Here is a 57,671-nt window from a genome sequence, read left to right on the forward strand (position 1 = left end):
TCGTTTTAAAAGATATATGTAGCCGATATAAAATAAACAGGAAAAATTAATTAAACAGCCAAAAGAAAAATCCGAACTGATATAAATTCTGATTAAAGAATTTTGAATCATAGTTCGGATTTTCCTTTGGCTAAAATACTTTTGTCCCAGCCTCTTTTTCTTTATGCCGGTTTTCAGTTAAAATGTTGGCAGGGAAAACGAATACCGGTTAAAAAAGATCTATTCCATTTTTATAGTTAAAACGGCATTCTACTTTTCCTATACTTGTTGAAGATGGTAAAATTGTTTAGAATAGATAAGTGGATGTGATAAAATGATTCGAAGCATGACAGGATACGGAAGAGCAAACTGCCAGATACACTCTATCTCTATTACGGTCGAAATGCGATCTGTTAACCATAGATATTGCGATATTACTTTCCGCATGCCAAAACATTTATTATATATAGAAGACAAAATGAAAAAAGTGATTCAAAAATATGTTAGCAGAGGAAAGTTAGAAATTTATATCACGGTTGAGGGAGAAGGGCTGACTGCAAGGACATTGTCGATTGATTGGGATTTGATGGACCAGTATATCGAAGGATTGAAACAGGCAGAAAAAAGATATGAGGTAAACGGCAATGTGAATCTGGACAGCCTCCTGAAAGTTGATGATCTTTTTACTGTGGTGGAAAAAGAAGCTAAGATTGAAAGTTTAGAAGAGAAAATCATCGCTACAGTGGAAGAAGCTGCAGAAAAGCTATGCCGGATGAGGGAAAAAGAGGGCCGATCCCTTAAGGATGATATCGCCAACAAGCTTGCAAGCCTTGAGAATTACTGGGAAGAACTTAACAGTTATTCAGACCGGGTTACCAAAGCTTATCAAGAGCGACTACATAAAAAGATTGAAGAGTTAACGAGTGATGCTGTGGTCGATGAAAATAGGATCCTGACAGAGGTTGCAATCTTTGCTGATAAAGCGAGCATTGATGAAGAACTAATAAGGCTGCGTTCCCATGTCAAGCAGTTTTATTCCATTCTGACTGAGGAAGTTATCGGTAGGAAGCTGGATTTTCTCGTACAGGAGCTAAACAGGGAACTCAATACGATTGGTTCTAAGGCAAATGATTATAAAATCAGCCAGAAGGTTGTAGAAATGAAAAGTGAAATTGAAAAAATCAGGGAACAGGTCCAAAATATCGAATAAGCGTTGCGGCAACGTTTAAAAGTGATCGTAACGTGCAACAATAGAACAGTAATTCCAGGAGGAATATTAATGAACATTAAACTAATCAACATAGGATTTGGCAATATCGTAAATGCGAATCGGATCGTTTCAATCGTTAGCCCTGAATCTGCCCCGATCAAGCGCATTATCACTGTGGCAAGAGACCGCAACATGCTTATCGATGCCACTTATGGAAGAAGAACCCGTGCTGTAATTGTTGCTGACAGCGACCATGTTATCCTGTCTGCTGTTCAACCGGAAACAGTTGCACAGCGATTAATGAATAAAGATGATCTTTCTGAAGATTAAATAAAATTGTTATCCAAACAGAACAGTGGAGGTAAATATGAAAAATGATAGAGGCCTTCTGATTGTACTATCAGGCCCATCAGGAGTAGGCAAAGGAACAGTAAGAAAAGCATTCATGCAGGATGAATCTGATATACAATACTCCATCTCGGTGACGACGAGAGACCCGAGAGAAGGAGAAGTAAACGGTGTAGATTACTTCTTCAAAACGAAAGAAGAATTTGAGAGAATGATTGAAAATAATAAATTGCTGGAATATGCCCAGTATGTAGGTAACTATTATGGAACCCCAGTTGATTATGTTAAAGAAACACTCGAAAAGGGAAAAGATGTACTGCTTGAAATCGAAGTACAGGGTGCCATGCAAGTACGAAAGCACTTTCCTGAAGGGGTGTTTATTTTCCTGATGCCCCCGAGTCTGTCTGAGCTTCGAAAACGAATTACAAACAGGGGGACAGAAACAGAAGATTTGATCGATAACCGTATGCACATTGCTAAAGAAGAAATTGAACTTATGGATGAATATGATTATGTTGTCGAGAACGATCAAGTTGAACTCGCCTGTGAAAGGATCCATTCTATTATTACTGCTGAGCATTTACGCAGAGACCGTGTCGCTGTTAAATATAAAAAATTACTGGAGGTTCAAAAATGATGTTATATCCTTCTATCGATGAATTAATGGAAAAGATTGATTCTAAATATACACTGGTAACCATCGCTGCAAGAAGAGCGAGAGTGATTCAGGCAACAAATTCTTCGCAACTGGAAAGAACAGAATCCAATAAACCTGTCGGAAAGGCTCTTGAAGAAGTTTATGCAGGAAAACTAGTTCCTGAAACATCCCAAGCATAAAACCGCTAGTAACAACCTATTTCCTGTAGGTTGTTATTTTTTTCAATTACCAATTTTTATAAACAGTAATATTATTATGTTAACTAAAGGGCGGGGAAAACTATGGTTTTAAAAAACAAACGGATTCTACTTTGTGTAACAGGAGGTATCGCTGTCTTTAAAGCTGCAGGCCTGGCGAGCAAGCTTTATCAAGAAGGTGCTGAGGTGAAAGTGATGATGACAGATTCAGCTAGAGAGTTTGTCACACCACTCACCTTTCAAACACTCTCACGAAATACCGTTTATATCGATACTTTCGATGAAAAAGACCCGGCCAGGGTTGCTCACATCGATGTAGCGGATTGGGCGGAAATTGTCATTGTTGCACCTGCTACAGCTAACAGTATAGGCAAACTCGCAAGCGGGATTGCGGACGATATGGTTTCCACAACACTTCTTGCAACCACGGCACCGGTTTTAATCGCACCTGCGATGAATGTACATATGTATGAGCATCCAGCGGTGAACAGAAATATGAAAATACTTGCATCAGATGGTTACCGATTTATTGAGCCGGGCGAAGGATTGCTGGCCTGCGGTTATGTAGGGAAAGGCAGGCTTGCAGAACCAGAGGAAATTCTATCAGCGATTAAACAATTTTTCCTGGAAGATGACCGGTTTTTAGAGGGGAAAAAAGTGCTTGTTACAGCCGGGCCAACAAGGGAAGCGGTAGATCCTGTCCGTTATTTCACGAATCACTCATCTGGAAAAATGGGCTTTGCGATCGCCGAACAGGCCGCTAGCATGGGTGCTGAAGTAACACTTATAGCCGGACCGGTTAACCTGGAGACTCCTCCGGATGTTGAAAGGATCGATGTCTCTTCGGCACATGAGATGTACGAAGCGGTTATAAAACGATCCGCCGAATCTGATATTATCGTAAAAGCTGCTGCTGTAGCAGACTACAGGCCAAAGACGGTGTACGGACAGAAATTGAAAAAACAAAATGAAGAATGGTCAGTAGAAATGGAGAGAACAATCGATATATTAAAAACGTTAGGAAAAAGAAAGCCATCCGGCCAGGTGCTCATTGGCTTTGCCGCTGAATCAGAGCGTGTTGAGGAGTTTGCGCTCGGTAAACTCGAAAAGAAGAATCTTGATATGGTCTGTGCCAATAACATTACACAGGAAGGGGCCGGCTTCAGTGTAGATTCTAACATTCTGACACTCTATAAAAAAGACGGTTCCAAAATAGAACTCCCTCTTCAGTCTAAAAAGGACGTTGCAATAAAAATTCTTCATGACGCTGTAAAGATGTTAAAGGAAAAGACTGTCACATGATCGCAAAAATTATTGTGGACGTTCCTGCTAACCAGACAGACCGCCTCTTTGATTATGGCGTGCCAGAAAAATGGGAAGACTTGATAGAACCCGGTATGAGAGTAGTTGTTCCCTTTGGCCCAAGAAAAGTACAGGGATTCGTTGTCGATTTAGTAGAGGAAACGGAACTGGAAAAAGTAAGAAACATACAGGACATGATGGACGTAGACCCGGTTTTAACCCCGGAATTAATAGAGCTGGGTTTCTGGCTCACCGATGAGACCCTGTGCTTCGCTGTCTCTGCATTCCAGGCCATGCTGCCGGCCGCTATGAAAGCAAATTATAAAAAGAAAATTGTGGTCGCTGAAACATTTGACGGAAAGCTTGCAGAAGAAGTAAGCCGGTGGTTCGAGCACAGAAATGAAATACCCTGGGAGGACATAAAGGATTCGCAGGTCCTGCCCATTTTTAAAAAGGAAATTAAACGGGGAGCGCTTGAAAGTCAAGTTGTCGTAAAAGAGAAGACCGCACCGAAAACACAGGCTGCGTTAATCTTGCCTTATCCTAAAGAGGAACTGGAATCTCGGATGGAAGAGCTAAATGACCGTGCGGTAAAGCAAAAAGAAGTTTTGTCGCTTTTCTATGAAATAAACGCTCCGATTGCTATTCCCGAGTTAATCGAATTGGCAGATACAACGAGAGGAACGATAAAATCGCTCGTACAAAAAGGATTGCTAAAGCAAATAGAACAGGAGATATATCGGGATCCGTACAAGTTTAAAAGTTTTAAACCGAGTAAGCCTCTGGATTTGACGGAAGAACAAAGAAAAGCTGTAGAGCCGATTATGAATTCGCTGGATGAATCCTATCATAATACTTTTTTGCTTCAAGGGGTTACCGGAAGCGGTAAAACAGAAATCTACTTACAAACGATCGCACACGCTTTGAATCAAGGGAAAGAGGCGATTGTCCTCGTTCCGGAAATCTCTCTTACCCCACAAATGGTGTCTCGCTTTAAAGGGAGATTTGGCTCTGACGTTGCTGTGATGCACAGCGGTTTATCAAAAGGGGAAAAGTACGATGAGTGGAGAAAAATACATCGAGGTGAGGTTAAAGTAGTAGTCGGGGCCCGTTCAGCTGTTTTTGCGCCGTTTAAAAACCTCGGTATCATCATCATCGATGAAGAACATGAAAGCAGCTATAAGCAAGAAGAAACGCCACGGTATCATGCGCGAGATGTCGCGATCAAAAGAGCTAAGTACCACAGATGTCCAGTAGTCCTCGGCAGTGCAACACCTGCACTGGAATCTTTTGCTCGAGCCCAAAAACAGGTTTATACCCTTCTGCAGCTCAAAGAACGAGTCAACAAACGGGAAATGCCTGATGTTGAGATTGTGGATATGAGAGAAGAATTGCGGAGCGGTAACCGTTCGATGTTTTCAAAGCCTTTATTTGATAAACTCATCGACAGGCTTGAAAAGGGTGAACAAAGTGTATTATTACTAAACCGGCGCGGATACTCCACCTTTTTAATTTGCCGTGACTGTGGTTATGTGTTGGATTGCCCGCATTGTGATATCTCGTTGACGTATCACAAAATAAACCACATGATGAAATGCCATTACTGCGGATATGAACAAAGGGCTCCAAAAGTATGCCCGAATTGTACCAGCGAACACATTCGCTTTTTTGGTACAGGAACACAGAGAGTCGAGGAAGAGCTTGCAAAAATTCTGCCGGATGCAAGGGTGATACGGATGGATGTGGATACGACGAGGAGAAAGGGTGCGCATGAAAAACTTTTAGGACAATTCGGAGATGGAAAAGCAGATATACTTCTCGGTACCCAGATGATTGCCAAAGGCCTTGATTTTGAAAAAGTAACACTGGTTGGCGTTCTTGCTGCGGATGCCATGCTGCATCTTCCGGATTTTCGGGCATCTGAGAGAACGTTTCAGCTGCTTACTCAGGTCAGCGGCAGGGCAGGCCGCCATGAATTGCATGGAGAGGTGGTAATACAAACGTATACACCTGAGCACTACAGCATCCAATATGCATCCCACCATGATTTTGATTCTTTTTATGTAAAGGAAATGCAAGCCAGAAAACTTCACGGATATCCGCCTTTTTATTACATTACACTTATTAACATTTCGCATGAAGAAATAACAAAAGTGTTATCCGTCACGGAAAAGATAACCAATTTCTTAAAGGCGAATCTGTCTGAAAACAGTATTGTGCTTGGTCCTGTGGCCTCTGCTATACCGAGGATAAAAGATAGATATCGCTATCAATGCATGATAAAATACAAAGTTGAGCCAGACCTAAACCGGCTTTTAAAAGAGATCTTGAAGCGTTTTTCAAAAGAATTGACCAAAGATAATTTGCAAATAACAATTGATAGAAACCCTCACATGCTTATGTGATACGTGAATATTTTTATTGTTAAATAAGGGTAAAGCCTATAACTGACAGGAGGAACAAGTGTGGCAGTAAGAGAGATAGTGTTATATCCAAATGAAGTGTTAGAAATAGAATGTGAGAAGGTTACCGAATTTGACAGCGATTTGAAAAGGTTGATTGAAGATATGTTTGAAACAATGTATGAAGCAGAAGGTGTAGGGATAGCCGCTCCTCAAATCGGGATTGCTAAACAGGTAGCTGTAGTAAATATCGGAACAGAGGAAGCAGAACCGCTTGAGATGGTCAATCCTGTAGTTTTGGAAACGGTTGGAGAAGAAGCAGGGCCTGAAGGGTGTTTAAGCTTTCCTGGTTTATTCGGCGAGGTGATCCGGCCGCACTCTGTTAAGGTAGAAGCCCAGGACCGCTCTGGGAATAGTTATACGATAGAGGCAGAAGGGTTTCTAGCAAGAGCGATCCAGCATGAGATCGATCACTTGCACGGTATACTTTTTACAGAGAAAGTAACAAGATATTACAACGAGGAGGACTTGAAGCATGAAGAATAGTGCTTTGTCGATCGTGTTTATGGGAACTCCTGATTTTGCCGTTCCTGTATTAAACCGGTTAATAAAAGACGGATTCCATATTGCTGGAGTGGTAACCCAGCCTGACCGACCTAAAGGCAGAAAGAGGGTTCTCACGCCACCACCCGTTAAAGTAGCTGCCGAAGACCACAATATACCAATCCTGCAGCCTGAAAAAGTAAAGCAGCCTGAAGAATACCAAAAAATACTTGCGTTAAAGCCAGACTTGATCGTGACTGCTGCATTTGGGCAGATTCTCCCGAAAGCACTGCTCGATTTTCCTGAATACGGCTGTATAAACGTCCACGCTTCTTTACTGCCTGAATTTAGAGGCGGAGCACCGATTCATTATTCTATCTTAAAAGGGAAAAAAGAAACGGGAGTCACAATCATGTACATGGTTGAAAAGCTCGATGCGGGGGATATTATATCTCAGGTGAAGGTTCCGATCGAAGAAGAGGACCATGTTGGTACATTGCATGACAAGCTGAGCGTGGCAGGAGCCGAACTTTTATCTGAAACAATTCCAAAGCTCATTGATGGCGAGGTGTCTCCTCAAAAACAAAATGAAGACGAAGTTACCTTCTCTCCGAACATTAAGAGAGAGGAAGAGGAAATAAACTGGTCTGAGTCCGGAGAATCAATTTATAACCAGATACGAGGCCTGCATCCCTGGCCAGTAGCATATACAAGCCTGGATGGAAAAACCTTAAAAGTATGGTGGGGCGAAAAGGTACTTTTAAAATCAGCTTCTTCGGTACCAGGCACCGTAACAGGTGTTGAAGAAAACGGAGTTATTGTTTCCACAGGGAACGATACAGCCATTAAAATTACGGAATTACAGCCTTCCGGTAAGAAAAGAATGTCGGCAGAACAATTCTTAAAAGGAAGAACGATTGAAATAGGTACGAAACTGGGTGAGTAAATTGGCTAAAAATGTTCGTGAAGCGGCACTAGAAATCGTTGAGCAAATTAATAAGAACCAGGCATACAGTAACATTTTATTAAACCGCACGATTGAAAAATATAACTTGAACCGAAAAGATATCGGACTCCTTACAGAAATCGTCTACGGGACAATTCAAAGAAAACGTACGATTGACTTTTTCCTCGATGCTTTTCTTAAAAACAAAAAGAAAATCGAAACCTGGGTATATTCGCTCTTAGAGTTATCGGTTTACCAGATGGTTTATCTTGATCGCGTCCCTGATAGGGCGGTGATCCATGAAGCAGTTGAAATCGCTAAAAAGAAAGGGCATAAAGGCATCAGTGGCTTCGTAAATGGAGTTTTAAGAAGCGTTCAAAGGAAAGGAGTACCTTCTTTCTCCACTATCAAAGACACGGCGGAGAAGATCGCTGTGGAATATAGCCATCCCACATGGCTCGTAAAACGATGGATTGCGCAATACGGTGAAGAAGAGACAATAAACATTTGTAAGATAAACCTCGAGCCCCCTCAGGTAACAGCAAGGGTAAACACTGCAAAAACGTCTGTTGGAGAAGTGATGGCACATCTGGAAGAAGAGGGCCTTACCGTTGAGAGGGGAGACTTATCGATCGATGGGATTAAGATTATCGACGGTTATTTACCGGGTACCAGGGCATTTAAAAATGGACTCGTTACGATTCAGGATGAAAGCTCGATGCTTGTAGCAAGAGGGCTTGATATAGAACCAGGCATGTCTGTTCTGGATGCTTGCGCTGCTCCGGGCGGGAAAACGACTCATATAGCGGAGCTGATGAAAAATGAGGGACAGGTTTATTCGCTTGACCTTCATAAACACAAAGTGAAGCTAATTAAAGACCAGGTGAAGCGCCTTGGCCTTACAAATGTGGAAACTGCAGCTCTCGACAGCAGAAAAGCTGGTGGCTTTTTTCAAGGAACACGGTTTGACAGAATACTTGTAGATGCTCCCTGTACGGGTTATGGCGTGATCAGGAGAAAACCGGATATAAAATGGAGTAAACAAGAAAAGGATGCAGAAGCGATTTCAGCGGTTCAAAAAGAAATTTTGCAAACTGTATCAACTCTGTTAAAACCTGGTGGAAAATTGCTCTATAGTACGTGTACAATAGAAGAAGCGGAGAACCAGCGGGTGATCGAGGCTTTTTTAAAGGAAAACCCCGAATTCACTCAAGATCGGACGCTAATCGAGAGACTGCCTGAAAAGCTTGGTCATTTTGTTGGAAATGATGATGGTCAGGTACAGATACTACCGCATTATTTTGGGACAGATGGATTTTATATTGCCTGTCTCACCAAAAAAGGTGAAAACTGATTTGGCTGCAGAATTTTTAGCTTGTTTTTTTGACAGGCGGCACAGTGGAAGGAAGAAACGAGGTGATGGCATGCAAATAGTAACAAAATCAAATACGGGCCGTGTGAGGCCACATAACGAAGATAGTGCAGATGCCAGCAAAAGCTTAAGGGGAGACTATCTCGTTATTGTTGCAGATGGAATGGGCGGTCATCGAGCTGGTGATGTTGCAAGTTCGATGGCTGTCTCTTATCTGAAAGAGAAATGGAAAACAATCGAAGAAGCCTTTCTTCCTTCGACAGCAGAAGAATGGCTTGTGGATACGTTTAAATCAGCAAACCTTGAGATATTTAACTATGCACAAGAGCATTCCGAATGTGCCGGTATGGGAACGACACTGGTAGCGGCGATCGTTGCAGACAGTTTTGTAACGTTAGCACATGTTGGCGACAGCCGGGCATACATAGGAAACAAAAGTAGTTTTTCACAAAAAACGAACGACCACTCCCTTGTCAGCGAGCTTGTAAGAACAGGGCAGATTACAGAAGACGAAGCGGAGGGCCATCCTCGCAAGCACGTGTTACTGAGGGCTCTTGGAACAGAAGGAGATATCAAGGTCGATGTGCAAACAATCGGTTGGGAAACCGGGGGTTTTGCATTGCTTTGTTCTGATGGTTTAACCAACAAGGTAAATGATAACACCCTTGAAAAAGTGTTGCGCTCCGAAAAGTCTTTGGAAGAACAGGCCCAGGAATTAATCGATCTGGCGAATGAAGCAGGAGGAGAAGATAATATTACAGTTGCACTTATTAACTATTTATCCCTTGAAGAGCAAGGCGAGTGATAAAATATGATTGGAAAACACATTAACGGACGCTATAAATTGCTTGAAGCTATCGGTGATGGCGGGATGGCAATCGTATATAAAGCAAAAGATTTAATTCTGGACCGAATTGTTGCCGTTAAACTTCTTCGTCCAGAATTTTCAAAGGATAGCGATTTTATTAGACGGTTCAGAAGGGAAGCAGAGTCAGCAACAAGTCTCGTGCATCCGAATATTGTAGGAATCTATGATGTTGGTGAAGAAGAAGATTATTATTTTATTGTAATGGAATATGTGCCGGGCACAACGCTGAAAGACCAGATCAGAAATCGCGGTGCACTGCCGATAGAAGAAGCGCTTTCGATCATGTCCCAAATAACTTCAGCGATTGAGCATGCCCATGAAAACAATATTATTCATAGGGATATCAAACCTCACAATATATTAATCAATGAATACGGGGAAGCAAAAGTAACCGATTTTGGCATTGCGATGGCTATTTCCTCCGCAACCATCACACATACGAATTCTGTGCTTGGCTCTGTTCATTACTTTTCTCCCGAGCAGGCAAGAGGTGCGATAGCAAACGCAAAATCTGATATATATTCTCTAGGTGTAGTATTGTATGAGATGGTCACAGGCGTGCTTCCTTTTTCTGGAGATTCTCCGGTTTCTGTAGCGCTTAAACACCTGCAGGATGACTTTCCGAAGCCCAGAACGATTAATCCTTCCATTCCGCAAAGTGTCGAAAATATTATTTTAAAAGCGATGGCGAAAGACCCTCTCCACCGATATGATAGTGCGGAAGAGATGGAGGAAGCGGTCAACAATGCACTTGACCCAACAAAAGTATATGAGGAGCCTTTTTCGATTCCCGAAGCGGATGAAGAAGCGACCAAAATATTGCCGCCGGTAAAACCTGCAGCACCTGATGTTAAGAACGATGCCAAAAGGGAAAACAAAAAGGTAAAGCCAGAAAAAGAAAAAACAACGGATACACCGCCTCCAAAGAAGAAGAAAAAAGGGAAGAAGGTTTTGTTCTTTCTGATTGTATTGTTCCTGTTGGTTGGAGGAGCAGCAGTCGCAGCGCTAACGATTATTCCCGAGATGTTTTATGTGAAAGATGTTGAGATACCTGATGTAACAGCAATGGATTACGAAGAAGCAAGAGAAACATTAATCGAGAGTAATCTAAAGGTGAAAAAAGAGGAACAATTCGATGAAGAAGTTCCTGAAGAAGAAGTTATCAGCCAGGACCCATCGGGAGGAACAACAGTTAAAGAAAACAGCACTGTCACTCTGCTTGTGAGTAAAGGCATCGAAAAAATAGAAATGGAAGATTATATTGGCCAGTCAAAGACACAGGTTGAGCAGTTATTAGAAGCCGAGGGATATAAAAATGTCCAATTCGAGGCAAAATATAATGATGAAGTGCCGAATGGCCAAATCTATGACCAGACACCTGAAGCCGGGAAGGAAATACTTCCTGCAGAAGACCGAATCATATTCTTTTATAGTGCTGGCCCCGAACCGATTGAACTTCAGGACCTAACTGGTAAAACTAAAGATGAGGTTCAATCTTACGTAGATAGTCATGGTTTAAAGGCATCCTATGAAGAAGAAGTATACAGTGATAATGTAGAGTCAGGAAAAGTGGTGTCCCATTCTCCGGGTGCCAATGCAGAAGTGAATAAAGGGGATGTGATTTCCTTTGTTATTTCAAAAGGGAAAGAACCAGAGCCTGAACCGGAGCCTGAACCTGAGGCTGAAGAAAAACCGATTACATTCCCTAACTCCTTTAAGTTTACTTTTGAGGATCAAGAAGAGCATCTAATTGAAGTAATGTACCGTGATTCTAAACATCCTGAAGGCGATGAAATAGTAGAAGACAAGGTAGTAGGTGCTAAAAAGGTTGAGTTTGAAATGACAATAAATCCAGGTGATACTGCAGCGTATCAAATTTATGTCGACAATAAACTAAGAAAAGAAAATTCAAAAACAATAACCTATGAAGAAGCCAAAAAAGAGTTCGGAAATAAAAATCAGTGAGGGGAAGTTATGGCAGAAGGAAGAATTATTAAATCATTGAGCGGATTTTATTATGTTCAGGATGAGAACAATGAAATATTTCAATGCAGGGGAAGGGGGAACTTCCGCCAGCGGAAGATAACCCCTCTTGTAGGCGATTTTGTTGTCTTTGAAGCGGAAAATAAAACGGATGGTTATGTGCTTGAAGTAATGGAGCGGGAAAACGAACTTGTTAGGCCGCCGATCGCAAATATAGACCAGGCATTCCTTGTGTTTTCAGCTAAAAGACCTGAATTTAATGTGCAGTTATTGGACAAGTTTCTCGTTCACATCGAAGCCAATGATATCAAACCCCTAATTTGCATCAGCAAGCTGGATCTTATTGAGGGGGAGACCGAACAAGAAGTTCTTTCTTATGTCGAGGATTACCGTTCATTCGGATATGAAGTCGTTTTAACGTCGGTGCCATTATCTGAAGGAATTGAAGAAGTGCAAAGCCACTTTGCAGGAAAGGTTACCGTATTTGCCGGTCAATCAGGTGTCGGCAAATCCTCCTTATTAAATGCGATTAATCCTTTACTTGAACTGGATACAAAAGATATTTCCGATTATCTGGGCCGGGGAAAGCATACTACAAGGCATGTGGAACTTATTCCGTTCGGCTCAGGGCTCGTCGCGGACACACCGGGCTTTAGCTCACTCGATTTTAGGGGAATAGAAGCAGATGATCTGTGGTTATATTTCCCTGAGATAAGGGAAAAGTCACACGAATGTAAATTTAGAGGATGCACGCATGTTTCTGAACCAAAATGCGCAGTGAAAGCAGCAGTGGAATCAGGAGAAATCCCGGCATACCGATATGAACATTATGTATCGTTCTTTCAAGAAATAAAGGATCAAAAGCGGAGGTACTAAGATGATAAAAATTGCACCATCCATCCTTGCATCAGACTTTTCCCGTCTGGGAGAAGAAGTGAAAAACGTAGAAGAAGGCGGAGCAGATTATATCCATGTAGACGTGATGGACGGCCATTTTGTGCCGAACATCACGATCGGTCCTCCGATCGTAAAAGCGATCAGGCCAGTGACCGACTTACCGCTGGATGTGCATCTGATGATCGAAAATCCTGATGCCTATATTGAAGATTTTGCAAAAGCAGGTGCAGACATTCTGACTGTTCATGCCGAAACTTGCAAGCACTTGCATCGGACGATCAGCCTTATTAGAGACCATGGAGTAAAGCCGGGAGTTGTTCTAAATCCTGCCACCCCTGTAGAGATGATTAAGCATGTGATCGAAGATGTCGATATGGTATTGCTCATGACGGTCAACCCCGGGTTTGGCGGACAGTCATTCATCGATTCAGTTATCCCAAAGATTAAACAAACTGCAGAGCTAGTAAAAGCAACTGGAAAAGAGATCGATATCGAAGTTGACGGAGGCGTTAATGATCAAACTGCCAGGATTTGCATTGATGCCGGTGCAAATGTGTTGGTTGCCGGATCGGCCATTTATAATCAACAGGATCGCAAAAAAGCGATTGAATCACTTAGGAATTCCAGCCAGCGGTAGCAAGTCTACTGCTGATTTTTTTGTTTAATATAAATAACACAATGTTATTTGCTGGAACTGTAGTAACAAAACTCAACAGCAAAGGATGATCGATTTGAGCAACAGAGTACAATTTTTAGCTGAAATAGCAATTATGGCAGGGCTTGCTGTCATACTTGATTTGTTTTCTTTTCGAATCTGGGCAAACGGAGGGTCTGTTTCGCTTGCGATGATTCCCATATTCTTTATGGCTTTTAGAAGAGGACTTGCAGGAGGACTGATTACCGGGTTGCTTGTAGGTATTCTGCAGGTCATCATTGGACCGCTTTTTTATGTACATCCAGTCCAGTTTTTGCTGGATTACCCTATCGCTTTTACAGTCGTCGGATTTGCCGGGTTATTTAAAGTAAGCGAAGATGCAAAGCCTACTAAAAGGTATACTTCCATTTTGCTGGGATGTTTGATTGGAAGCGGGCTAAGATTCTTAAGCCATTATATTTCAGGGGTTGTATGGTTTGGAAGCTCAGCTCCAGAAGGCACACCCGTTGAACTATTCTCTTTGATTTATAACGGTTCTTATATGCTGCCGATCTTCATTATTTCTTCGATCATTTTAGTCCTGCTTTCAAAGGCAGCTCCCCGGTTAGTTCATGGCAGGTAACGAAAAATGGATTCTAAAATTATTATTTTAGCCGGTGGACCAACAGGCTTACTCCCCGATTTAGCCAGCCTGGACGCAGAAGATATTACCTGGGTGGGGGTTGACAGAGGGGTCCATACTCTTTTGAAAAATAATATTGCTCCAGACCAGGCGTTCGGAGATTTTGATTCGGTTTCTCTTAAAGAAAGAGAGTGGATGAATCGGCATCCCGTTAATTTTTCAGTATTCCCACAGGAAAAAGATAAAACTGATCTCGAGTTAGCGATAGAGTGGGCTCTGGAAAAACAGTGTTCCAGTGTAATTATACTTGGCGCGACCGGGGGAAGGTTAGACCATGAACTGATTAATGTCCAATTGCTACTAAAGGGCATTGGCTCCAAAACAGAAATAGAAATCAGGGATCGGCAAAACCGCATCCAGCTTCGAGCGGCGGGTAGTTATGAAATAAAGTATATTCCTGAATATCCTTACCTGTCTTTCGTCCCTGTAACTCCAAAGGTTGAAGGACTAACATTAACGGGGGTAAAGTATCCTCTTCAGGAAACAGAAATAAACTGGGGGTCAACATTATCCATAAGCAACGAGCTTGTAAATAAAAAAGGGTCTTATTCATTTCGGGACGGCATACTATTGGTTATAAGAAGTAAAGATGAAGACGAGAAGGCTTTTTTAAACAAAGGGTACTAATTCAAATCTTATGAATATACTAGTAATGAATATTATATCCTCATAATGTTTTTTTCGGCACAGGCCACTTATTTTCCGAGGAGGGGGAAGCATGAAATTTTACACGATCAAATTGCCTAAATTTTTGGGTGGCTTTGTAAGGGCGATCCTGGGGTCCTTTAAAAAAGGATAATGAGGCAACAAAAAAAAGCACCAGATGCCAGGTGCTTTTTTGCTTGTTTAATTTTAAAATTATACACGCTCGACTTTGCCTGATTTTAAAGCTCTAGCAGAAACCCAAACTTTTTTTGGTTTACCGTCAACCATAATACGTACTTTTTGAAGGTTAGAACCAAATTTACGTTTGGCTGTATTCAAAGCGTGAGAACGTTTGTTACCGAATTTAGTAGTTCTTCCAGTAATTGCACATTTAGCCATTTCTGTTACCTCCTTACTCATCCAATCATCGCACACAATTGTGCAGGATAAATCCTACATTATATTACCATGTGAAGCCTGTTTATGCAAGAAGATATCAAGAAAAAAACTTTACATGCAGGAGTATTTTATGTGTTGTAATCTTTTAAATTGTGATAGGTTGTAGTAAAATAAGCGTAACTGTTGCTATACCAGCTTGTTTTATAATTATAACGTAATAGAAAAAACAAACCATCAAATACTAAAGTTAAGGGAGGATACATATGTCAATCGAATTGAAGACTCAATACGGCCAAATTGATATTTCCACAGAAGTTATTGCAGCAATTGCGGGTGGCGCTGCAATAGATTGTTATGGTATTGTAGGAATGGCTTCACAAAAGCAGTTGAAAGACGGTATCACAGAATTGCTTGGCAAAGATAATTTCAGCCGGGGAATCGTAGTCCGAAAAGAAACTGAAGAAGAAGAAGTTCATATTGATATGTATATCATTGTAAGCTACGGAACGAAGATCTCTGAAGTAGCCCATAATGTTCAAACGAAAGTGAAATACCAGCTGGATCAAATGATTGGTCTTGCTGTTGATTCAGTTAATATATATGTGCAAGGGGTAAGGGTTACTAACCCTTAGTTGAGAGTTAGGAGGAACTTTTGTGACAATTGAAAATTTAGACGGAAAGCGCTTTGCCTACATGGTCCTGGAAGGGGCAAAAAATCTGTCCGCCAATGCAAAAATGGTTGATACGTTAAACGTTTTTCCTGTGCCAGATGGTGACACAGGAACGAATATGAATTTAACGATCACTTCTGGTGCAAATGAAGTAAAGAAAAGCGAATCCGCCAAAATAGGCGATGTTTCTTCTCTTTTTTCTAAGGGTCTTTTAATGGGAGCGAGAGGAAACTCAGGGGTTATTCTCTCCCAACTGTTCAGGGGCTTTTCAAAGGCTGTTGAAGGAAAAGAGACGATAAATTCCACGGAGTTTGCTGCTGCCTTTGAAAGAGGGGTGGACACCGCTTATAAAGCTGTGATGAAACCGGTTGAAGGAACTATCTTAACGGTTGCTAAAGATGCTGCAAAGCAGGCAGTGAAATCTGCTAGAAAAAGTAATGATGTCATCCGCGTGATGGAGGAAACGCTTCAGGAAGCAAAAGCTTCTTTAGAGCGGACCCCCGATTTGTTACCGGTATTAAAAGAAGTTGGTGTTGTGGATTCTGGCGGACAGGGCCTTGTTGTGATTTATGAAGGCTTCCTCGCTTCCTTGCAAGGCAAAGAGCTGCCTGCAAACAATGTGGATGAAGAAAAGATGGAAGAACTTGTCCGGGCAGAACACCATAAGAGTGCCCAATCTCATATGAAAACAGAAGATATCGAGTTTGGCTATTGTACAGAATTCATGGTAAAGCTAGAAGCGGACAAGACTGAAAAAACTCCGTTCGATGAAGCGAAATTCAGGGAAGAGTTAGGAAATCATGGCGATTCACTGTTAGTAGTAGCTGATGAAGAATTGGTAAAAGTACATATCCATGCTGAATACCCAGGGCAGCTTATGACATATGCCCAGGAGTATGGTAGTTTGATCAATATAAAAATTGAAAACATGAGAGAGCAGCATACAACTATTCTTGAAGGCGAAAAGGATGCATATAAACCTTCTCCAGCAAACCAGAAACCGGAAACAAAAAAGGAATTTGGCATTATCACCGTTGCAATGGGGGAAGGAATCGCTGAATTGTTTACAAGTCTTGGCGCAAATTATGTGATACAGGGCGGCCAAACGATGAATCCCAGTACAGAAGATATCGTAAAAGCGATCGAAGAGGTAAATGCGGAGAAAATCTTTATCCTTCCTAATAACAGCAATATCGTTATGACAGCGGAACAGGCAACACATGTTGTAGAGGAGGAAGTGGTCGTAGTGCCTTCCAAAACTGTTCCACAGGGAATCGCTGCATTGCTCGGATTCGCGCCTGGATCAAGCCTGGAAGAAAATGAATCCACCATGAAAGCTGCTCTTGCCAACGTAAAATCAGGACAGGTTACATTTGCAGTCCGTGACACGAAAATTGATGGGGTCGACATAAAGAAAGACGACTTTATGGGCATTGCAGACGGCAAAATTATTGCCTCAACATCCAAAAAAGAAGATACAGTCAAGCTTCTAGTAGACAATATGATCGGCGAAGATGATGAGATCGTGACAGTGATCTACGGGGAAGATACAGAGGAAACTGAAGCTGAAAGCCTTGTGGATTATATCGAACAAAACCATGAGGATGTAGAAGTTGAAGTGCATCACGGCAAGCAGCCGATTTACTCTTACATCATTTCAGTTGAATAATGTAGGTATAAACAAAGAAAACTGGCATTAACCTTATCCGGGAATGCCAGTTTGTTATGTAGACACAATTTTACCATGACTTTATAATAGATAAGAGAGGGGGAGAAAATTTCTCCCCGTTTGTTATGTGAAACAGGGATACAGGAGGAACCGCGCATGAAGTATAGAAGTGTTTTTGATATTATCGGGCCTGTTATGATTGGGCCATCCAGTTCCCATACAGCGGGAGCAGCCAGGATTGGAAGAGTCGCCAGGCAGCTGTTTGGGAGAGAACCTAAATGGGTGGAAATTTCCCTGTACGGCTCGTTTGCTAAAACATACAAAGGACATGGAACAGATGTTGCACTTGTCGGTGGTGTCCTCGATTTTGATACTTTTGATGAGAGAATTGTGAATGCGCTTACTATTGCGAAAGAAAAAGGGATCAGAGTCAAATTTACAGAAGAAGACGCTGTGATGGATCATCCGAACACAGCGAAAGTGCATCTGGGCGACGATGAAGATGATTTAGAGCTGGTCGGGATATCGATCGGCGGCGGGAAAATGGAAATCGTGGAACTCAATGGGTTTAAACTCGGCCTGTCAGGGAATAGCCCGGCACTCCTTGTTGTTCATAATGATCGCTTTGGAGCGATTGCTGGCGTTTCTAATATCCTTGCAAAGCATGAGATCAACATCGGGCATATGAATGTTGCTCGTAAAGAACGGGGCCAGCAGGCATTAATGACAATAGAAGTAGACCAGAATGTTGAGGAGAAAATTATGAAAGAAGTGGAATCGCTGCCTAACATTCTTCAAGTAGCTAAAATTAATGATTAATGAGTGGAGAGCACACCAGGATTGCCAGCAAAAGGAGGTCATACAGTATGTTTCGTAATGTTGCAGAACTAGTGGAACTTGCTGAATCGAAAAATATTCCTATTTCTGAAGTTATGATTTTACAGGAGATGGAATTCAGGGGAAAAACGAGAGAAGAAGTAATAAAAACAATGGAAACAAATCTTGATGTAATGGAAAAAGCTGTGGAAAGAGGAATAAACGAAGATGTAAGATCCCACTCTGGCTTAACAGGTGGAGACGCTTTGCTTTTGCAAGAATACCTTAAAACCGGAAAGGCGCTGGCAGGTGATATTCTTCTTGATGCAGTCAGTAAAGCGATGGCTACAAATGAAGTGAACGCGGCGATGGGGACGATCTGCGCTACTCCTACAGCTGGTTCCGCGGGTGTAGTTCCCGGCACACTGTTCGCCATAAAAGAAAAGGTAAACCCGACGAGGGAACAGATGGTAAGGTATTTGTTCGCTTCCGGTGCGTTTGGATTTGTAGTAGCCAATAACGCTTCTATTTCCGGTGCTGCAGGCGGGTGCCAGGCTGAAGTAGGTTCTGCAACAGGAATGGCGGCGGCGGCTATTGTAGAACTGATGGGAGGAACTCCTGAGCAGTCTGCAGACGCGATGGCGATTGCTTTGAAAAATATGCTCGGCTTAGTATGCGATCCTGTAGCTGGCCTTGTAGAAGTCCCATGTGTGAAGCGTAACGCGATGGGAGCATCCAACGCAATTACAGCAGCGGATATGGCGCTAGCAGGAATTAAGAGCCGCATACCGTGCGACGAGGTCATCGATGCGATGTATAAAATCGGACAATCCATGCCGAATACGTTAAAAGAAACTGCACAGGGAGGCCTGGCGGCAACACCAACAGGTAGAGCACTGGAAGCCAAGATTTTTGGTGTGTCGCTGGATAAAAAGTGATGATTAGCATGAGGCCCCTTACAGACATAAAGGGAATCGGAGAAGAAAAAGCTGTTCATTTTCATGACCTTGGAATCCGGACTGTTGAGGACTTAGTTGATTATTTTCCGTTTCGATATGAAGATAACGAGCTGAGGGATTTGCGTGACGTTAAACATGAAGAACGTATCACACTGGAAGGGAAGGTTCATAGCGAACCTTCTCTCCGTTATTTTGGAAAGAAAAAGTCCCGTTTAACTGTTCGAATACTCGTAGGAAGATATTTAATTACCGCTGTTATGTTCAATAGAGCCTTCCTGAAGAAAAGTTTCAGTTTAGGCCAGACCGTCACAGTAACTGGCAAATGGGATCAGCATAGAATGACGTTAACTGTTTTTGAAGTTAAGTTTTCACCATTTAATCCAGAGCAAACGATTGAGCCTGTCTACCATGCAGGTGGAAAAGTTACAGTGAAAGCCATTCGTAAATCGATCAGAACCGCCCTGAACCAATACAGCGAAGAAATTCCAGAAGTGCTTCCTCCGCAAATACGTGCAAAGTATAAGTTGATTCCACGAACGCAGGCATTCGAGTATATCCATTTCCCAAATGACCGCAACGAGCTTAAACATGCAAGAAGACGGTTTGTATATGAGGAGCTATTGCTTTTTCAGCTAAAAATGCAGACATTTCGAAAAATGGAAAGAGAGCGGACAAAAGGAACCGCCCAGAAAATTCCTGAAGATTCGGTCAAAGAATTTATGGATGAATTGCCTTTTAAACTTACCGATGCGCAAAATCGGGTGGTAAAAGAAATATTAAAAGATCTGCAAAAACCGTATAAAATGAATCGGCTTCTTCAGGGAGATGTCGGTTCAGGAAAGACTGTAGTTGCTGCTATTTCCCTTTATGCATCTTTTCTTGCGGGTTACCAGGGAGCGCTTATGGTTCCGACCGAAATATTAGCTGAACAACATTTTGAATCGTTACAGGGGTTGCTGGCTCCTTATGGACTTTCGTTAGAGTTGTTAACGAGTTCTATTAAGGGGAAAAAGCGTAAAGAGATTCTTGAAAGGCTGGCCAATGGAGAAGTCGATGTCCTGCTTGGAACACATGCATTGATCCAGGAAGAAGTGGCATTCCAAAAGCTTGGTCTAGTGATCACCGATGAACAGCATCGGTTTGGGGTAGAACAGAGGCGGATTCTAAGGCAAAAAGGGCTGAATCCCGATGTGCTGTATATGACAGCAACTCCTATTCCAAGGACGCTTGCTATTTCCGTTTTTGGGGACATGGATGTTTCGACGATTGATGAAATGCCAGCAGGAAGAAAGCCGATCGAAACATACTGGGCGAAGCCTGAGATGCTTGAACGAGTCCTTGCGTTTACAAAAAAGGAATTGGAGAAAGGAAGGCAGGCATACGTTATTTGCCCGCTGATCGAAGAATCGGACAAGCTAGATGTCCAGAATGCGATCGATGTTCACGCCCAGCTTCAGTTTGCTTTACCAGATTATAAAGTAGGGTTAATGCACGGGAGGCTGCATTCAGACGAAAAAGAAGCTGTGATGGAATCCTTTAGTAAGAATGAAACGCAGGTACTTGTTTCAACTACTGTCGTTGAGGTAGGTGTGAATGTACCTAATGCCTCTGTCATGATAATTTACGACGCGGAAAGGTTCGGGCTTTCCCAGCTCCACCAGCTAAGAGGGAGGGTTGGCCGTGGTGAAGAGCAATCGTTTTGTATATTGCTGGCGGACCCCAAATCAGAAGTAGGAAAAGAAAGAATGCAGATAATGACGGAAACGAATGATGGATTCGTGTTGTCCCAGAAAGACCTTGAGTTAAGAGGCCCAGGGGATTTCTTTGGGAGAAAGCAAAGCGGGATGCCGGAGTTTAAAGTGGCTGACCTAATCCATGATTACCGTGTGCTCGAAATTGCGAGGCAGGATGCGCAAGCACTTGTTGAATCTGAAGCCTTTTGGAAAGACAGCCAATACCATCCTTTAAGGAAATATCTTGAGGATGAAGGCGTTTTGACCGGGGAGAAACTGGACTGATGAAACTCTTGCAAATTTCAAATAACAATACTATACTAACCTTTAGTACCTAGTCATAATTTTAGGATAAGCTATTACTAGAGAAGCCGGATTAACTTCCGGCTGTCTCATCCTTTCAAAAGTCTTACTTGCGAGCGGTGATCTTTTTTTAGCTTTCACATCGCTTTACCTTTACATAGTATCGGATGGTGGCTGTATGAAAAAAATGAGCAAAAAAGAACGCCAGGAAGCATTAAAAGAAACGATTGAAAGTACGCCATTCATCACTGATGAAGAACTGGCGGAAAATTTTAAAGTAAGTGTCCAAACGATAAGGCTGGACCGGTTGGAGCTTTCCATTCCGGAACTTAGAGAAAGAATTAAACACGTCGCACAGAAGCAGCTTGATGAAGTGCGTGCCCTCCCGCTTGAAGATGTGATCGGGCAAATAATCGACCTGCAGTTGGATGAAAGTGCCATCTCCATTTTAGATATAAAAAGAGAGCATGTGTTTTCCAGGAACGATATAGCAAGAGGTCATCATCTCTTTGCCCAGGCAAACTCTCTGGCAGTCGCAATCATCGACGATGAATTGGCTTTGACCGCAAAAGCGAATATTCTTTTTTCAAGACAGGTCAAACTGGGGGAACGAGTTGTTGCAAAAGCAAAAGTGTTGGAAAGTATCGATGATCGGACAATCGTGGAAGTCAACAGTGTCGTGCAGGCAGAACCGGTTTTTTCGGGAGAGTTCACGATGTATCGATCTACGAATTTGAGGAAGGATGAACATAGCCATGATCATAGCGATTGATGCAATGGGCGGTGACAATGCGCCTGGAGCAATAATTGATGGCATCTATGAAGCGCTGGACGCTTTTCATGATTTGAAATTTACGGTTGTTGGCGATGAATCAAAAATAAAACCGCTGATGACAAGACATTATGACCGATTAGAGATTTTACATACCGAAGAAGTGATAACTTCAGACGACCAGCCTGCAAAAGCGGCAAGACGGAAAAAGCAGGCATCTATGGTTCTAGCTGCTCTTGAAGTTAAGGAAGGTAGAGCTGAAGCCTGTATTTCAGCTGGAAATACAGGCGCCCTTATGGCAACAGGGCTTTTCCATGTGGGGCGCATTAAAGGAATTGAACGTCCGGCACTGTCGCCTACTCTTCCTACTTTAAGCGGTGACGGTTTCGTCCTGTTGGATGTTGGTGCGAATATGGACGCGAAGCCTGAACACATCTTGCAATATGCCTTTATGGGTTCCATCTATGCCGAGAAGGTAAGAGGAATTGCCAGGCCGAAAATTGGATTGCTTAATATAGGTACGGAAGCAGGAAAAGGGAATGATTTGAGCAAACAGGCGTTTCAGCAACTGGAAAATTCTTCATTGAATTTTATCGGAAACGTGGAATCAAGGGATATCTTAAATGATGTTGCAGACGTGGTGGTTTGTGACGGTTTTTCAGGCAATTTGGTTTTGAAAACGATAGAAGGAACCGCGTCTGTTATCTTTTCAATGTTAAAAGAGGAACTAACAAGTTCGTTTACGAGTAAAATGGCTACCGCAGTTTTAAAACCGAAGCTAAAAAACCTTAAAGGAAAGCTGGATTACTCAGAATATGGCGGAGCAGGGCTTTTCGGATTGAAGGCCCCGGTTATTAAAGCGCACGGTTCTTCAAATGGCAGGGCGATTTTTAGCGCAGTAAGACAGGCGAGGATGATGGTCAATGAAGATGTTGTTCCCGCCATTGAAACAGCCGTTACAACAGAATTGAATAAATCGGAAGGGGAGGAAAATTAAAATGGGCAAAATAGCTTTTTTGTTTCCAGGTCAGGGCTCGCAGTTTGTAGGTATGGGAAAGGCAATCGCTGACCAAAACGAGCGTGCTGCATCCATTTTTAAAGCTGCGGACGAGAGGTTGGATTTTTCTTTATCAGACATCATATTTAATGGTCCGCTCGAAAAACTGACATTAACAGAAAACACGCAGCCCGCTATCCTTACCGCAAGCATTGCAGTTTTAAAGGCACTTGAAGATGAAGGAATCAAAGCGGATTATACAGCAGGGCATAGTCTTGGAGAATATTCTGCATTAGTAGCTTCAAATGCACTCTCTTTTGAAGATGCTGTTTATGCAGTGAGAAATAGGGGCCTGTTTATGGAAGAGGCGGTTCCGGCCGGACAGGGAGCGATGGCTGCCATTCTCGGAATGGAAAGGGAAGATTTGCAACAATTAACTGACCAAATTAGCGAAGAGGGGTCTTCCGTTCAGTTAGCCAACCTGAATTGCCCCGGGCAGATTGTTATTTCCGGTTCTAGAGAAGGTGTGGAAGCAGCCTCTGAAAGAGCGAAAGAAAAAGGGGCAAGAAGAGTAATTCCTCTTCAGGTGAGCGGTCCGTTTCATTCTGAGTTAATGACGCCTGCAGCGGAGCGGCTAAAACCGATTTTAGACGATTTGGAAATCAAAGAGGCGGATATTCCAGTAGTGGCAAACGTCTCTGCAGAGGCGATTACCAAACCCGAAGAAATCCATACGAGCCTTCTTAAACAAATATATTCACCCGTGCTCTGGGAAGATACCGTCCGCAAACTGCTTGATCTTGGAGTAGAGACTTTTATCGAAATCGGCCCTGGTAATGTTCTTTCTGGCCTTGTTAAAAAAGTCCATCGAAGAGCGGCTACTTTTGCGGTAGGTGATCCGGAAAGCCTGGAAAAAGCGTTAAATAAATTGCGGGAGGAGCGATAACATGTTAAACGGAAAAACAGCTCTTGTGACTGGAGCGTCACGGGGAATAGGAAAAGCGATCGCGCTTGAACTCGCGAGCCAGGGAGCGAAAGTTGCGGTGAACTTTGCAGGCAGTGAAGACCGGGCGAACCAGGTTGTGAATGAAATAGTGGAAAACGGCGGAGAAGCATTTGCGATTCAGGCAAACGTGGCAAACACTGAAGACGTGCAGGAATTGGTCAAGCGGACGGTAAAAGAATTCGGCTCTCTTGATATTCTTGTGAACAATGCAGGCATAACAAGGGACAATCTGCTGATGAGAATGAAAGAAGACGAATGGGATGATGTGATTAACACGAACTTAAAAGGGGTTTTCAACTGTACGAAGGCTGTCTCAAGACAAATGATGAAGCAGCGGTCGGGCAGGATCATTAACATTGCCTCTGTCGTAGGGGTTGCCGGTAATCCTGGACAGGCTAACTATGTAGCTGCAAAAGCCGGGGTGATCGGGCTGACTAAAACAACAGCCAAAGAGCTTGCAAGCCGAAACATCACTGTTAATGCCGTTGCTCCCGGGTTTATTGAAACAGACATGACGGAGGAACTCTCTGCAGAAGTGAAAGAAGGGCTGTTTGACCGAATTCCTCTTCACAGGCTAGGAAAAGCAGAGGACGTAGCAAAAGTAGTCCGCTTTCTTGCATCAGAAGACAGCAATTACGTTACAGGCCAAACGATCCATGTTGACGGCGGAATGGTAATGTAACGATAAAAAAGGGTGCATCCTTTAACAAGGTTGTCCTAGTAATTTAAAGATGAATTTACTATAATAACTTGAGGGGAGGTGAAGTAAGTGGCAGATACTTTAGATCGCGTGAAAAAAATTATCGTAGACCGTCTTGGCGTAGATGAGTCAGAAGTAACTCCAGAGGCTTCTTTTAAAGAAGACCTTGGTGCCGATTCCCTTGACGTTGTGGAATTAGTAATGGAGCTTGAAGATGAGTTTGATATGGAAATTTCTGATGAAGATGCTGAAAAGATTGCAACGGTTGGCGATGTAATTAATTACATAAACAACCATAAGTAAATCTTAATACAGATGATTTAGGTGCAGGCTACTGTGCCTTCAATCAGTACTAAGTGAAGAAGTCCCGTTTATGCGGGGCTTCCTTCCCTTTCATAACCTGGAGGATGTTATGGCAAAATCACAAAAAAACGCAAATAAGATTAGAAACGGGAAACGGTTTAAACCTAAACAATCGAAGCGCTTAGTTGTTTCTGAAGAAATGAAGCAAAGATTTTCTTCTTTTCAAAAAGAAATCGATGTTTTTTTTGAAAATGAAATGCTATTAATGCAAGCTTTTACCCATTCATCATATGTGAATGAGCATCGCCTCCACCCGCAAATGGACAATGAACGTCTGGAGTTTTTAGGTGACGCTGTACTTGAGCTGACGATCTCACAGTATTTATATAAGAAATATCCATCTATGAGTGAGGGAGAGCTTACAAAGTTAAGAGCTGCCATTGTTTGTGAGCCGTCCCTTGTTCAGTTTGCGAACGATTTGAACTTTGGAGAACTCGTACTTTTAGGAAAAGGTGAGGAGCTTACTGGCGGCCGAGAGCGCCCGGCGTTGCTTGCTGATGTCTTTGAATCGTTTATCTGTGCGCTTTACCTGGATAGGGGCATTGATGAGGTATACGTTTTTTTAGAAAAGTATGTCTATCCTAAGATTAACACTGGTGCTTTTTCTCATGTGATGGATTATAAGAGCCAGTTGCAAGAGTACATCCAAAGAAAGAATTTGGGAGCGATCGATTATGTGATCATTGAGGAAAAAGGGCCTGCACATAATCGTGAGTTTGCTTCAGAAGTGACACTAAACGGAGTTTCACTTGGAGAAGGCTCAGGGCGTTCAAAAAAAGAAGCAGAACAGCATGCTGCCGACAAGGCTTTGCAACGTTTAAAACAGGAAGCGAAAAAGCAATAAGCTAAAAAAAGAATCCTATTCGGGATTCTTTTTTTAGCGGTTGACAGATTCTCTTATTCGCTTTTTCGAAGCTGACCCAGTTCGGAGAGAATTGCTTGCATTTCACCGACACTCAGGTTTTGCTTTCTCGTAACCATTTGGTAAATTTCATGAATGTCATCATAAGCGCTCAGATCGTATGCTTCAGGATCGATCATCTGTGCATTGATCACCTGCATTTTAGTTTTAATCTCTTCGATCATGTAGGTTAACCCTTCCTGGCTTTTAGTAGATAAATCCACACTAACACCCTTTCAGCTATGATTGTTATTGTTGGTAATGCATTACAAAATCTAAATCCGATGTCTCTTCATATTGTAGCATGATAAATCAGGAACAAAAAGACTACCGGAAAAACACATCTGAGAAAACATGCTAAAAATCAATTCCTAACAGCCTCCTTCTTGTGCAATGCCTTTTATGATAAAATAATACAGTTAACACATTTAAAACTGTCCCATCAAGAGATTTGTTGCTGGTGACTTTAAATAAAGTTTTTACTGGCCCCCATTTTCTTTGAATCCTTTAAAAATGGGGCCATTATGCAAAGCTTCTTCGCTATCCCTTAAGGAGCGTAAGCAACCGGCTTTAGAGTGTTTAAAACTACCTCATGCTCTATAAATAGTTTTAAACACTGGAGAGTCAAAGGGAGAGCGAAAGTTGCTTATCTCTTAGAAGTGCTAACTACATACAACTAAAAACTCATAATATGTGAAAGAATGATAGGGGGAAAGACGATGTTCCTCAAACGACTCGATGTCGCAGGGTTCAAATCGTTCGCTGAACGGATCTCGGTTGAGTTTGTGCCGGGTGTTACAGCAGTCGTTGGCCCAAACGGCAGTGGTAAAAGCAACATCAATGATTCGATCCGATGGGTCCTTGGCGAACAATCTGCCAAATCCCTGCGTGGCTCAAAAATGGAAGATATTATATTTGCCGGCAGTGATACTAGAAAACCGCTTAATTTAGCTGAAGTTACCTTAACACTCGATAACCAGGACCAGTACCTTCCTATAGAATACAATGAAGTCAGCGTGACAAGGAGAGTCTATCGTTCTGGTGACAGTGAATACTTGATCAACAACCAGCCTTGCAGATTAAAGGATATCATCGACTTGTTCATGGACTCTGGGCTTGGAAAGGAATCCTTCTCGATCATAGGGCAGGGGAAAATAGAAGAAATACTGAGCAGCAAATCAGAAGAAAGAAGGAAGATCTTTGAAGAAGCTGCCGGTGTTTTAAAATATAAGCAGCGAAAACAAAAGGCTGTTGCAAAGCTTGCGGAAACAGAGGAAAACCTGCATCGAGTAGAAGATATTCTCTATGAATTAGAAGACCAGGTGGAACCTCTTAAAATTCAGGCATCTATCGCAAAGGACTATCTTGCAAAGCGGGAAGAATTAGAAAAGATCGAAACTGCGCTTATAGTCCATGAAATAGAAGAGCTGCACGGAAAATGGGAATCTAAATCCACTGAAATAAACTCTCTGATTGAAAGGGAAAGGGCGCTCTCTGAGGCTGTCGCTGAAAAGGAAACAGAGCTTGATGGACTGAAAAGCGAAATTGAACAGGTGGAACAAAAGCTTGACCAAAAACAGGAATCCCTGCTAATAACGAGTGAAGATCTGGAAAAGCTCGAAGGCAAGAAAGAAGTACTAAAAGAAAGAAAGAAAAACGCTGACCAGAACAAAGAAAACTTAAAGCATACGATTCAGTCCCACCAGAATAAAAAGGCTCATTTAAACAGTGAAATAAAGAGGCAAACAGAACTGTTCAATAAACAAAAAAGAGAGCTGACCGAGCTGAAAAATAGGCTCGAGAAAGAAACAAAACTGCTTCAGGATATTGAACAGGACATAGAGACCGAGCTTGAAAAGCTGAAATCGGATTATTTTGAAATGTTGAATGAACAGGCTTCGATGAGAAATGAAAACCGTTATTTAAATGAACAACTAACTGGCCTAAAATCGAAGAGTGACAGACTGGACCAGGAAAACAAAAAGTTTCTCGACCAACGAAAAGAAGTTCAATTGAGGAAAAAAGACCTGGAATTACAACTGAAAAGCGTAAAGGACAAGCTTCAGAAACATGTATCGTCTTACTATAAAACAAAACAGGATGTGGATACGGCAGAGAAGGAGTTCCGTGAAAAGGAATCTAATCTCTATCAGGCTTATCAGTATATTCAGCAATTCCGCTCCAGAAAAGAAATGCTTGAAGAAATGCAAGAAGATTATTCTGGCTTTTTCCAGGGTGTTAAAGAAGTGCTAAAAGCCCGTGATGACTTAACTGGTATAGAAGGTGCGATAGCCGAACTAGTGACCGTTCCGAAAGAAGTAGAAACTGCCATTGAAACCGCGCTCGGCGGCGCAATGCAGCATGTGGTGGTCCAAACGGAAGCCGATGGTCGAAAGGCGATACAGTTTTTAAAAGCAAAGCGATTTGGGAGAGCGACATTCTTGCCGATGAATGTTGTTAGGCCGCGCAAAATCGGGATGCACGAAAAAAGCAGTATTTCTTCTCATTCTTCCTATGTTGGCATCGCGGCTGACTTGATCAAATTTGATGCAAGATATGCTGATATATTAAATAACCTCCTGGGAAATGTTATCGTAACGAGAGATTTAAAAGGCGCTAATGAGATTGCAAGGTTATTGCAGTATCGCTTTAGGATCGTAACAACAGAAGGGGATATCGTAAATCCGGGCGGTTCGATGAGCGGCGGAGCAGTGAAACAGAAATCGACTTCTTTATTAAGCAGACAAAGGGAACTAGAAACCGTGGAGGAAAAGCTTGCCACCATGGAAAACAAAGTTGCCGTGCTTGAGGAAGAAGTGAAAAAAGACAGGGAATCGATCACACAAAAAAAAGAAAATCTTGAAGACATGCGGGAAACCGGTGAGGAACTCAGACTTGAAGAACAGTCTTTTATTCGGGATATTAAAGAAATCGAAATGGAAGAAGGGAATATAAACGACCGCCTATCCTTGTATGATCGGGAGAAATCCAGTATATCAGAGGAAAAAGATTCCAATGAGGAGCGAAGGCAGTTCTTAAGCGATAAGTTAGAAAAAGTCTCTAAAGAAGCGGAAAAGCTTGAAAAGAAAATCGAAAGGCTAACCCACAAGAAGAAAAACCAGCAAACCTCTAAAGAATCGCTTCAAACTGAAATTACGGACCTGAAAGTGAAAGTTGCCGAGCATCAGCAAGCTTTTACGAATAAGAAAGAAACGCTTGATCGTCTTGTAAATGAACAAAAGGAAAACCAGGAGTTGCTTTCTACTGCGGAAGAAGACTTCTGGCTGCTGGAAGAGGCTGTTTCTTCTAATAACAGTGGTGAAGAGAAGCTTGAGGAGGAAATTAAACAAAAACGAACCAATAAAAATGATCTTTTATCCGTTATCAGTTCCCTTCGCAATAATCGTGCTTCCCTCAATCAGCAAATAGAAGCTGAAGAGACTGAGCTGAAAGGCTTAAAACAGCAAGAAAAACAAATCGGCGGTCTATTGAAGGCCGAAGAGGTGCAAATTAACCGCCTCGATGTGGAGCTTGAGAATCGTTTAGGTTATCTTGGAGATGAATACGGATTAACCTATGAACGGGCAAAAGAAAAGCATGTTCTCTCCATGGAAGCTACAGAAGCCAGAAAACGGATCAAACTGATAAAGATGGAAATAGAGGAGCTAGGAACGGTTAATCTCGGGGCGATAGAAGAATACGAGCGAATTTCAGGAAGGTACGAGTTCCTGACTGAGCAGCAATCCGATTTGAACCATGCAAAAGAAACGCTCTACAGTGTGATCAATGAAATGGATGAGGAAATGAAACGCAGGTTTGAGGATACTTTTGTCAAAATCCGTAGTAATTTCCAGGATGTATTCACTGAATTGTTCGGAGGCGGCAAGGCTGACCTGGTACTGACGAATCCGGACGATCTGCTTGCTACCGGTGTGGATATACTTGCACAGCCGCCAGGCAAGAAACTTCAACATCTTGCCCTGCTTTCAGGAGGAGAAAGAGCATTTACCGCAATTGCACTTCTCTTTTCAATCCTTATGGTGCGCCCGGTGCCGTTTTGTGTTCTCGATGAGGTGGAGGCTGCCCTGGATGAAGCGAATGTGAACCGTTTTGCAAGCTTTTTGAAACGGTTCAGTGAAGAGACGCAATTTATCGTTATTACCCATCGAAAAGGAACGATGGAGGAAGCGGATGTCCTTTATGGCGTTACGATGCAGGAATCAGGTGTTTCCAACCTTGTTTCGGTGAGGCTAGAAGAGTCCAAAGAACTTGTTAAACAATAGATATTGCAGGAGGAAACAAAGATGAGCTTTTTTAAAAAACTAAAAGATAAATTCACGGAACAATCAGATACTGTATCTGAAAAGTTTAAGGAAGGACTAACGAAAACGAGGGATTCTTTTTCAACTAAAATGAATGATCTTGTAAAGAATTATCGCAAGGTTGATGAAGAGTTCTTTGAAGAACTCGAGGAATTGTTGATCAGTTCTGATGTCGGGGTCGTTACGGTAATGGATCTTATCGATGTCCTTAAAGATGAAGCGAGACGCCAAAATATTAAAGATACAGAAAAGCTGCAATCTGTTATTTCTGAGAAACTGGCAGAAATGCTCCATAAAGAAGATGAAGATGGCGCGTTAAACATCCAGAAAGACGGCCTGACAGTCATTCTGTTTGTAGGTGTAAACGGTGTTGGAAAAACGACGACAATCGGCAAACTTGCACATAAATTAAAGCAAGATGGGAAGAAAGTGCTTCTTGCTGCCGGAGACACATTTAGAGCAGGTGCGATCGAACAGCTTGATGTCTGGGGGGAGAGGGTTGGCGTTGATGTCATAAAGCACCAGGCTGGCTCTGACCCTGCTGCTGTTGTATACGATGCGATACAATCGGCCCGCTCCAAAGGTTCCGATATACTGCTTTGCGATACTGCAGGAAGATTGCAAAACAAAGTCAATCTTATGAATGAACTCGAGAAAATGAAGCGTGTTATACAGCGAGAAGTGCCGGACGGACCTCATGAAGTACTGCTTGTGATCGATGCTACGACCGGACAAAATGCGATGAGCCAGGCGAAACAGTTCGGTCAAGCAACAGATGTTTCAGGCATTGTACTTACCAAGCTTGACGGAACCGCAAAGGGTGGCATCGTCCTTGCGATTCGGCATGAACTTGACATCCCTGTGAAACTCGTCGGCCTCGGTGAGAAAATGGATGATCTACAGGAATTTGACCCTGATACCTTTGTATACGGGCTGTTCTCAAGCATTATTGAAGAGGATGAAGAGGAATAATTTCTTCCGCTAAAAAGTATTGAAGAATTCTCTGAGTTTGTGTTAAGAAAAAATCTTGACAAAGGCTTTTAGGCATAGTAGTATTTACTAACGTAAAGGTGATTACCTTAACAAGGAGTTGACAGTATTGCTGGAAAAAACAATGAGAGTCAATTACCTATTTGATTTTTATCAATCTTTGTTAACTCCAAAGCAAAGAAACTATATGGCATTATATTTCTTGGATGATTATTCCCTTGGGGAAATCGCCGAAGAATTTCAAGTAAGCAGGCAAGCTGTTTACGATAACATTAAACGAACAGAAGCAATGCTGGAAGAATACGAAACAAAACTATCATTATTCAAGAGATACGAGAAACGGAAGGAACTTCTTGCCAGGCTCAAACAGTATGTATCAGCAGAGCCTCTGGAGCAGGAAGAAGTAGAGCAACTAATAGAATCTCTTGAAAAATTGGATTAGGAGGCGGCAAACATGGCATTTGAAGGTTTAGCCGACCGACTGCAGGGCACGCTTCAAAAAATCCGTGGTAAAGGGAAAGTTTCTGAAGCGGATGTAAAGGAAATGATGCGTGAAGTAAGATTAGCTCTGCTTGAAGCGGACGTTAACTTTAAAGTAGTTAAAGAATTTATCAAACGAGTAAAAGAACGTGCTGTCGGCCAAGAGGTGTTACAAAGCTTAACCCCTGGCCAGCAAGTAATTAAAGTAGTACATGAAGAACTAAAGGACCTGATGGGTGGCGAACAGAGTAAAATAGCTGTTGCCAATCGCCCTCCAACTGTCATCATGATGGTCGGCCTTCAAGGTGCAGGTAAAACGACGACAACAGGAAAGCTTGCAAACCATTTGCGAAAAAAGCACAATCGCAAACCGTTGCTTGTTGCAGCAGATATTTACCGTCCTGCAGCGATCCAACAGCTAGAAACGATAGGAAAGCAATTGAGCATGCCGGTGTTTTCACTTGGAGACCAGGTCAGCCCTGTTGAAATTGCAAAGCAGGCGATCCAGAAGGCGAAAGAAGAACATAATGACTATGTCATTATTGATACAGCCGGCCGCTTACACGTGGATGAAGCACTGATGAATGAGCTGGAAGAGGTTAAAGAAGCCGTTAAGCCTGATGAGATTTTCCTAGTGGTGGATGCGATGACAGGTCAGGACGCAGTTAACGTAGCAGAAAGCTTTAATAATGCGCTTGGCGTTTCCGGTGTCGTGTTAACGAAACTTGACGGAGATACGCGCGGAGGTGCTGCTTTGTCGATCAGATCGGTGACAGACACTCCGATTAAGTTTGCAGGTATGGGCGAAAAGCTTGATGCACTTGAGGCTTTCCACCCTGAAAGAATGGCATCAAGAATCCTCGGCATGGGGGATGTGCTTACATTGATCGAAAAGGCACAATCCACAGTTGATGAGGAAAAAGCAAAAGAACTGGAAAAGAAAATGAGGACGATGAGCTTTACGTTTGATGATTTTCTTGACCAGCTCGATCAAGTCCGAAGCATGGGTCCGCTTGATGAACTGCTTGATATGATCCCGGGCATGAATAAAGCCAAAGGGATGAAGAATATAAACGTCGATGACAAGCAGATCGGCAAAGTGGAAGCGATCATCCGCTCGATGACAAAGGATGAAAAACTGCATCCTGAAGTCATCAATGCGAGCAGAAGAAAACGTATCGCGCTTGGAAGTGGCACAACCGTCCAGGATGTTAACCGTTTGCTGAAGCAGTTTGAAGAGATGAAGAAGATGATGAAGCAGATGACAAACATGCAAAAGGGCAAGAAGAAAGGGAAAGGATTCAACTTCCCGTTCATGCAATAAGTTAATAAATTTCACTATTGAAAAGTAGTGGGTTTTATGATATTATAATTAGTTATGTGAGTATATTTGGAGGTGAAAAACATGGCAGTTAAAATTCGCTTAAAGCGCATGGGTGCTAAGAAAAATCCTTTCTACCGTTTGGTAGTTGCTGATTCTCGCGCGCCACGTGATGGACGTTTTATCGAAGAAATTGGTTTCTACAATCCAGTTGCTAGCCCGATCGAGATCAAAATCGACGAGGAAAAAGCACTAGACTGGATGTTAAAAGGTGCTAAGCCATCTGATACAGTACGTAACTTGTTCTCTAACGCAGGACTTATGGAAAAGTTACACAATGCAAAACTTCAAAAGTAATTGACATCGAAGGAGGCTGAATGAAGCCTCCTTTAGCATATGTTTAATAAACTAGCCAGAAGGCGGGGATGACGGTGAAGGAGTTAATTGAAACGATTGTAAAGGCGCTCGTTGACCATCCGGATGAAGTTATTGTGAGTGAGGTACAGAATGACCGTTCCGTAACGTACCAGTTGACAGTACATAAAGATGACATGGGGAAGGTTATTGGCAAGCAGGGAAGGGTCGCGAAGTCGATTCGAACTGTCATTAATGCAGCAGCGGTCAATAACAACCAGAAGGTTAATTTGGATATTATGTAATGTGATCAGGGTGAGGTGTTCCTCGCTCTTTTTTTGTGGGTTTTGTAGCATTTTTGCTGTGAATAGTTGATTGGAGTGGGAGATGCGAGATTCCAGCGGGAGGAAAGAGGAAGTTAAGACCCCGCATGCGGGAAACGCCGAGGAGGCTCACCTCCCGCGAAAAGAGAGCAACCTGGAGCGAAAATCAACTACCTCTCTGTTTATACTGCAACTATAAAAAGCGACAGAGGATGTGAGTGATTTTTAAGGTGATGAATCAATTATATTAATCAAGTGTTCTTCTTGCATTAAACTTTAAATTTGAAGTTTGCTATAATATAAGCTGGTAAGGCTGGTGGATGCCTCTTGTTAGGAGGGATGAGATGAAGTTTATAAAGAAATATGAAGTGAAGCAAATTCTTACGGAGAACAGTAAGCGCTTGTTGGAAGAAAGTATCGGGCAGGAAAAGAGGACAGTTTTGAAGGAGATCGAGCAGCTGGAGTTTGAAAGAAGACGCCTGCAAAAACAGCGACCCGATCGGAAAGAATGGATAAATAAACGTTTTGAAAGCGAGTTAAACAATAGGGAAGAAAAGCTCTCTTATATTGAATTCAGGCTGACCCAGCTGCAACAACTTCCGATCGGAAGCGAAATTGCTGAGGGGGAAGTAGAAGCGATCCATGAAGCGGATGCAGGTGATCGCTGGGATGACTTACATAAAAAAGGGAAAATCCTTATTAAGGACGGAATTATACAGAGCATATTATAAAGGGAAGGAATGTTAAAATGGAAAAATGGTTTAATGTCGGAAAAATCGTAAACACACATGGCGTTCGGGGTGAAGTGCGTGTCATCTCAAGGACGGATTTTCCTGAAGAGCGGTATGCAGAAGGAAGTGAGCTTTACTTATTTCAAGAAAACAAACAGGAGCCAGTTTTATTGACAGTGTCCTCACATCGAAAACATAAACAATTTGACCTTCTCACATTTGAAGGCCATCCATCGATCAATGATGTTGAACAATATAAAGGCGGCCTGTTAAAGGTGTCTGAAGACCAGTTGGCTGATCTAGAAGAAGGAGAATTCTATTATCACGATATTATGGGGCTTAAAGTAGTAACAGAAGAGGGCGAAGAAATAGGGAAGATTAAAGAAATTTTATCGCCGGGGGCAAATGATGTATGGGTAGTACAACGTAGCGGTGGCGGGAAAGATGTGCTGATTCCTTATATCGAGAGCATAGTAAAAGACGTAGACCTTCAAAGTGAAACGGTGACCATCCATCTGATGGAGGGATTAATAGAATGATGAAAATGGATGTGCTGACCCTTTTTCCAGAAATGTTTGAAGGAGTGTTCAATCATTCTATCTTAAAAAGGGCGCAAGAGAAAAACGCTGTATCCTATCGTGTGACGAACTTCAGGGATTATAGTGAGAATAAGCATAGCAATGTGGATGATTACCCTTACGGCGGAGGAGCAGGAATGGTCTTGACGCCTCAGCCTTTGTTTTCTGCAGTAGAGGACCTTAAAGAAGGCCTCTCTTCTGAGCCGAGAGTAATCCTGATGTGCCCGCAGGGAGAAAGGTTTACGCAGCAAAAGGCAGAAGAGTTAGCAAAGGAAAACCATCTGATCTTTCTATGCGGGCATTACGAAGGGTATGATGAAAGGGTCAGGGCGAACCTTGTAACCGATGAAATTTCGATCGGGGACTTTGTGCTTACAGGTGGAGAACTTGCAAGCATGGTCATCATCGACAGTGTTACAAGGCTGTTGCCCGAAGTGCTGGGTAACCAGGAGTCTGCCCCCCTGGATTCGTTCAGCAACGGACTGCTTGAACATCCTCACTATACAAGACCGGCAGATTTCCGCGGGTTGAAAGTACCGGATGTTTTGTTATCGGGTGACCATGCGAAAATTGAACGTTGGCGCAGAGAACAATCACTGAAGCGAACATTTGAGAGGCGTCCAGAACTGCTGGAAACAGCTAATTTATCGGATAAGGATCGTGATTATCTAAGACGGTTAAAGGAAAGTCAGCAATCGAGCGAATAGGCAGTTTTTTATATGAAGGCTGTTATTGGTGTTATTACACAATAGCGATAAACTGCGACTCGATTGCAGCACTGATTTCCACTCCGGGCAGTTCGCTTTCCATGGGCAACGCTTCAGATTCCTCGTCAGCAAAAACCGCCTGTCTAGTTCCGGCTCACAGAGACTAGTGGATTTCCCTCACCTCCTTGCGATAAGGCAACATCGACTCTCTTTCGTTCGTCGTTGTTTCTTATCTTCATGCGGTTCAATCCAATCCATTCGTCTCTTGGCGTCCGCCTCCATCTTTCAACACTGCGGGATCTACAGCTGTTGTTTTTCCCGCACGACAAGGAAGGCTTCGGCAGAATTACATCGCACGAAGGAAATGTGAAAACATTTTCGAGGAGTCGACTGATCTTCGCTTCAATCAATTGATGTTTTTCAAAAATGTAGAACGTCAAAGCACAGCTCAGCGAAGGAAATACACGTAGACTCCTGCGGGACAGCGAAGACGACTGAGACCCCGCGGAAAGCGTATTGTATTTCTGCAGCGGTCATCAGCATGTAATCTAAAATATGAAGCTAATAAAGCAATAAACTGTGTGAATAAAAGAAAGTAAAGCAAATCGTCTTGTCATCTATTTTGATATATGCTATGATAATCCTTGTGGCAATTGTGCCGCCGATTACGATGTTCCGCTGCTCTGATATGAAAGGCCTGGCATGAGCATCTGTGTGGAAGGAGGGATACTTGATGCAGAAACTGATCGAGGATATTACAAAAGAACAATTGAAGTCTGATCTTCCAAGTTTCCGACCTGGTGATACTGTAAAAGTACACGTAAAGGTTGTTGAAGGAACTCGTGAACGTATTCAGGTATTCGAAGGTGTTGTAATCAAACGCCGCGGTGGAGGAATTAGTGAAACATTTACTGTTCGTAAGATTTCTTACGGTGTAGGTGTAGAGCGTACATTCCCTGTACATTCCCCAAAAGTTGCGAAACTAGAAGTTGTTCGCCACGGTAGAGTACGTCGTGCGAAACTTTACTACTTGCGTAACCTTCGAGGAAAAGCCGCTCGTATTAAAGAAATCAGAAGATAATGGACGATTGAAAAGGAGCTTGAAGACCAGGCTCCTTTTTTCGTTTAGATAAAAACATGCTGCATGTTACCTTCTTTTTTATGATAGAATTTTTATTGGGAAAGAAAAGTAGGAGCAGGTTGGTTTGTCCTGTTTTTATTGCGGGGAGATAGGAGTATATGAAGTTTCAGGAGGGAAAGTAGATGACACAGGAGAAAAAACAAAAAGAATCCTGGGAATGGCTGCGTGCGCTGTTAATTGCTTTTGCGCTTGCCGGAGCTGTAAGGTATTTTATCTTTGCCCCGATTGTCGTAGATGGAGAATCGATGATGCCGACACTCCATGACCGAGACCGAATGATTGTCAACAAACTCAGCTATGATATCGGTGAGCCCGACCGTTTTGATATCATTGTATTTGAAGCTGTTGAAGGCCGTGATTACATAAAACGGGTAATCGGGCTCCCTGGAGATACGATTGAGTACCGGGATGATGTGCTTTATGTGAATGGGGAACGAGTGAAAGAGCCTTACCTCAATGAGTATAAAAAGGCGCTCGAAAACGGAAACTTAACGTATGATTTTAACCTGGAGGATTTAACAGGGCAGATGCGAGTTCCAGAAGATATGCTTTTTGTAATGGGAGACAACCGCCAGCATAGTAAAGACAGCAGGAGCATCGGATTCGTATCGATGAATAAGGTGATCGGTGAGGCGAATATTCTCTTTTGGCCGCCTTCTGATATACGGTATATAAAGTAGGTGATCAAGTGACTATACAATGGTTTCCAGGCCACATGGCCAAAGCAAGAAGAGAAATTACAGAAAAACTAAAGATGATCGATGTGGTATTCGAATTAGTGGATGCCAGGATTCCGTTAGCTTCAAGAAATCCTATGATCGACGAAATTGTTTCCTCCAAGCCAAGGCTGGTTCTGTTGAATAAAGCAGATATGGCAGACCCGGCAATTACCGCTGAATGGGAACGATATTTTCGCGAAAAAGGCATAGCAACGCTTCAAATCGATTCCCAATCCGGAAAAGGGGTTGGTTCGATCGCATCGAAGGCGAGAGAGCTTGTAAAAGATAAAATCGATAAAATGATCCAAAAGGGTATGAAACCGAGGGCGGTACGTGCGCTTATTCTTGGGATTCCAAATGTCGGCAAGTCAACGCTGATCAACAGGCTGGCGAAAAAGAATATAGCCAAGACGGGAGACCGCCCCGGCATAACCAAGAAACAGCAATGGATTAAAGTGGGAAAAGAATTGGAATTGCTGGACACACCGGGAATCTTGTGGCCCAAATTCGAAGATCAAATAATCGGCCTCCGTCTTGCAGCGACCGGAGCGATTAAGGATGAACTTCTCGATTTTCAAGAAATTGCGGTTTATGTGTTGAAGTTTCTAAAAGAGCGTTATCCTGAAAGGTTAAAAGAACGCTATAAGCTTGAATCGATTCCCGAAGATGTGATTGAATTGTTCGATGAAATCGGTAAAAAGCGGGGCTTCCTGCAGGGCGGCGGATGGGTTGATTACGACAAGACAGCCGAAATCATTCTAAGAGAGCTGCGCAGTGAAAAACTCGGGAGGCTGACACTGGAAAAGCCTGATGACTATGAGTAGGCACACGTTTTGTGTGCCTCTCTTGTTTAAAACAAGGCTTTTTAATCAGCTATTCTTCTGGAACCTATAAGGGTGATTGTTTATTTGGGAAGAGCACACAGGCAACGCTTCGTTATAACTTTTTTAAGATATTTGGAATCAAGAAAACTATATTCATTAACATAGCTAAGCAAAAAAAAGATACATAGCAGGAAAGTGAATGATACATAATGGAAAACAAGTCAATAAAACGAATTGAGGAGCTCCTCTTTAAAGAAAAACAAGAACTTTCCGATTCCGAGTGGGATATGCTGAAGAAAGACAAAAGGGCAGGGATTCAAAAGCTAGTGAAACGGAAAGAACAAAAAAGGGAACAACAGAGGAAGTTAGTTTTATTGTTTGAACAGATGTCACGCTATGAAAGGCGTGCATTCGAGGAAGGTATTAAATGTATCGCTGGAGTGGATGAAGTTGGCAGGGGGCCTCTCGCAGGGCCGGTTGTCGCAGCAGCAGTTATCCTTTCTCCTGAACAACCGGTCTATGGGCTGCAGGACAGCAAAAAGCTAACCAAAAAGAAGCTTGAGCAACTATACGCCGAGATAATGGAGAAAGCGCTCGATGTGAGTGTAGGTGTAAGCACGCCGGAAGAAATAGACAGATTAAACATTTACCAGGCATCAAAAAAAGCGATGGAGAAAGCGGTATTGGGATTAAAAAAAGAACCCGAATACTTACTTATAGACGCGATGGAACTGCCGCTTGAATTCCCGCAGGAATCGATCATAAAAGGGGATGCCAAAAGTATTTCCATTGCAGCTGCTTCTATTATTGCAAAAGTGACAAGGGACCGAATGATGGAGGAGCTGGGAAGGAAATATCCCCAGTTCGGATTTGAACGCCATGTTGGATATCCGACAAAAGAACATATAGAAGCGATCAAAAAATTTGGCGTGGTTGAAGAGCATCGTCAAAGCTTTTCTCCCATAAAAGATATGGTGTAATCAACCGTTATAACGTTATTTTCTTTGAAAGCTCATTTTCTGTGCAAGACTTTTGAAAACAGGGGCACAATATCCCTACAACACTTTTGTGGAGGGATAGAAATGCCGAGACATAAACTTCTTGCTAATGGAGTAGATGAACTGCTTGACCAATACAGGGAAGAGATTGGAGAGGAATTCGGTGTATACAAGCCGGCCAGTTCCAGGGATATTTTAATGAATCCGAAAGTTGCTGATTCACGAAAATCACCAAAGTACAACAAGGAACGGAAAGAAAACGAAAAAGAGAAAAAATAGGAAATGTTTTTATAACAGGTGACAGACCATCGTTTTCACCTGTATTTTTGTTGTAGTCTAGCTTTTTTATAGCATTTCCAAATTTTACTTTAATAGAGTGATAATCCTTTTATAACGCGGGAAATTCAAACTCTTTTAAGAGGTTGTCGTTCTATTTAAATCAAAAGGGTAGACAATAGACATATGTTTTCTATACAATGAAAACGTCGTCAATTATTGATTGATAAGGATAGGAGGATAAGAGAATGAATGTCCATGAGTATCAAGGAAAAGAAATCCTGAGAAGCTATGGGGTTGCTGTTCCAAACGGAAGTGTAGCTTTTTCACCTGAAAAAGCGGTAGAAGCTGCAAAAGCTCTTGATAGCGATGTTTATGTTGTAAAAGCACAAATTCATGCGGGTGGAAGAGGAAAAGCCGGCGGAGTTAAGATTGCGAAGAGCCTTGATGAGGTTCGTACATATGCGAAAGAGTTACTGGGCAAAACCCTCGTAACACATCAAACAGGTCCTGAAGGTAAAGAAGTAAAACGCTTGCTTATCGAAGAAGGCTGTGACATTAAAAAAGAATATTATATCGGTCTTGTTCTTGACCGTGCAACTTCCCGTGTCGTAATGATGGGGTCTGAAGAAGGCGGAACAGAAATCGAAGAGGTTGCTGAAAAAACGCCTGAAAAAATCTTTAAAGAAGTCATCGACCCTGCGGTAGGACTTCAAGGGTTCCAGGCACGCAGACTGGCATTTAACATCAATATTCCAAAAGAGCTTGTAAACAAAGCAGTTAAGTTCATGATGGGCTTATATAAAGTTTACGAAGAAAAGGATTGCTCGATCGCGGAAATTAATCCGCTTGTTGTTACTGGTGATGGAAACGTTATGGCGCTTGATGCAAAGCTTAATTTTGATCCGAACGCGCTTTATCGCCATAAAGATATCCTGGAATACCGTGATCTTGATGAAGAAGATTCCAAAGAGATCGAAGCTTCCAAATATGACCTTAACTATATCGCGCTTGATGGAAACATCGGCTGTATGGTTAACGGTGCCGGCCTTGCGATGGCAACGATGGATATTATCAAGCATTACGGCGGTGATCCCGCTAACTTCCTCGACGTTGGGGGCGGCGCAACTGCAGAGAAGGTTACTGAAGCATTTAAAATCATTCTTTCCGATGAAAATGTTAAAGGTATCTATGTTAACATTTTCGGTGGAATTATGAAATGTGACGTTATCGCAGAAGGTGTTATCGAAGCGACGAAACAGGTTGGCCTGGAAATTCCTCTAGTAGTACGCTTGGAAGGTACCAATGTTGACCTTGGTAAGAAGATTCTTAATGAATCCGGCTTAAATATTACCGCAGCAGAATCTATGGCAGATGGCGCGGAAAAAATCGTATCATTAGTTAAGTAGAAAGGCGGGGCTAGGAGAATGAGCGTTTATATAAACAAAGACACAAAAGTCATCGTTCAGGGTATCACTGGATCTCAAGGATTGTTCCATACAAAACAAATGATCGAGTACGGTACGAAGATTGTTGGCGGTGTAACACCTGGGAAAGGCGGAACAGAAGTTGAAGGAGTTCCTGTATTCAACACAGTGGAAGATGCTGTTAAAGAAACAGGCGCAAATGCTTCTGTTATCTATGTACCACCGGCGTTCGCTGCCGATGCGATCATGGAAGCTGTAGATGCAGAACTTGATCTTGCCATCTGCATCACAGAAGGAATTCCTGTTCTTGACATGGTTAACGTAAAACGTTACATGGAAGGCAAGAAAACACGTCTTGTGGGACCAAACTGTCCTGGCGTTATCACTCCAGAAGAATGTAAAATCGGTATCATGCCTGGCTATATCCATACAAAAGGGCATGTTGGCGTTGTGTCCCGTTCTGGTACACTAACTTACGAAGCAGTTGATCAGCTTACTAAAGAAGGCATTGGCCAATCAACAGCTGTAGGAATCGGTGGAGACCCGGTTAACGGCACAAACTTTATCGACGTTTTAAAAGCTTTCAATGAAGATGAAGATACGTATGCGGTCATCATGATCGGTGAAATCGGCGGTACTGCTGAAGAAGAAGCCGCTGAGTGGGTTAAAGCTAACATGACAAAACCTGTTGTAGGCTTTATCGGCGGCCAGACTGCACCTCCAGGAAAGCGTATGGGCCATGCTGGCGCAATTATTTCTGGTGGAAAAGGTACTGCCGATGAAAAGATCAAAACAATGGAGCAGTGCGGTATCAAAGTTGCAGACACTCCTGCAGTGATGGGTGAAACATTAATCTCTGTCTTAAAAGAACAGGGTCTCTTAGAAAAGTGTACAACTCATAAAGCATAAACATACATCTTAAGAAATAGCTCCCATGGTTGGGGGCTATTTCGCTTATACATAAATCCTTGAAAGTAAATAATAAAGGCTGTGAATGGAGGAGAAAAAGTGGAAAATATGGAGAAACGCCTGCTTCATATACATGGTTGCCGGGGTGCCGGATGGAAAACGATTCTTTCGATGATAAGGGACGATCCTGGATTGGAACAAGTGTTCAAGATGACGGTTACAGATTTAAAGTCACGCTATAGAATGAGCCTGCAAAACGCCTCACGATTCCACTTAGACCTCCATCTCCATTCCCCAGAAGAAACTTTCAGCTTTTTGTTAAACAAAGCCATTACTCCCTTAACTGTTTTTGATCAAGAATATCCGCAGTGGTTAAAACAAATCTTTGATCCACCATGGGTACTCTATTGCAAAGGGGATTGCTCCATTTTATCTTCCAACTTGATGTTGAGTGTAGTAGGGACAAGAAAACCTCATAAAGATGCCAGAAAAGTAGTGGATAGGATACTTTCCCCGATTGTCAAGGAGGGCTTCACTATAGTAAGCGGACTTGCCTATGGAATCGACCGTCTCGCTCATGAGACGGCTATGCAGCAAAACGGCCGTACAATCGCTGTCCTGGGCTCTGGATTCGATCATATTTACCCAAAAGAAAACAGGCATCTTGCAGCATCGATAGCATCCTCAGATTTGCTTTTAAGTGAGTATCCTCCCGGCCGGCAGCCAGCCAGATGGCAATTTCCGCAAAGAAATAGGGTTATAAGCGGGTTGTCACAGGGTACGTTAATCGTAGAGGCAAAAAAGAAAAGCGGTTCCCTCATAACTGCTGACCAGGCGCTTCAGCAGGGAAGAGATGTTTTTGCTGTTCCTGGTTCGGTGATGGAAGAGAATTTTGAAGGTTCGAACTGGTTGATCCAACAGGGAGCAAAACTTATTTTAAATGGAGAAGATATTCTAACAGAGCTGCTTTTGCCGTATAGTAGAAAATAAAAAAACAAAACTTATATTTGACAAAAGATAATTGAATATTTAATAATAGTGAAGATTTCAAAATACCTCTGATGGGGGGAGGAAACATACTGTGGTAGATTATCTAGTCATCGTTGAATCTCCCGCTAAAGCTAAAACGATCGAGAAATATTTAGGTAAAAAATACAAGGTTAAAGCCTCGATGGGACATGTTCGGGATCTGCCCCGCAGTCAAATGGGGGTAGATGTAGAAGACAGTTATAACCCTAAATATATCACTATTCGCGGAAAAGGGCCGGTTTTAAAAGAATTAAAAGATGCAGCCAAAAAAGCTAAAAAAGTATATCTTGCTGCCGACCCCGACCGTGAAGGAGAAGCGATTGCATGGCATCTGGCACATAGCTTAAACATAGATGAACACACAGACTGCCGTGTCGTTTTTAACGAAATTACAAAAGATGCGGTGAAGGACGCTTTTAAACGGCCAAGATCGATTAACATGGATCTTGTCGATGCCCAGCAGGCCAGAAGGATTCTGGATCGGCTCGTTGGGTATAATATTAGCCCTTTGTTATGGAAAAAAGTTAAAAAGGGACTTAGCGCCGGGCGTGTCCAATCCGTAGCTGTTCGTTTAATAGTTGAGCGGGAAAAAGAAATCCAGGAATTTAAACCAGAAGAATATTGGAAGATCAATGCGGAATTTGAAAAAGACGGAGAAACATTTGACGCACATTTTTATGGCGCTGATGAAAAAAAACTCGACCTTTCTAATGAAGACGAGGTAAATAATATTTTAAAAAGGATAAAAGGGGAAGATTTCTTAATTAAGTCAGTTCAAAAGAAAGAACGAAGAAGGAATCCCGCACCTCCATTTACTACGTCTTCTCTACAGCAGGAAGCAGCGAGGAAGTTAAATTTCCGCGCAAAGAAAACAATGATGATCGCTCAACAACTATATGAAGGGATCGAGATCGGAAAGGATACAGTCGGTCTCATCACTTACATGAGAACGGATTCTACCCGTATTTCAGAAACAGCGAAAAGCGAAGCATCATCGTACATTGAGCAAAAATACGGAAGCAAGTATCAAGGGACAAACAAAAAAGCAAAGAAACAATCCGAAAAATCCCAGGATGCCCATGAAGCGGTCAGGCCGACATCTGTAGTAAGAGATCCTGCTTCGATGAAGAAATATTTAAGCCGGGATCAGAACAGACTGTATAAACTGATCTGGGAACGGTTTGTTGCAAGCCAGATGGCTTCTGCCATTATGGATACGATGAGCGTTGATCTTACGAATGAGGGCGTCATTTTCAGGGCGACCGGCTCAAAAGTAAAGTTCCCTGGCTTTATGAAAGTGTATGTGGAAGGAAATGATGATAACAAGAAGGAAGAAGATAAAATGCTTCCGGATTTACAGGAGGGAATGAACGCACAGGCGAAAGATATCGAACCTTCTCAGCATTTCACTCAGCCGCCGCCAAGGTATTCTGAAGCACGTCTTGTTAAAACGATGGAAGAGCTTGGAATCGGAAGGCCATCCACCTATGCGCCGACACTCGATACGATACAGCGACGCGGATATGTTGCATTAGAAGACCGAAAGTTTGTGCCTACTGAACTTGGTGAAATTGTTCTGGATCTAGTGTTAGAATTCTTTCCGGATATCATCGATGTAGAATTTACTGCAAAGCTTGAAAATAATCTGGATGAAATTGAAGATGGGCAAGAAAACTGGATCGAGATCATCGACGAGTTTTATAAAAATTTCAGCAAGCGGCTTGAAGTTGCGGAAGAAGAAATGAAAGAAGTAGAGATAAAAGATGAACCTGCGGGAGAAGATTGTGAAAAATGCGGCTCTCCGATGGTAATCAAAATGGGCCGGTATGGAAAATTTATGGCTTGCTCAAATTTTCCTGACTGCAGGAACACAAAACCGATTTTAAAAGAGGTCGGTGTAAAATGCCCTAGTTGTAAAGAGGGAAACATCGTTGAAAGGAAAAGTAAAAAGAACCGTCTCTTTTACGGATGTGACCGCTTTCCTGAATGCGAGTTCCTTTCATGGGATAAACCGATCAAGCGTAAGTGTCCAAAGTGCAATAGTATGCTCGTTGAGAAAAAGACGAAAAAGAAAAAAGAAATCAAGTGCGTTAACTGTGACTATACGGAAGAACAAAACTAACCGAAGACATCTTTCATGAGATAACATGGCAGTTCATACAAAAGGGCTGCCATGGAAAAGTTTTTGTAGCATTATTATTTAGTAGGTTTCCAAATGTTCATGAAGTTGGATGCCACACGAAGTTTTAACTTTTTCTCATGGAGGAAAAACTCTGGTAACAATACCTTCTTGCTTGATTCCATATATAAAGCCTGCTAGACTTTACTTGGTTAGAGGGTAACCGTTTGTCAGGTACTTGATTTTTGCTTTTTTCTTTCCTAAAGCAAGGATCAGGATGCTAAAAGAAGGCTCTAAGCGGCAGAAAAATTCAGTTGCGGGAAACAATTCAGAAATTTATAAAAAATTTGTAAATTCATATTGCAAGGGCTTCTGAATTGTGTTACGATTTAGAAGCCCTTTTGAGGTGATAAATGTGCAGGAATATCAACGTGTTGAGATTGACCAATTTATGGGATACCTTAAGATTGAAAAGAATTGTTCGCCACATACGATCAATAACTATTCAAAGGACATTGAACATTTTATGACCTTTCTTAAGCAGCAAGCCATTGACTCATTTGCTGCTGTTTCGTATGCAGACGTAAGGTTATATCTTACTGAACTGCACGAAAAGGCATATGCAAGAAAAACGGTCGCAAGGAAGGTTTCATGCTTGCGGACGTTTTATCGTTTTTTGATCAGGGAAGAACAGATAACAGTCAACCCTTTTGCAATGAGCTCTCTTCCTAAAAAAGACCAGCGTCTGCCGCAGTTTTTGTATATGGAAGAGCTTGAAAAGCTGTTTGATGTACATGATCTTTCTACGCCATTAGGCCAGCGCAACCAGGCCCTGCTTGAATTGCTGTATGCTTCCGGGATAAGGGTCAGTGAATGCTGTTCACTGGATGTTGATGACATCGATTTTTCCATCGATACGATCTTTGTTATTGGAAAAGGAAGAAAAGTACGTTATGTGCCGATCGGCAGCTTTTCGCTCGATGCATTGCATAACTATATAAATGATGGAAGAAAGAAGCTTTTGGGCAAGAATGAAGACAACGAGAAAGCTTTATTCTTGAATCATCGAGGAAAACGACTAACAGCAAGGGGAGTCAGAGTAATCCTCGATAAGGTTATGAAAGATGCGGCGCTTCATATACATATTAACCCGCATATGCTAAGGCACACGTTTGCAACACATTTGCTAAATGAAGGGGCCGATTTAAGGGCGGTGCAAGAATTGCTCGGCCATTCCCATCTGTCCTCTACACAGATTTACACGCATGTCACAAAGGATCGATTAAAGCAAGTATACGATAATCACCATCCAAGAGCTTAGCTGCTCTTTCATGCCGGAACGGTAAAACAAGAAAAGGGGGTAAACTGAAATGGAGCATTCCTTTCATGCCACTACGATATTTGCGATTCACCATAAAGGAGAATGTGCAATGGCCGGCGATGGCCAGGTAACATTTGGAAATGCAGTTGTGATGAAACATACGGCAAGGAAGGTACGTACATTATATAGAGGTAAAGTCATTGCAGGGTTTGCAGGTTCTGTTGCAGATGCATTTACACTTTTTGAAAAGTTTGAAGCGAAGCTAGAGGAGTATAACGGGAATTTGCAAAGAGCTGCAGTAGAGCTTGCAAAAGAATGGCGCAGCGATAAAGTGCTTAGAAAGCTGGAAGCGATGTTGATCGTCATGAATAAAGAACAGCTTCTTCTCGTATCTGGAACAGGAGAGGTTATCGAACCGGACGACGGAATTCTTTCCATAGGTTCAGGTTCAAATTATGCCCTTTCAGCTGGAAGAGCTTTGAAAAGATTCAGCAGTGACATGTCGGCTTCTGAAATAGCGAGGTCTTCAATGGAAATCGCTTCAGAAATCTGCGTCTATACCAATGACAATATTATATTAGAAACATTGTCTGAATAAGAGCAGACTTTCATGCCTCACCATTCTTTCGAAATTAGAATCGAGGGGGATATTATGACAAACGCATTAACGCCACGTCAGATTGTAGAGAAATTAGATCAATATATTGTCGGACAGAATAAGGCAAAAAAAGCGGTCGCGGTTGCGCTTCGTAACAGATACCGCAGGAGCAAACTAAGTGAAAAGCTAAAGGATGAAATCAGCCCTAAAAATATTTTGATGATCGGACCGACAGGCGTCGGTAAGACTGAAATAGCCAGAAGGCTAGCGAAGCTCGTAGGTGCTCCGTTTATAAAGCTAGAAGCGACAAAGTTTACAGAAGTCGGTTATGTTGGCCGTGATGTAGAATCGATGGTTCGCGATCTTGTAGAAACATCGGTAAGGCTTGTAAAAGAAGAAAAAATGGAATCTGTAAAAGAAAAAGCAGAGGAAAACGCCAACAAGCGCCTTGTTGAGTTAATCGTTCCTTCCAAACAAAAACAGAATTCATATAAAAACCCGTTTGAAATGCTATTTGGCAATCAGAACAACAATGGAGAAGAAAGAACTGCTGAACAAACGGAAGACCAGAACATTAGCCAGAGGCGGAAACAGGTTGCACACAAACTTGCAATGGGTGAGCTGGAAGACCATATGGTCACCGTTGAAGTAGAAGAACAGTCGACATCAATGTTCGATATGTTCCAGGGCTCGGGCATGGAACAAATGGGAATGAACATGCAGGATATGTTAGGCAATCTTGTGCCTAAGAAAAAGAAAAAGCGGAAACTTCCGGTCTCAGAAGCTAGGAAGGTTTTGACACAGGATGAAGCTTCAAAGTTGATCGATATGGATGAGGTCGGACAGGAAGCTGTTTCAAGAGCTGAGCAGTCGGGTATCATTTTTATAGATGAGATTGATAAAATCACAGGAAAAGGCCAGCAATCAGCAGATGTTTCAAGAGAAGGCGTGCAAAGGGACATTCTGCCTATCGTAGAAGGGTCGACTGTGGTGACAAAATATGGCCCCGTGAAGACTGACCATGTGTTGTTCATAGCAGCAGGCGCGTTTCATGTCGCAAAGCCATCTGACTTGATTCCAGAATTGCAGGGGCGTTTCCCGATTCGTGTTGAGCTGTCCAATCTGGATGTGGATGACTTCGTTCGAATTTTAGTGGAACCTGATAATGCTTTGATTAAACAATATCGAGCATTATTGGAAACAGAAGGTATAAATGTTGAATTTTCTGACGAAGCTATTCGTAAGATTGCAACAATTGCGACAGAAGTGAACGAGGAAACGGATAATATCGGAGCAAGAAGGCTGCATACAATCCTTGAAAGGTTACTTGAGGATCTCTCATTTGAAGCTCCCGACATTAACCTGGAAAAGGTCGACATCACACCAGAATATGTAGAGGAAAAACTAGCGTCCATAGCAAGGAACAGAGACCTGAGTCAATATATTCTATAGTACATAGGAGGCAATAATAATGAACTTATTAGAAAAAACAAGAAAAATTAACGGAATGCTGCAAAAGTCAGAGGGGCCGGTAAACTTTACAGATATGGCCGAAACACTGAGAGATGCAATCAGTGCAAATATTTATGTGGTAAGCCGCCGAGGCAAGCTTCTCGGGATTGCGGTTAATCAGGAAATTGAAAACGAACGTATGAAAAATATGTTTGCTGAACGCCAGTTCCCTGAGGAGTATACGAAGAACCTATTTAATATTACTGAAACTTCTTCTAACCTTAGCGTTGAAAGTGAATATACAGCGTTCCCTGTAGAAAACCGCGACCTGTTTGAATCAGGCCTGACTACTATCGTACCAATCGTTGGCGGAGGAGAAAGGCTTGGAACACTTATCCTTTCCCGTCTAAGCACTAGTTTTTCAGACGATGATCTTATTCTCGCTGAATATGGCGCAACAGTTGTAGGAATGGAAATCCTTCAAGAAAAAGCGGAAGAAATCGAAGAAGAAGCAAGAAATAAAGCAGTCGTACAAATGGCTATCAGCTCCCTTTCTTACAGTGAACTTGAGGCGATCGAGCATATCTTCGAGGAACTCGAAGGAAACGAAGGCTTGCTAGTAGCAAGTAAAATTGCAGACCGTGTAGGAATCACCCGTTCTGTTATCGTTAATGCACTTCGTAAGCTGGAAAGTGCTGGCGTTATCGAATCACGCTCCCTTGGAATGAAAGGAACATATATCAAAGTACTAAACGACAAGTTCCTTGTTGAGCTTTCAAAACTTAAAACCCAATAATAAGTTTGAAGAACCGTTTTATCTTTTGATAAAATGGTTTTTCTTTTGCGTCTCTTTAGGTGCCTGGCACCGAAAATGGACAACTGTCCACTGATGGTGCCAGGCACCCAGTTTTACGTTTCGGCAAGCTCGTTTAAAATGAATGGTTCTGGGATTAATGGAGAGGGCGTTTGGAATAAGTGAATTTTGCCTTTTAACTTGCGACTGGTTCGGCAATATGGTATAGTTACTTTTGGTGTTAAGCACACACGCTTGTTGATTCAAGGATTTGGTGCTGCATTGCAGTTTTCCTTGAAAAGGATGCGAGCGGAGGAAAAAAACCATTAGGAGGAAATTATCATGGCAGTTATTTCAATGAAACAGCTTTTAGAAGCTGGGGTACACTTCGGTCATCAAACACGCCGTTGGAACCCAAAAATGAAGCCTTACATCTTTACAGAAAGAAACGGCATCTACATTATCGATCTTCAAAAAACCGTTAAAAAAGTAGAAGAGGCGTTCAACTTCGTACGTGAAGTAGCACAAGACGGAGGAAAAGTTCTTTTCGTAGGAACTAAAAAACAAGCGCAGGATTCTGTGAAAGAAGAAGCTGAGCGTGCTGGACAATATTACATCAACCAGCGCTGGTTAGGCGGAACGCTTACTAACTTCGAAACAATCCGTAAGCGTATCAACCGTTTGAAAGAACTTGAAAAGATGGAAGAAGACGGAACTTTCGAAGTTCTTCCTAAAAAAGAAGTAATCCTTCTTAAGAAGGAAATGGAACGTCTTGAGAAATTCCTTGGCGGAATCAAAGACATGAACACTCTTCCTGACGCATTGTTTGTTATCGATCCTCGTAAAGAGCGCATTGCGATTGCGGAAGCTAAAAAGCTAAACATCCCTATCGTAGCGATCGTTGACACCAACTGCGACCCTGATGAAGTTGATTATGTTATCCCAGGTAACGATGATGCTATCCGTGCGGTTAAACTTCTAACTGGAAAGATGGCTGACGCTGTTTTAGAAGTGAATCAAGGCGAAGAAACATCAGCATAAGAAATGAACCAAAAGGGTGATAAAGGGGACAAACCCTTTATTGCCCTTTTTTTAAAGTGAGAACTTTTGGGTAAAGATACATATATTAGATATTAAGGAGGAATTTTATCATGGCAGTAACAGCACAAATGGTAAAAGAATTACGTGAGAAGACAGGCGCAGGTATGATGGACTGCAAGAAAGCACTTCAAGAAAACGATGGTGATATGGAAAAAGCGGTTGACTGGCTTCGTGAAAAAGGGATTGCAAAAGCAGCTAAAAAAGCGGACCGCATCGCAGCTGAAGGTACAACAAACATCGAAGTGGAAGGCAACAAAGCGGTCATCGTTGAAATTAACTCTGAAACAGACTTCGTAGCGAAAAATGAAGGTTTTAAAACACTTGTAAACGACGTTTCCAAGCACTTACTTGCAAACAATCCTGAATCTGTTGATGTTGCGCTTGAGCAAAAAATGGACAATGGACAAACTGTACAGGAGTACTTGAACAATGCGATTGCTAAGATCGGTGAAAAGATTTCTCTTCGCCGCTTTACAGTAGCTGAAAAAACAGATAACGACGTTTTTGGAGCTTACCTTCACATGGGTGGACGCATCGGTGTTCTAACATTGCTTGAAGGTACTAATGACGATGAACTTGCGAAAGATGTTGCGATGCACGTTGCAGCTGTAAACCCTCGCTATGTTACACGTGATGCAGTGCCTGCTGAAGAAATTGACCGTGAGCGTGAAGTTTTAAAAACACAGGCTCTTAACGAAGGCAAGCCTGAGAATATCGTTGAAAAAATGGTTGAAGGCCGCCTGAACAAATTCTTTGAAGAAATTTCCTTAGTCGATCAGGCATTCATTAAAGATACAGACCAAAAAGTAGGCAAATATGTAAAATCAAAAGGTGCTTCCGTAAAAGGCTTTATTCGTTATGAAGTAGGAGAAGGCATGGAGAAGCGTGAGGATAACTTTGCAGAGGAAGTTATGTCCCAAGTTAAGAAATAATTGAGGTAATAGGGAACACGTTGTGTTCCCTATTTTTCAAGAAAAGAGTAATTTGTCTTAAATCTTTACTTTTCTGGAGGTAACTAATGAGCGAAGCAAAATATAAGAGAGTCGTTCTAAAGCTTAGCGGTGAAGCACTGGCAGGAGGAGAAGGGTCTGGAATCTCCCCTGTAGTAGTCCAATCGATTGCAAAGCAAGTAAGGGAAATAGTTGAGTTAGGTGTTGAAGTTGCAGTAGTAGTAGGCGGCGGCAACCTTTGGAGAGGAAAAGTCGGAAGTGAAATGGGGATGGACCGTGCTACAGCAGACTACATGGGAATGCTTGCTACTGTGATGAATTCATTAGCGCTTCAGGACAGCCTTGAAACAAACGGCGTAGAAACAAGAGTGCAAACTTCTATCGAAATGCGCCAGGTTGCTGAGCCTTACATTCGCAGAAAGGCAATCCGCCACCTTGAGAAGAAACGTGTGGTGATCTTTGCAGCAGGAACAGGGAATCCGTATTTTTCAACCGATACTACAGCTGCATTAAGAGCGGCTGAGATTGAGGCCGAAGTGATTTTAATGGCTAAGAACAACGTCGATGGCGTTTATTCCGCTGACCCCAAAGTGGATTCAACTGCAAAGAAATATCAGACGCTTTCCTATTTGGATGTGTTAAAAGAAGGCTTAGCAGTAATGGATTCAACGGCTTCTTCTTTATGTATGGACAACGATATCCCATTAGTAGTATTCTCTATTATGGAAGAAGGAAATATTAAACGAGCTGTGTTAGGCGAAGAAATTGGAACAGTTGTAAAGGGGAGAAACTAATATGTCAAAAGAAGTTATGAACAATGCACAGGACAAAATGGAAAAAGCAATCTCTAGTTTGCGACGCGAACTTGCAACATTACGTGCAGGCCGTGCTAATCCTTCACTATTAGACAAGGTTCAGGTCGATTATTATGGCGCGATGACACCGATTAATCAGTTAGCTGGTATTTCGGTTCCAGAAGCAAGAATGCTTTTGATCCAGCCTTATGACAAGTCAGCACTCGGCGATATTGAAAAAGCAATTCAAAAATCAGACCTTGGCCTTACTCCTTCTAATGACGGGGACGTTATTCGAATCACTATCCCAGCTCTTACAGAAGAACGCCGTAAAGATCTAGTGAAGCTTGTTAAAAAATATGCGGAAGAAGCAAAAGTTGCGATCAGGAACATTCGCCGCGATTCAAATGATGAATTGAAGAAGATGGAAAAAGACGGAGAAATCACCGAGGATGAGCTTCGCCGTTCCACGGATGATGTGCAAAAGCTAACTGACAAGTTTGTGTCTGAAGCTGACACGGTTGCTAATAACAAAGAGAAAGAAATCATGGAAGTATAATTGATTTAAAGGTAAAATAGTATAATAAAAGAACCCTCTTTTCCCACAGGGGGTTTTTTTGTTAAAAACGGTATGACAATGTTCTGTTAGCATTCATGCAGGTGAAACCAATTTTTGATAGTTTTTTTGAAAATAAAAGAGAAGCACCTGAGGATTGAACAGGCCAAGAATACCGGGATTGTGGGAACAAAACTAATAGAGAAATAGATAGGTGCTTGCTTTTGAAAACCTTATTGGAGGATTTACAATGCTTGGGAAATTCTCAAACTGGATAAAACGGAACGAGATCACTGAAGAAACTGCTGAAACAATATTACCGGAAAAGATACCGAACCATGTGGCCATCATTATGGACGGAAATGGGAGATGGGCTAAAAAACGCGGCTTGCCCAGGATCGCAGGGCATCGTGAAGGCGTTAAAGTAGTAAAGAAAATTGTCCGAAAAGCGAACGGTCTTGGCATTAAGACGTTAACACTGTATGCCTTTTCTACAGAAAATTGGAAAAGGCCAAAAGATGAGGTTGACTTCTTGATGAAGCTTCCTGAACAATTCTTGATTAACTATTTACCGGAGCTTGTAGAACAAAACGTTCAGGTACAAATAATGGGGGAAAAAGACCAGCTCCCCGGACATACCTTGAAAGCAGTTTCGGAAGCGGTAGAACAAACAAAAAATAATACTGGCCTTATATTAAATTTTGCTTTGAATTATGGAAGCAGGTATGAGATTACCCATGCAGTGAAACAATTGATTAATGACGTACAAGAAGGAAAGATATCGCAGGGAGATATTTCGGAAGAGTCAATTGCTCACTACTTTCTCAACAACAATATTGCCGATCCGGATTTATTGATCAGGACGAGCGGAGAAATTAGGTTAAGCAACTTTATGCTCTGGCAGCTGGCATATGCTGAACTATGGTTTACCGATGTTTTATGGCCCGATTTTACGGAAGACCATCTTGTACAGGCGATTCTTGAGTATCAGCACAGAGGCAGGCGATATGGTGGATTGTAATTAGGAGGAAAGTAGATGAAGCAACGAATTATTACTGGTGTGCTTGCAGGAGCCCTTTTTATCATGATGGTGATCCTGGGGGGATTTTGGTTCTCGCTGCTTGTAACCATTCTTGCGACGATTGGAATGTACGAACTTTTAAAAATGAAACAAATTTCGATCTTTTCGTTGCCGGGATTACTTGGTCTGATCGGGACCTGGGTCCTGGTTATTCCAGAAACCTGGATTGAAACAGCAACATCTGGCATCTTTAGTAAGATCGATTTATTGTTTCTTGGTCTCTTGATTTTACTAACGATGACTGTTTTGACGAAAAATAGGTATACTTTTGATGAAAGTGCGTTTGTTTTAATGTCTGGCTTATATGTAGGACTTGGATTTTATTATTTGTCGGCTACGCGGCTGCTTGACAACGGACTTTATCTTATTTTCTTTATTATCTTTTTAATCTGGGCTACAGATTCAGGTGCTTATTTTATTGGAAAAGCAATCGGAAAACATAAGCTCTGGCCTCATATCAGTCCTAATAAAACGATTGAGGGAGCCGTCGGAGGAATTGTATCTGCGATTATCGTAGCGGTTATCTTCCATATGATTAACCCGATATATGATTCGATGATTCTTGTAACCTTGATCGCTATTTTTACTGCTGTCTTCGGACAAATTGGAGACCTGGTCGAATCTGCTTTCAAACGGCATTATGGCGTAAAAGACTCCGGCCGTCTTCTTCCAGGCCATGGTGGGATACTCGATCGATTTGACAGTATGATCTTTGTATTTCCGTTGCTGCACTTGCTGCATCTTATTTCATAATCCAGTCACCCGCAGTCAGGTTAATCGGCTTATTAAGCCGCCAGAATAGAGAACTTCCTGGAATAGAAGCCGCTTACCAGAAATGGAGGAATTGTAGTAGTGAAGAAAATCAGCTTGTTAGGGGCTACCGGCTCAATCGGAACCCAGACAGTAGATGTGATCGCATCTAACCCGGAGTCCTTTTCGCTAGAAGCCCTTTCGATGGGAAGGAACTTAGAAAAGGGATTGGAAATAATCAACAAACTATCCCCTAAACTCGTTTGCGTTCAAAAAAAAGAGGATGCAGAGAAACTACAACATGATATTCCCGCTCAAACAAAAGTAGTGTATGGGGATACAGGGTTGATAGAAGTTGCTACTTTCCCTGATGCCGAAGTACTCGTTAATGCTGTGATAGGCAGCGTAGGGCTTGCGCCTACTCTTGCCGCGATTGAAACCGGCAAAACAATCGCGCTTGCGAACAAGGAAACACTAGTAACTGCTGGGCATATCGTGATGGAAGCTGCTAGTAAGCATAACGTTAGAATCTTGCCTGTCGATAGTGAACATTCAGCTATTTTTCAATGTTTAAATGGAGAGAATGAAAAGGAAATCAGCCGGTTGATCCTGACTGGTTCGGGAGGGAGCTTTCGAGACAGAAAAAGATCCGAGCTGAAGAATGTAACCATAGAGGACGCACTCAATCACCCAAACTGGTCGATGGGTGCTAAAATCACCATCGATTCGGCAACAATGATGAACAAAGGGCTTGAAGTAATCGAAGCTCATTGGTTTTTCGATATGCCTTATGAAAAAATTGATGTTGTGCTCCACAAGGAAAGCATTATCCATTCCATGGTAGAATTTATAGATGGAAGTGTTATGGCGCATCTAGGGAATCCGGACATGAGGATTCCGATTCAATACGCGCTAAGCTTTCCTGAAAGGCTTGAAATAAAAGGTTCAAAACCGTTAAACTTATGGGAAGTAGGCAAACTGCATTTCAGCCAGGTAGACTATGAGCGGTACAGATGCCTTGCTCTTGCTTTTCAGGCAGGCAAAGAGGGCGGAACGATGCCTACCGTCCTTAATGCTGCCAATGAAGTTGCGGTTAACCATTTCTTAAAAGGTAATATTGAATTTTTAGCCATAGAAGAACTAGTTGAACGGTCATTGGATGAACATGAAGCTGTTCAAAATGCTTCCCTTGAGCAAATAGTGGAAGTCGATGCTCAAACACGCGAGTTCGTGCAGTCACTAATTACACAAAGGTGGTAAAAAATTATGAATACCGTTATTTCAATTATTATTATTTTTGGAGCGCTCGTCTTTTTTCATGAGCTTGGGCATTTGCTTCTAGCCAAAAGAGCAGGTATTCTTTGCCGTGAGTTTGCAATCGGCTTCGGACCAAAGTTGTTTACAATTAAAAAAGGCGAGACAGTCTATACTATTCGCCTGCTTCCGCTTGGGGGATTTGTTCGAATGGCCGGTGAAGATCCGGAAATGATAGATTTAAAACCGGGCCACCGAATCGGTTTGATTTTCAATAAAAATAACAAAGTGAGCAAAATTGTTGTCAATCAAAAATCGAAATTCAATAATTTAAAAGAAATTGTCATTGAAGATGCGGATCTTGAGCACAAGTTATTCATTAGAGGATATGAGAATGAAGATGAACCAGCACAGGTTTATCTAGTTGATGATAAAGCCCATTATTATATGGACGGTTCAGAGTTTCAGATCGCTCCCCATGATCGCCAGTTCGGTTCAAAGTCCCTATGGGACCGTTTTCTTGCAATCTTTGCAGGTCCGTTAATGAACTTTTTGCTGGCATTTGTCATCCTGGTAATATTCGGCCTTCTCCAGGGAACGCCAACTAACCAGATAGACAGGGTTATCCCTGATAGCCGTGCAAGTGAAGCGGGCTTGATGGACGGTGACCGTATCGTCTCGATCGAAGGCACAAAAATAGAAGACTGGAGCACGATGGAGACGCTCATCCAGCAAAACGCCAACAACCAATTAGCGATGGAAGTTGAACGAAGTGGTGAGCGGGTTGATCTTTCTGTAACTCCTGAATCAAGGGAAACCGTCGAAGGCCAGGAACCGATCGGATTTATCGGGGTGGAGCCAGCATACGAAGTTTCGTTAATACGTTCATTAACATATGGTTTTTCTACGACCGTTGATTGGACAAAAGCGATAGTAGTCGGAGTTGGCCAGCTTGTTACGGGTCAGGTCGCATTGGACCAGCTCTCAGGCCCTGTTGGCATCTACAGCTATACAGATCAAGCAGCCGAGGGCGGGATATTCGTTTTAATGCGCTGGGCAGCGATCCTGAGCATTAACCTTGGAATCTTTAACCTGCTGCCATTGCCTGCTCTTGATGGAGGAAGGCTGCTATTTATCGGACTTGAAGCAGTCAGAGGCAAACCCATTGATCCACAAAAGGAAAGCCTTGTACACTTTATCGGTTTTGCCTTCTTAATGTTATTGATGCTTGTTGTGACATGGAATGATATTCATAAGTTCTTCTTGTAAGCCGGTTATCTTAACCAGTTGACGTACGATAGTAGAAATGAGGTGCACGTTATGAAACAATCCCACTATTTTAATCCTACCCTAAGAGAATTACCGGCTGATGCCGAGGTGATCAGCCATCAGCTATTGCTTCGTGCAGGTTATATGCGGCAAAATGCTGCAGGGATTTATTCTTATTTGCCTTTAGGAAAGAGAGTGCTTCGGAAAATTGAAGATGTGATCCGCGAAGAGCTTGACAGCGCAGGTGCACAGGAATTGCTGATGCCGGCAATCCAACCTGCGGAGCTATGGCAGGAAACAGGAAGATGGGAAGTATACGGTCCCGAACTCATGAGGCTTAAAGACCGTCATGATCGCCCGTTCGCTCTAGGTGCTACCCACGAAGAGCTCATTACGAGCCTTGTGCGAGACGAGCTTAATTCTTATAAACAAATGCCAGTGATCCTGTACCAGATCCAAACAAAGTATCGGGATGAAAGAAGGCCGCGTTTCGGCTTGCTGCGTGGCCGAGAGTTTATTATGAAGGAT

General features: G+C 42.4%; 60 protein-coding genes (1 of these 60 running past the window's edge). 58 read left to right on the top strand and 2 right to left on the bottom strand.

Annotated elements, in window-relative coordinates; genetic code table 11:
• The first annotated feature begins 313 nt into the window (after window positions 1-313).
• The 16 genes from FCL54_RS09140 (at window position 314) to spoVM (ending at window position 14,841) form a co-directional block, all read left to right on the top strand.
• A complete protein-coding gene (locus tag FCL54_RS09140) occupies window positions 314-1,189 on the top strand; it encodes a YicC/YloC family endoribonuclease (RefSeq protein WP_138125621.1) in 876 nt (291 codons plus the stop codon).
• 69 nt (window positions 1,190-1,258) lie between these two features.
• A complete protein-coding gene (remA, locus tag FCL54_RS09145; RefSeq protein WP_138125623.1) occupies window positions 1,259-1,519 on the top strand; it encodes an extracellular matrix/biofilm regulator RemA in 261 nt (86 codons plus the stop codon).
• A 37-nt stretch (window positions 1,520-1,556) separates the two neighbouring features.
• Window positions 1,557-2,174, top strand: coding sequence for a guanylate kinase (gene gmk, locus FCL54_RS09150; protein WP_138125625.1), 618 nt, complete (start codon window positions 1,557-1,559; stop codon window positions 2,172-2,174).
• Window positions 2,174-2,374 (top strand): DNA-directed RNA polymerase subunit omega, encoded by a 201-nt coding sequence (gene rpoZ / locus FCL54_RS09155; protein WP_138126205.1) that lies wholly within the window; start codon window positions 2,174-2,176, stop codon window positions 2,372-2,374. The genes gmk and rpoZ overlap by 1 nt, the downstream gene beginning before the upstream one ends.
• Before the next feature lie 102 nt (window positions 2,375-2,476).
• The gene (gene coaBC, locus FCL54_RS09160; RefSeq protein WP_138125627.1) at window positions 2,477-3,694 is read left to right on the top strand and encodes a bifunctional phosphopantothenoylcysteine decarboxylase/phosphopantothenate--cysteine ligase CoaBC; all 1,218 of its coding nucleotides are present in this window, start codon (window positions 2,477-2,479) and stop codon (window positions 3,692-3,694) included.
• Complete coding sequence (gene priA, locus FCL54_RS09165) at window positions 3,691-6,099, top strand: primosomal protein N' (RefSeq protein WP_138125629.1); 2,409 nt, start codon at window positions 3,691-3,693, stop codon at window positions 6,097-6,099. Before coaBC ends, priA begins: the two co-directional genes overlap by 4 nt.
• Before the next feature lie 60 nt (window positions 6,100-6,159).
• Entirely contained in the window at window positions 6,160-6,642 is a 483-nt protein-coding gene (gene def / locus FCL54_RS09170) for a peptide deformylase (RefSeq protein ID WP_138125631.1), read from the top strand.
• On the top strand, window positions 6,632-7,585 hold the full coding sequence (gene fmt, locus FCL54_RS09175) for a methionyl-tRNA formyltransferase (RefSeq protein WP_138125633.1): 954 nt from the start codon (window positions 6,632-6,634) through the stop codon (window positions 7,583-7,585). The genes def and fmt overlap by 11 nt, the downstream gene beginning before the upstream one ends.
• A 1-nt stretch (window position 7,586) precedes the next feature.
• Window positions 7,587-8,939, top strand: a complete 1,353-nt coding sequence (rsmB, locus tag FCL54_RS09180; RefSeq protein WP_138126207.1) for a 16S rRNA (cytosine(967)-C(5))-methyltransferase RsmB — start codon at window positions 7,587-7,589, stop codon at window positions 8,937-8,939.
• A 70-nt stretch (window positions 8,940-9,009) separates the two neighbouring features.
• Window positions 9,010-9,762 carry a Stp1/IreP family PP2C-type Ser/Thr phosphatase gene (locus FCL54_RS09185; RefSeq protein ID WP_138125635.1) on the top strand — a complete coding sequence of 251 codons (753 nt, stop codon included), beginning with the start codon at window positions 9,010-9,012 and terminating at the stop codon, window positions 9,760-9,762.
• Between the two features lie 6 nt (window positions 9,763-9,768).
• Entirely contained in the window at window positions 9,769-11,790 is a 2,022-nt protein-coding gene (gene pknB / locus FCL54_RS09190; RefSeq protein WP_138125637.1) for a Stk1 family PASTA domain-containing Ser/Thr kinase, read from the top strand.
• 9 nt (window positions 11,791-11,799) lie between these two features.
• The gene (gene rsgA, locus FCL54_RS09195) at window positions 11,800-12,684 is read left to right on the top strand and encodes a ribosome small subunit-dependent GTPase A (RefSeq protein ID WP_138125639.1); all 885 of its coding nucleotides are present in this window, start codon (window positions 11,800-11,802) and stop codon (window positions 12,682-12,684) included.
• Between the two features lies 1 nt (window position 12,685).
• Complete coding sequence (gene rpe, locus FCL54_RS09200) at window positions 12,686-13,342, top strand: ribulose-phosphate 3-epimerase (RefSeq protein WP_138125641.1); 657 nt, start codon at window positions 12,686-12,688, stop codon at window positions 13,340-13,342.
• 94 nt (window positions 13,343-13,436) lie between these two features.
• On the top strand, window positions 13,437-13,982 hold the full coding sequence (gene thiT, locus FCL54_RS09205; protein ID WP_425467119.1) for an energy-coupled thiamine transporter ThiT: 546 nt from the start codon (window positions 13,437-13,439) through the stop codon (window positions 13,980-13,982).
• Between the two features lie 6 nt (window positions 13,983-13,988).
• Window positions 13,989-14,669 (top strand): thiamine diphosphokinase, encoded by a 681-nt coding sequence (locus FCL54_RS09210; protein ID WP_138125643.1) that lies wholly within the window; start codon window positions 13,989-13,991, stop codon window positions 14,667-14,669.
• A 91-nt stretch (window positions 14,670-14,760) separates the two neighbouring features.
• Window positions 14,761-14,841: a stage V sporulation protein SpoVM gene (spoVM, locus tag FCL54_RS09215; protein WP_096199318.1), complete on the top strand. Its 81-nt coding sequence runs from the start codon at window positions 14,761-14,763 to the stop codon at window positions 14,839-14,841.
• A gap of 59 nt (window positions 14,842-14,900) precedes the next feature.
• Here spoVM and rpmB read toward each other — a convergent pair whose 3' ends face one another.
• Window positions 14,901-15,086, bottom strand: a complete 186-nt coding sequence (gene rpmB / locus FCL54_RS09220; protein WP_138125645.1) for a 50S ribosomal protein L28 — start codon at window positions 15,084-15,086, stop codon at window positions 14,901-14,903.
• 263 nt (window positions 15,087-15,349) lie between these two features.
• Between rpmB and FCL54_RS09225 the strand changes: the two genes are divergently transcribed.
• The 11 genes from FCL54_RS09225 (at window position 15,350) to rnc (ending at window position 25,919) form a co-directional block, all read left to right on the top strand.
• Window positions 15,350-15,718 (top strand): Asp23/Gls24 family envelope stress response protein, encoded by a 369-nt coding sequence (locus FCL54_RS09225; RefSeq protein WP_138125647.1) that lies wholly within the window; start codon window positions 15,350-15,352, stop codon window positions 15,716-15,718.
• Between the two features lie 22 nt (window positions 15,719-15,740).
• The gene (locus FCL54_RS09230) at window positions 15,741-17,426 is read left to right on the top strand and encodes a DAK2 domain-containing protein (RefSeq protein ID WP_138125649.1); all 1,686 of its coding nucleotides are present in this window, start codon (window positions 15,741-15,743) and stop codon (window positions 17,424-17,426) included.
• Window positions 17,427-17,582: 156 nt separating this feature from the next.
• Window positions 17,583-18,245: an L-serine ammonia-lyase, iron-sulfur-dependent subunit beta gene (gene sdaAB, locus FCL54_RS09235; protein WP_138125651.1), complete on the top strand. Its 663-nt coding sequence runs from the start codon at window positions 17,583-17,585 to the stop codon at window positions 18,243-18,245.
• Between the two features lie 47 nt (window positions 18,246-18,292).
• The gene (gene sdaAA / locus FCL54_RS09240) at window positions 18,293-19,180 is read left to right on the top strand and encodes an L-serine ammonia-lyase, iron-sulfur-dependent, subunit alpha (RefSeq protein ID WP_138125653.1); all 888 of its coding nucleotides are present in this window, start codon (window positions 18,293-18,295) and stop codon (window positions 19,178-19,180) included.
• Entirely contained in the window at window positions 19,180-21,219 is a 2,040-nt protein-coding gene (gene recG, locus FCL54_RS09245; protein ID WP_138126211.1) for an ATP-dependent DNA helicase RecG, read from the top strand. The genes sdaAA and recG overlap by 1 nt, the downstream gene beginning before the upstream one ends.
• Window positions 21,220-21,415: 196 nt before the next feature.
• The gene (fapR, locus tag FCL54_RS09250; RefSeq protein ID WP_138125655.1) at window positions 21,416-22,009 is read left to right on the top strand and encodes a transcription factor FapR; all 594 of its coding nucleotides are present in this window, start codon (window positions 21,416-21,418) and stop codon (window positions 22,007-22,009) included.
• Window positions 21,993-23,006 (top strand): phosphate acyltransferase PlsX, encoded by a 1,014-nt coding sequence (gene plsX, locus FCL54_RS09255; protein WP_138125657.1) that lies wholly within the window; start codon window positions 21,993-21,995, stop codon window positions 23,004-23,006. The genes fapR and plsX overlap by 17 nt, the downstream gene beginning before the upstream one ends.
• 1 nt (window position 23,007) lies before the next feature.
• On the top strand, window positions 23,008-23,952 hold the full coding sequence (gene fabD, locus FCL54_RS09260; protein ID WP_138125659.1) for an ACP S-malonyltransferase: 945 nt from the start codon (window positions 23,008-23,010) through the stop codon (window positions 23,950-23,952).
• Window position 23,953: 1 nt separating this feature from the next.
• Window positions 23,954-24,694: a 3-oxoacyl-[acyl-carrier-protein] reductase gene (fabG, locus tag FCL54_RS09265; RefSeq protein WP_138125661.1), complete on the top strand. Its 741-nt coding sequence runs from the start codon at window positions 23,954-23,956 to the stop codon at window positions 24,692-24,694.
• A gap of 87 nt (window positions 24,695-24,781) precedes the next feature.
• Complete coding sequence (gene acpP, locus FCL54_RS09270; protein WP_138125663.1) at window positions 24,782-25,015, top strand: acyl carrier protein; 234 nt, start codon at window positions 24,782-24,784, stop codon at window positions 25,013-25,015.
• Between the two features lie 199 nt (window positions 25,016-25,214).
• The gene (gene rnc / locus FCL54_RS09275) at window positions 25,215-25,919 is read left to right on the top strand and encodes a ribonuclease III (protein ID WP_246055207.1); all 705 of its coding nucleotides are present in this window, start codon (window positions 25,215-25,217) and stop codon (window positions 25,917-25,919) included.
• Window positions 25,920-25,972: 53 nt separating this feature from the next.
• On the opposite strand, the gene FCL54_RS09280 is transcribed toward rnc, so the two are convergent.
• The gene (locus tag FCL54_RS09280; RefSeq protein WP_138125667.1) at window positions 25,973-26,200 is read right to left on the bottom strand and encodes a DUF1128 domain-containing protein; all 228 of its coding nucleotides are present in this window, start codon (window positions 26,198-26,200) and stop codon (window positions 25,973-25,975) included.
• 495 nt (window positions 26,201-26,695) lie between these two features.
• On the opposite strand from FCL54_RS09280, the gene smc reads away from it, so the two are divergent.
• The 31 genes from smc to FCL54_RS09435 form a co-directional block, all read left to right on the top strand.
• Window positions 26,696-30,259 (top strand): chromosome segregation protein SMC, encoded by a 3,564-nt coding sequence (smc, locus tag FCL54_RS09285; RefSeq protein WP_138125669.1) that lies wholly within the window; start codon window positions 26,696-26,698, stop codon window positions 30,257-30,259.
• A gap of 21 nt (window positions 30,260-30,280) precedes the next feature.
• On the top strand, window positions 30,281-31,270 hold the full coding sequence (ftsY, locus tag FCL54_RS09290) for a signal recognition particle-docking protein FtsY (RefSeq protein ID WP_138125671.1): 990 nt from the start codon (window positions 30,281-30,283) through the stop codon (window positions 31,268-31,270).
• A 127-nt stretch (window positions 31,271-31,397) separates the two neighbouring features.
• A complete protein-coding gene (locus tag FCL54_RS09295; protein ID WP_138125673.1) occupies window positions 31,398-31,730 on the top strand; it encodes a putative DNA-binding protein in 333 nt (110 codons plus the stop codon).
• A 12-nt stretch (window positions 31,731-31,742) separates the two neighbouring features.
• Window positions 31,743-33,092 carry a signal recognition particle protein gene (gene ffh, locus FCL54_RS09300; protein WP_138125675.1) on the top strand — a complete coding sequence of 450 codons (1,350 nt, stop codon included), beginning with the start codon at window positions 31,743-31,745 and terminating at the stop codon, window positions 33,090-33,092.
• Window positions 33,093-33,173: 81 nt separating this feature from the next.
• Window positions 33,174-33,446, top strand: a complete 273-nt coding sequence (gene rpsP, locus FCL54_RS09305) for a 30S ribosomal protein S16 (protein WP_138125677.1) — start codon at window positions 33,174-33,176, stop codon at window positions 33,444-33,446.
• Between the two features lie 74 nt (window positions 33,447-33,520).
• Window positions 33,521-33,748, top strand: a complete 228-nt coding sequence (locus FCL54_RS09310; protein WP_171016765.1) for a KH domain-containing protein — start codon at window positions 33,521-33,523, stop codon at window positions 33,746-33,748.
• 362 nt (window positions 33,749-34,110) lie between these two features.
• Window positions 34,111-34,497 carry a YlqD family protein gene (locus FCL54_RS09315; protein WP_171016766.1) on the top strand — a complete coding sequence of 129 codons (387 nt, stop codon included), beginning with the start codon at window positions 34,111-34,113 and terminating at the stop codon, window positions 34,495-34,497.
• Between the two features lie 17 nt (window positions 34,498-34,514).
• The gene (rimM, locus tag FCL54_RS09320) at window positions 34,515-35,036 is read left to right on the top strand and encodes a ribosome maturation factor RimM (RefSeq protein ID WP_138125683.1); all 522 of its coding nucleotides are present in this window, start codon (window positions 34,515-34,517) and stop codon (window positions 35,034-35,036) included.
• Window positions 35,036-35,782, top strand: coding sequence for a tRNA (guanosine(37)-N1)-methyltransferase TrmD (trmD, locus tag FCL54_RS09325; RefSeq protein WP_138126213.1), 747 nt, complete (start codon window positions 35,036-35,038; stop codon window positions 35,780-35,782). Before rimM ends, trmD begins: the two co-directional genes overlap by 1 nt.
• 733 nt (window positions 35,783-36,515) lie before the next feature.
• Window positions 36,516-36,863 carry a 50S ribosomal protein L19 gene (gene rplS / locus FCL54_RS09330; protein ID WP_138125685.1) on the top strand — a complete coding sequence of 116 codons (348 nt, stop codon included), beginning with the start codon at window positions 36,516-36,518 and terminating at the stop codon, window positions 36,861-36,863.
• A 182-nt stretch (window positions 36,864-37,045) separates the two neighbouring features.
• Window positions 37,046-37,603 (top strand): signal peptidase I, encoded by a 558-nt coding sequence (gene lepB / locus FCL54_RS09335; RefSeq protein ID WP_138125687.1) that lies wholly within the window; start codon window positions 37,046-37,048, stop codon window positions 37,601-37,603.
• Window positions 37,604-37,611: 8 nt separating this feature from the next.
• The gene (gene ylqF, locus FCL54_RS09340; protein WP_138125689.1) at window positions 37,612-38,466 is read left to right on the top strand and encodes a ribosome biogenesis GTPase YlqF; all 855 of its coding nucleotides are present in this window, start codon (window positions 37,612-37,614) and stop codon (window positions 38,464-38,466) included.
• A 209-nt stretch (window positions 38,467-38,675) separates the two neighbouring features.
• Complete coding sequence (locus FCL54_RS09345; protein WP_138125691.1) at window positions 38,676-39,446, top strand: ribonuclease HII; 771 nt, start codon at window positions 38,676-38,678, stop codon at window positions 39,444-39,446.
• A 102-nt stretch (window positions 39,447-39,548) separates the two neighbouring features.
• Window positions 39,549-39,743 carry a hypothetical protein gene (locus tag FCL54_RS09350; protein WP_138125693.1) on the top strand — a complete coding sequence of 65 codons (195 nt, stop codon included), beginning with the start codon at window positions 39,549-39,551 and terminating at the stop codon, window positions 39,741-39,743.
• A gap of 245 nt (window positions 39,744-39,988) precedes the next feature.
• Entirely contained in the window at window positions 39,989-41,149 is a 1,161-nt protein-coding gene (gene sucC, locus FCL54_RS09355; protein ID WP_138125695.1) for an ADP-forming succinate--CoA ligase subunit beta, read from the top strand.
• Between the two features lie 18 nt (window positions 41,150-41,167).
• Window positions 41,168-42,076: a succinate--CoA ligase subunit alpha gene (gene sucD / locus FCL54_RS09360; RefSeq protein WP_138125697.1), complete on the top strand. Its 909-nt coding sequence runs from the start codon at window positions 41,168-41,170 to the stop codon at window positions 42,074-42,076.
• 108 nt (window positions 42,077-42,184) lie between these two features.
• The gene (gene dprA, locus FCL54_RS09365; protein WP_246055208.1) at window positions 42,185-43,066 is read left to right on the top strand and encodes a DNA-processing protein DprA; all 882 of its coding nucleotides are present in this window, start codon (window positions 42,185-42,187) and stop codon (window positions 43,064-43,066) included.
• A gap of 91 nt (window positions 43,067-43,157) precedes the next feature.
• Window positions 43,158-45,227, top strand: coding sequence for a type I DNA topoisomerase (gene topA, locus FCL54_RS09370; protein WP_138125701.1), 2,070 nt, complete (start codon window positions 43,158-43,160; stop codon window positions 45,225-45,227).
• A 412-nt stretch (window positions 45,228-45,639) separates the two neighbouring features.
• Window positions 45,640-46,545 (top strand): tyrosine recombinase XerC, encoded by a 906-nt coding sequence (gene xerC / locus FCL54_RS09375; RefSeq protein WP_138125704.1) that lies wholly within the window; start codon window positions 45,640-45,642, stop codon window positions 46,543-46,545.
• Window positions 46,546-46,594: 49 nt separating this feature from the next.
• A complete protein-coding gene (gene hslV / locus FCL54_RS09380; RefSeq protein ID WP_138125706.1) occupies window positions 46,595-47,143 on the top strand; it encodes an ATP-dependent protease subunit HslV in 549 nt (182 codons plus the stop codon).
• Window positions 47,144-47,197: 54 nt separating this feature from the next.
• Window positions 47,198-48,595, top strand: a complete 1,398-nt coding sequence (gene hslU, locus FCL54_RS09385; protein ID WP_138125708.1) for an ATP-dependent protease ATPase subunit HslU — start codon at window positions 47,198-47,200, stop codon at window positions 48,593-48,595.
• A gap of 19 nt (window positions 48,596-48,614) precedes the next feature.
• Window positions 48,615-49,391 carry a GTP-sensing pleiotropic transcriptional regulator CodY gene (gene codY, locus FCL54_RS09390; RefSeq protein ID WP_138125710.1) on the top strand — a complete coding sequence of 259 codons (777 nt, stop codon included), beginning with the start codon at window positions 48,615-48,617 and terminating at the stop codon, window positions 49,389-49,391.
• Window positions 49,392-49,730: 339 nt separating this feature from the next.
• On the top strand, window positions 49,731-50,429 hold the full coding sequence (gene rpsB / locus FCL54_RS09395) for a 30S ribosomal protein S2 (protein ID WP_138125712.1): 699 nt from the start codon (window positions 49,731-49,733) through the stop codon (window positions 50,427-50,429).
• A gap of 110 nt (window positions 50,430-50,539) precedes the next feature.
• Window positions 50,540-51,421: a translation elongation factor Ts gene (tsf, locus tag FCL54_RS09400; protein WP_138125714.1), complete on the top strand. Its 882-nt coding sequence runs from the start codon at window positions 50,540-50,542 to the stop codon at window positions 51,419-51,421.
• Between the two features lie 86 nt (window positions 51,422-51,507).
• A complete protein-coding gene (gene pyrH / locus FCL54_RS09405; protein ID WP_138125716.1) occupies window positions 51,508-52,233 on the top strand; it encodes a UMP kinase in 726 nt (241 codons plus the stop codon).
• Window position 52,234: 1 nt separating this feature from the next.
• Window positions 52,235-52,792, top strand: coding sequence for a ribosome recycling factor (frr, locus tag FCL54_RS09410; protein WP_138125718.1), 558 nt, complete (start codon window positions 52,235-52,237; stop codon window positions 52,790-52,792).
• 247 nt (window positions 52,793-53,039) lie between these two features.
• Complete coding sequence (locus tag FCL54_RS09415; protein ID WP_138125720.1) at window positions 53,040-53,810, top strand: undecaprenyl pyrophosphate synthase; 771 nt, start codon at window positions 53,040-53,042, stop codon at window positions 53,808-53,810.
• A 15-nt stretch (window positions 53,811-53,825) separates the two neighbouring features.
• Window positions 53,826-54,623, top strand: coding sequence for a phosphatidate cytidylyltransferase (locus FCL54_RS09420; RefSeq protein ID WP_138125722.1), 798 nt, complete (start codon window positions 53,826-53,828; stop codon window positions 54,621-54,623).
• A gap of 99 nt (window positions 54,624-54,722) precedes the next feature.
• Window positions 54,723-55,880: a 1-deoxy-D-xylulose-5-phosphate reductoisomerase gene (locus tag FCL54_RS09425; RefSeq protein ID WP_138125724.1), complete on the top strand. Its 1,158-nt coding sequence runs from the start codon at window positions 54,723-54,725 to the stop codon at window positions 55,878-55,880.
• Between the two features lie 6 nt (window positions 55,881-55,886).
• Window positions 55,887-57,143, top strand: a complete 1,257-nt coding sequence (gene rseP, locus FCL54_RS09430) for an RIP metalloprotease RseP (protein ID WP_138125726.1) — start codon at window positions 55,887-55,889, stop codon at window positions 57,141-57,143.
• A gap of 51 nt (window positions 57,144-57,194) precedes the next feature.
• A protein-coding gene (locus FCL54_RS09435) for a proline--tRNA ligase (RefSeq protein ID WP_138125728.1) crosses the window boundary here: on the top strand, window positions 57,195-57,671 show its 5' portion. It continues 1,164 nt past the right edge of the window; the window shows 477 of its 1,641 coding nt (coding positions 1-477); it begins with the start codon at window positions 57,195-57,197; the stop codon falls past the right edge of the window.

The organism is Exobacillus caeni (assembly GCF_005747095.1).
In the GTDB taxonomy this organism is placed as follows: domain Bacteria; phylum Bacillota; class Bacilli; order Bacillales; family Guptibacillaceae; genus Exobacillus; species Exobacillus caeni.

What these genes read in the sequence shown, in the direction of transcription:
- FCL54_RS09140 (WP_138125621.1), top strand. Translation starts at nt 314, where the DNA reads ATGATTCGAAGCATGACAGGATACGGAAGAGCAAACTGCCAGATACAC.
- remA (WP_138125623.1), top strand. Translation starts at nt 1,259, where the DNA reads ATGAACATTAAACTAATCAACATAGGATTTGGCAATATCGTAAATGCG.
- gmk (WP_138125625.1), top strand. Translation starts at nt 1,557, where the DNA reads ATGAAAAATGATAGAGGCCTTCTGATTGTACTATCAGGCCCATCAGGA.
- rpoZ (WP_138126205.1), top strand. Translation starts at nt 2,174, where the DNA reads ATGTTATATCCTTCTATCGATGAATTAATGGAAAAGATTGATTCTAAA.
- coaBC (WP_138125627.1), top strand. Translation starts at nt 2,477, where the DNA reads ATGGTTTTAAAAAACAAACGGATTCTACTTTGTGTAACAGGAGGTATC.
- priA (WP_138125629.1), top strand. Translation starts at nt 3,691, where the DNA reads ATGATCGCAAAAATTATTGTGGACGTTCCTGCTAACCAGACAGACCGC.
- fmt (WP_138125633.1), top strand. Translation starts at nt 6,632, where the DNA reads ATGAAGAATAGTGCTTTGTCGATCGTGTTTATGGGAACTCCTGATTTT.
- FCL54_RS09185 (WP_138125635.1), top strand. Translation starts at nt 9,010, where the DNA reads ATGCAAATAGTAACAAAATCAAATACGGGCCGTGTGAGGCCACATAAC.
- pknB (WP_138125637.1), top strand. Translation starts at nt 9,769, where the DNA reads ATGATTGGAAAACACATTAACGGACGCTATAAATTGCTTGAAGCTATC.
- rsgA (WP_138125639.1), top strand. Translation starts at nt 11,800, where the DNA reads ATGGCAGAAGGAAGAATTATTAAATCATTGAGCGGATTTTATTATGTT.
- rpe (WP_138125641.1), top strand. Translation starts at nt 12,686, where the DNA reads ATGATAAAAATTGCACCATCCATCCTTGCATCAGACTTTTCCCGTCTG.
- FCL54_RS09210 (WP_138125643.1), top strand. Translation starts at nt 13,989, where the DNA reads ATGGATTCTAAAATTATTATTTTAGCCGGTGGACCAACAGGCTTACTC.
- spoVM (WP_096199318.1), top strand. Translation starts at nt 14,761, where the DNA reads ATGAAATTTTACACGATCAAATTGCCTAAATTTTTGGGTGGCTTTGTA.
- rpmB (WP_138125645.1), bottom strand. Translation starts at nt 15,086, where the DNA reads ATGGCTAAATGTGCAATTACTGGAAGAACTACTAAATTCGGTAACAAA.
- FCL54_RS09225 (WP_138125647.1), top strand. Translation starts at nt 15,350, where the DNA reads ATGTCAATCGAATTGAAGACTCAATACGGCCAAATTGATATTTCCACA.
- sdaAB (WP_138125651.1), top strand. Translation starts at nt 17,583, where the DNA reads ATGAAGTATAGAAGTGTTTTTGATATTATCGGGCCTGTTATGATTGGG.
- sdaAA (WP_138125653.1), top strand. Translation starts at nt 18,293, where the DNA reads ATGTTTCGTAATGTTGCAGAACTAGTGGAACTTGCTGAATCGAAAAAT.
- recG (WP_138126211.1), top strand. Translation starts at nt 19,180, where the DNA reads ATGATTAGCATGAGGCCCCTTACAGACATAAAGGGAATCGGAGAAGAA.
- fapR (WP_138125655.1), top strand. Translation starts at nt 21,416, where the DNA reads ATGAAAAAAATGAGCAAAAAAGAACGCCAGGAAGCATTAAAAGAAACG.
- plsX (WP_138125657.1), top strand. Translation starts at nt 21,993, where the DNA reads ATGATCATAGCGATTGATGCAATGGGCGGTGACAATGCGCCTGGAGCA.
- fabD (WP_138125659.1), top strand. Translation starts at nt 23,008, where the DNA reads ATGGGCAAAATAGCTTTTTTGTTTCCAGGTCAGGGCTCGCAGTTTGTA.
- fabG (WP_138125661.1), top strand. Translation starts at nt 23,954, where the DNA reads ATGTTAAACGGAAAAACAGCTCTTGTGACTGGAGCGTCACGGGGAATA.
- rnc (WP_246055207.1), top strand. Translation starts at nt 25,215, where the DNA reads ATGAAGCAAAGATTTTCTTCTTTTCAAAAAGAAATCGATGTTTTTTTT.
- smc (WP_138125669.1), top strand. Translation starts at nt 26,696, where the DNA reads ATGTTCCTCAAACGACTCGATGTCGCAGGGTTCAAATCGTTCGCTGAA.
- ftsY (WP_138125671.1), top strand. Translation starts at nt 30,281, where the DNA reads ATGAGCTTTTTTAAAAAACTAAAAGATAAATTCACGGAACAATCAGAT.
- ffh (WP_138125675.1), top strand. Translation starts at nt 31,743, where the DNA reads ATGGCATTTGAAGGTTTAGCCGACCGACTGCAGGGCACGCTTCAAAAA.
- rpsP (WP_138125677.1), top strand. Translation starts at nt 33,174, where the DNA reads ATGGCAGTTAAAATTCGCTTAAAGCGCATGGGTGCTAAGAAAAATCCT.
- FCL54_RS09315 (WP_171016766.1), top strand. Translation starts at nt 34,111, where the DNA reads ATGAAGTTTATAAAGAAATATGAAGTGAAGCAAATTCTTACGGAGAAC.
- rimM (WP_138125683.1), top strand. Translation starts at nt 34,515, where the DNA reads ATGGAAAAATGGTTTAATGTCGGAAAAATCGTAAACACACATGGCGTT.
- trmD (WP_138126213.1), top strand. Translation starts at nt 35,036, where the DNA reads ATGAAAATGGATGTGCTGACCCTTTTTCCAGAAATGTTTGAAGGAGTG.
- rplS (WP_138125685.1), top strand. Translation starts at nt 36,516, where the DNA reads ATGCAGAAACTGATCGAGGATATTACAAAAGAACAATTGAAGTCTGAT.
- lepB (WP_138125687.1), top strand. Translation starts at nt 37,046, where the DNA reads ATGACACAGGAGAAAAAACAAAAAGAATCCTGGGAATGGCTGCGTGCG.
- FCL54_RS09345 (WP_138125691.1), top strand. Translation starts at nt 38,676, where the DNA reads ATGGAAAACAAGTCAATAAAACGAATTGAGGAGCTCCTCTTTAAAGAA.
- FCL54_RS09350 (WP_138125693.1), top strand. Translation starts at nt 39,549, where the DNA reads ATGCCGAGACATAAACTTCTTGCTAATGGAGTAGATGAACTGCTTGAC.
- sucC (WP_138125695.1), top strand. Translation starts at nt 39,989, where the DNA reads ATGAATGTCCATGAGTATCAAGGAAAAGAAATCCTGAGAAGCTATGGG.
- sucD (WP_138125697.1), top strand. Translation starts at nt 41,168, where the DNA reads ATGAGCGTTTATATAAACAAAGACACAAAAGTCATCGTTCAGGGTATC.
- dprA (WP_246055208.1), top strand. Translation starts at nt 42,185, where the DNA reads ATGGAGAAACGCCTGCTTCATATACATGGTTGCCGGGGTGCCGGATGG.
- hslV (WP_138125706.1), top strand. Translation starts at nt 46,595, where the DNA reads ATGGAGCATTCCTTTCATGCCACTACGATATTTGCGATTCACCATAAA.
- hslU (WP_138125708.1), top strand. Translation starts at nt 47,198, where the DNA reads ATGACAAACGCATTAACGCCACGTCAGATTGTAGAGAAATTAGATCAA.
- codY (WP_138125710.1), top strand. Translation starts at nt 48,615, where the DNA reads ATGAACTTATTAGAAAAAACAAGAAAAATTAACGGAATGCTGCAAAAG.
- rpsB (WP_138125712.1), top strand. Translation starts at nt 49,731, where the DNA reads ATGGCAGTTATTTCAATGAAACAGCTTTTAGAAGCTGGGGTACACTTC.
- tsf (WP_138125714.1), top strand. Translation starts at nt 50,540, where the DNA reads ATGGCAGTAACAGCACAAATGGTAAAAGAATTACGTGAGAAGACAGGC.
- pyrH (WP_138125716.1), top strand. Translation starts at nt 51,508, where the DNA reads ATGAGCGAAGCAAAATATAAGAGAGTCGTTCTAAAGCTTAGCGGTGAA.
- frr (WP_138125718.1), top strand. Translation starts at nt 52,235, where the DNA reads ATGTCAAAAGAAGTTATGAACAATGCACAGGACAAAATGGAAAAAGCA.
- FCL54_RS09415 (WP_138125720.1), top strand. Translation starts at nt 53,040, where the DNA reads ATGCTTGGGAAATTCTCAAACTGGATAAAACGGAACGAGATCACTGAA.
- FCL54_RS09420 (WP_138125722.1), top strand. Translation starts at nt 53,826, where the DNA reads ATGAAGCAACGAATTATTACTGGTGTGCTTGCAGGAGCCCTTTTTATC.
- rseP (WP_138125726.1), top strand. Translation starts at nt 55,887, where the DNA reads ATGAATACCGTTATTTCAATTATTATTATTTTTGGAGCGCTCGTCTTT.